Source organism: Mesorhizobium sp. AR07 (assembly GCF_024746815.1).
Lineage (GTDB): Bacteria > Pseudomonadota > Alphaproteobacteria > Rhizobiales > Rhizobiaceae > Mesorhizobium.
Window position 1 is genome coordinate 110184 of the sequence record NZ_CP080525.1, and the last position, 53714, is coordinate 163897.

Annotated in this window: 61 protein-coding genes, 2 tRNA genes and 1 pseudogene (2 of these 64 cut by a window edge); 43 read left to right on the top strand and 21 right to left on the bottom strand. The window is 62.9% G+C overall.

Annotated features, from left to right (window positions below):
* A protein-coding gene (locus tag BPNPMPFG_RS00580; protein WP_258592750.1) for a GNAT family N-acetyltransferase crosses the window boundary here: on the bottom strand, positions 1-516 show its 5' portion. It extends 81 nt beyond the left edge of the window; only the first 516 of its 597 coding nucleotides appear in the window; it begins with the start codon at positions 514-516; its stop codon lies off the left edge, out of view.
* 111 nt (positions 517-627) lie between these two features.
* Positions 628-1569: a LysR substrate-binding domain-containing protein gene (locus BPNPMPFG_RS00585; protein WP_258592751.1), complete on the bottom strand. Its 942-nt coding sequence runs from the start codon at positions 1567-1569 to the stop codon at positions 628-630.
* Between the two features lie 111 nt (positions 1570-1680).
* On the opposite strand from BPNPMPFG_RS00585, the gene BPNPMPFG_RS00590 reads away from it, so the two are divergent.
* The 6 genes from BPNPMPFG_RS00590 to BPNPMPFG_RS00615 all read left to right on the top strand — a co-directional run bounded on the left by BPNPMPFG_RS00590 (position 1681) and on the right by BPNPMPFG_RS00615 (position 8580).
* Entirely contained in the window at positions 1681-2514 is an 834-nt protein-coding gene (locus BPNPMPFG_RS00590; RefSeq protein WP_258592752.1) for a hypothetical protein, read from the top strand.
* A 45-nt stretch (positions 2515-2559) separates the two neighbouring features.
* A complete protein-coding gene (locus tag BPNPMPFG_RS00595; protein ID WP_258592753.1) occupies positions 2560-3486 on the top strand; it encodes a DMT family transporter in 927 nt (308 codons plus the stop codon).
* Positions 3479-3682 (top strand): hypothetical protein, encoded by a 204-nt coding sequence (locus tag BPNPMPFG_RS00600; protein ID WP_258592754.1) that lies wholly within the window; start codon positions 3479-3481, stop codon positions 3680-3682. Before BPNPMPFG_RS00595 ends, BPNPMPFG_RS00600 begins: the two co-directional genes overlap by 8 nt.
* Positions 3683-3835: 153 nt before the next feature.
* A complete protein-coding gene (locus tag BPNPMPFG_RS00605; protein ID WP_258592755.1) occupies positions 3836-4297 on the top strand; it encodes a Ros/MucR family transcriptional regulator in 462 nt (153 codons plus the stop codon).
* A gap of 136 nt (positions 4298-4433) precedes the next feature.
* A complete protein-coding gene (locus BPNPMPFG_RS00610; protein ID WP_258592756.1) occupies positions 4434-6311 on the top strand; it encodes an ABC-F family ATP-binding cassette domain-containing protein in 1878 nt (625 codons plus the stop codon).
* A 160-nt stretch (positions 6312-6471) separates the two neighbouring features.
* Positions 6472-8580 (top strand): molybdopterin-containing oxidoreductase family protein, encoded by a 2109-nt coding sequence (locus tag BPNPMPFG_RS00615; RefSeq protein ID WP_258592757.1) that lies wholly within the window; start codon positions 6472-6474, stop codon positions 8578-8580.
* 12 nt (positions 8581-8592) lie between these two features.
* Here the strand turns inward: BPNPMPFG_RS00615 and BPNPMPFG_RS00620 are convergent, their stop codons facing one another.
* On the bottom strand, positions 8593-9072 hold the full coding sequence (locus tag BPNPMPFG_RS00620) for an Lrp/AsnC family transcriptional regulator (RefSeq protein ID WP_258592758.1): 480 nt from the start codon (positions 9070-9072) through the stop codon (positions 8593-8595).
* 104 nt (positions 9073-9176) lie between these two features.
* Here BPNPMPFG_RS00620 and BPNPMPFG_RS00625 point away from each other — a divergent pair, with 104 nt between their 5' ends.
* The 11 genes and pseudogenes from BPNPMPFG_RS00625 to BPNPMPFG_RS00675 all read left to right on the top strand — a co-directional run bounded on the left by BPNPMPFG_RS00625 (position 9177) and on the right by BPNPMPFG_RS00675 (position 20483).
* Positions 9177-10385, top strand: coding sequence for a diaminopropionate ammonia-lyase (locus BPNPMPFG_RS00625; protein WP_258592759.1), 1209 nt, complete (start codon positions 9177-9179; stop codon positions 10383-10385).
* A pseudogene (locus BPNPMPFG_RS00630) lies at positions 10382-11606 on the top strand (Zn-dependent hydrolase). The gene BPNPMPFG_RS00625 and the pseudogene BPNPMPFG_RS00630 overlap by 4 nt, the downstream one beginning before the upstream one ends.
* A gap of 18 nt (positions 11607-11624) precedes the next feature.
* The gene (locus BPNPMPFG_RS00635; RefSeq protein ID WP_258592760.1) at positions 11625-12797 is read left to right on the top strand and encodes a M20 aminoacylase family protein; all 1173 of its coding nucleotides are present in this window, start codon (positions 11625-11627) and stop codon (positions 12795-12797) included.
* A gap of 126 nt (positions 12798-12923) precedes the next feature.
* The gene (locus tag BPNPMPFG_RS00640; RefSeq protein ID WP_258592761.1) at positions 12924-13721 is read left to right on the top strand and encodes an agmatinase family protein; all 798 of its coding nucleotides are present in this window, start codon (positions 12924-12926) and stop codon (positions 13719-13721) included.
* A gap of 281 nt (positions 13722-14002) precedes the next feature.
* Positions 14003-14215 carry a hypothetical protein gene (locus tag BPNPMPFG_RS00645; protein WP_258592762.1) on the top strand — a complete coding sequence of 71 codons (213 nt, stop codon included), beginning with the start codon at positions 14003-14005 and terminating at the stop codon, positions 14213-14215.
* Positions 14216-14308: 93 nt separating this feature from the next.
* Complete coding sequence (locus BPNPMPFG_RS00650) at positions 14309-14482, top strand: hypothetical protein (protein ID WP_258592763.1); 174 nt, start codon at positions 14309-14311, stop codon at positions 14480-14482.
* A 67-nt stretch (positions 14483-14549) separates the two neighbouring features.
* Complete coding sequence (locus BPNPMPFG_RS00655; protein WP_258592764.1) at positions 14550-16643, top strand: ATP-dependent helicase; 2094 nt, start codon at positions 14550-14552, stop codon at positions 16641-16643.
* 17 nt (positions 16644-16660) lie between these two features.
* Positions 16661-17443: a 4-hydroxy-tetrahydrodipicolinate reductase gene (dapB, locus tag BPNPMPFG_RS00660; protein WP_258592765.1), complete on the top strand. Its 783-nt coding sequence runs from the start codon at positions 16661-16663 to the stop codon at positions 17441-17443.
* A 277-nt stretch (positions 17444-17720) separates the two neighbouring features.
* Positions 17721-18677 carry an ABC transporter substrate-binding protein gene (locus BPNPMPFG_RS00665; RefSeq protein WP_413776893.1) on the top strand — a complete coding sequence of 319 codons (957 nt, stop codon included), beginning with the start codon at positions 17721-17723 and terminating at the stop codon, positions 18675-18677.
* 106 nt (positions 18678-18783) lie between these two features.
* Positions 18784-19593, top strand: a complete 810-nt coding sequence (locus tag BPNPMPFG_RS00670) for an ABC transporter ATP-binding protein (RefSeq protein ID WP_258592767.1) — start codon at positions 18784-18786, stop codon at positions 19591-19593.
* Positions 19594-19604: 11 nt separating this feature from the next.
* Positions 19605-20483: an ABC transporter permease gene (locus BPNPMPFG_RS00675; RefSeq protein WP_258592768.1), complete on the top strand. Its 879-nt coding sequence runs from the start codon at positions 19605-19607 to the stop codon at positions 20481-20483.
* A 114-nt stretch (positions 20484-20597) separates the two neighbouring features.
* Here the strand turns inward: BPNPMPFG_RS00675 and BPNPMPFG_RS00680 are convergent, their stop codons facing one another.
* Positions 20598-21947, bottom strand: coding sequence for a sensor histidine kinase (locus BPNPMPFG_RS00680; RefSeq protein ID WP_258592769.1), 1350 nt, complete (start codon positions 21945-21947; stop codon positions 20598-20600).
* Complete coding sequence (locus BPNPMPFG_RS00685; RefSeq protein ID WP_258592770.1) at positions 21937-22605, bottom strand: response regulator; 669 nt, start codon at positions 22603-22605, stop codon at positions 21937-21939. The genes BPNPMPFG_RS00680 and BPNPMPFG_RS00685 overlap by 11 nt, the downstream gene beginning before the upstream one ends.
* 549 nt (positions 22606-23154) lie before the next feature.
* Between BPNPMPFG_RS00685 and BPNPMPFG_RS00690 the strand changes: the two genes are divergently transcribed.
* From BPNPMPFG_RS00690 to BPNPMPFG_RS00700, 3 genes are all read left to right on the top strand, one after another.
* Positions 23155-23361, top strand: a complete 207-nt coding sequence (locus BPNPMPFG_RS00690; protein WP_258592771.1) for a DUF680 domain-containing protein — start codon at positions 23155-23157, stop codon at positions 23359-23361.
* 50 nt (positions 23362-23411) lie between these two features.
* Positions 23412-23639, top strand: a complete 228-nt coding sequence (locus tag BPNPMPFG_RS00695; protein ID WP_258592772.1) for a DUF680 domain-containing protein — start codon at positions 23412-23414, stop codon at positions 23637-23639.
* 225 nt (positions 23640-23864) lie between these two features.
* The gene (locus BPNPMPFG_RS00700; protein WP_258592773.1) at positions 23865-24104 is read left to right on the top strand and encodes a DUF680 domain-containing protein; all 240 of its coding nucleotides are present in this window, start codon (positions 23865-23867) and stop codon (positions 24102-24104) included.
* Between the two features lie 39 nt (positions 24105-24143).
* Here BPNPMPFG_RS00700 and BPNPMPFG_RS00705 read toward each other — a convergent pair whose 3' ends face one another.
* From BPNPMPFG_RS00705 to purM, 6 genes are read right to left on the bottom strand one after another with little or no spacing between them, the layout of a single operon-like run.
* On the bottom strand, positions 24144-24653 hold the full coding sequence (locus tag BPNPMPFG_RS00705; protein WP_258592774.1) for a SixA phosphatase family protein: 510 nt from the start codon (positions 24651-24653) through the stop codon (positions 24144-24146).
* Positions 24653-24994 (bottom strand): hypothetical protein, encoded by a 342-nt coding sequence (locus tag BPNPMPFG_RS00710; protein ID WP_258592775.1) that lies wholly within the window; start codon positions 24992-24994, stop codon positions 24653-24655. The genes BPNPMPFG_RS00705 and BPNPMPFG_RS00710 overlap by 1 nt, the downstream gene beginning before the upstream one ends.
* A 12-nt stretch (positions 24995-25006) precedes the next feature.
* Positions 25007-25300 (bottom strand): type II toxin-antitoxin system RelE/ParE family toxin, encoded by a 294-nt coding sequence (locus tag BPNPMPFG_RS00715; protein ID WP_258592776.1) that lies wholly within the window; start codon positions 25298-25300, stop codon positions 25007-25009.
* Positions 25301-25304: 4 nt separating this feature from the next.
* The gene (locus BPNPMPFG_RS00720) at positions 25305-25580 is read right to left on the bottom strand and encodes a type II toxin-antitoxin system ParD family antitoxin (RefSeq protein WP_258592777.1); all 276 of its coding nucleotides are present in this window, start codon (positions 25578-25580) and stop codon (positions 25305-25307) included.
* A 53-nt stretch (positions 25581-25633) separates the two neighbouring features.
* Positions 25634-26347, bottom strand: coding sequence for a phosphoribosylglycinamide formyltransferase (purN, locus tag BPNPMPFG_RS00725; RefSeq protein ID WP_258592778.1), 714 nt, complete (start codon positions 26345-26347; stop codon positions 25634-25636).
* On the bottom strand, positions 26344-27423 hold the full coding sequence (purM, locus tag BPNPMPFG_RS00730) for a phosphoribosylformylglycinamidine cyclo-ligase (RefSeq protein WP_258592779.1): 1080 nt from the start codon (positions 27421-27423) through the stop codon (positions 26344-26346). Before purM ends, purN begins: the two co-directional genes overlap by 4 nt.
* A gap of 289 nt (positions 27424-27712) precedes the next feature.
* Here purM and BPNPMPFG_RS00735 point away from each other — a divergent pair, with 289 nt between their 5' ends.
* From BPNPMPFG_RS00735 to BPNPMPFG_RS00755, 5 genes are all read left to right on the top strand, one after another.
* The gene (locus tag BPNPMPFG_RS00735) at positions 27713-28270 is read left to right on the top strand and encodes a CDP-alcohol phosphatidyltransferase family protein (RefSeq protein WP_258592780.1); all 558 of its coding nucleotides are present in this window, start codon (positions 27713-27715) and stop codon (positions 28268-28270) included.
* Positions 28242-29444, top strand: a complete 1203-nt coding sequence (locus BPNPMPFG_RS00740) for an AI-2E family transporter (RefSeq protein WP_258592781.1) — start codon at positions 28242-28244, stop codon at positions 29442-29444. The genes BPNPMPFG_RS00735 and BPNPMPFG_RS00740 overlap by 29 nt, the downstream gene beginning before the upstream one ends.
* 1 nt (position 29445) lies before the next feature.
* Positions 29446-30150: a DnaA regulatory inactivator HdaA gene (gene hdaA, locus BPNPMPFG_RS00745; protein ID WP_258592782.1), complete on the top strand. Its 705-nt coding sequence runs from the start codon at positions 29446-29448 to the stop codon at positions 30148-30150.
* Positions 30151-30283: 133 nt separating this feature from the next.
* Positions 30284-30541 (top strand): type II toxin-antitoxin system Phd/YefM family antitoxin, encoded by a 258-nt coding sequence (locus BPNPMPFG_RS00750; RefSeq protein WP_258592783.1) that lies wholly within the window; start codon positions 30284-30286, stop codon positions 30539-30541.
* Entirely contained in the window at positions 30538-30921 is a 384-nt protein-coding gene (locus BPNPMPFG_RS00755; protein ID WP_258592784.1) for a type II toxin-antitoxin system VapC family toxin, read from the top strand. Before BPNPMPFG_RS00750 ends, BPNPMPFG_RS00755 begins: the two co-directional genes overlap by 4 nt.
* Positions 30922-30968: 47 nt before the next feature.
* Here BPNPMPFG_RS00755 and BPNPMPFG_RS00760 read toward each other — a convergent pair whose 3' ends face one another.
* Together BPNPMPFG_RS00760 and BPNPMPFG_RS00765 are read right to left on the bottom strand one after the other, a co-directional pair.
* Complete coding sequence (locus BPNPMPFG_RS00760) at positions 30969-31394, bottom strand: cupin domain-containing protein (RefSeq protein WP_258592785.1); 426 nt, start codon at positions 31392-31394, stop codon at positions 30969-30971.
* A 104-nt stretch (positions 31395-31498) separates the two neighbouring features.
* Positions 31499-31575 (bottom strand) — tRNA-Pro (locus tag BPNPMPFG_RS00765).
* A gap of 124 nt (positions 31576-31699) precedes the next feature.
* On the opposite strand from BPNPMPFG_RS00765, the gene BPNPMPFG_RS00770 reads away from it, so the two are divergent.
* The 6 genes from BPNPMPFG_RS00770 to BPNPMPFG_RS00795 all read left to right on the top strand — a co-directional run bounded on the left by BPNPMPFG_RS00770 (position 31700) and on the right by BPNPMPFG_RS00795 (position 36172).
* Positions 31700-32005 (top strand): ETC complex I subunit, encoded by a 306-nt coding sequence (locus BPNPMPFG_RS00770; protein WP_258592786.1) that lies wholly within the window; start codon positions 31700-31702, stop codon positions 32003-32005.
* A gap of 49 nt (positions 32006-32054) precedes the next feature.
* Positions 32055-32131: transfer RNA gene (locus BPNPMPFG_RS00775), tRNA-Arg, on the top strand.
* A gap of 283 nt (positions 32132-32414) precedes the next feature.
* Positions 32415-32639, top strand: a complete 225-nt coding sequence (locus BPNPMPFG_RS00780) for a hypothetical protein (RefSeq protein WP_258592787.1) — start codon at positions 32415-32417, stop codon at positions 32637-32639.
* A 190-nt stretch (positions 32640-32829) separates the two neighbouring features.
* Entirely contained in the window at positions 32830-33618 is a 789-nt protein-coding gene (locus tag BPNPMPFG_RS00785) for a GGDEF domain-containing protein (RefSeq protein ID WP_258592788.1), read from the top strand.
* Between the two features lie 169 nt (positions 33619-33787).
* Positions 33788-34789 carry a glycosyltransferase family 4 protein gene (locus tag BPNPMPFG_RS00790; protein ID WP_258592789.1) on the top strand — a complete coding sequence of 334 codons (1002 nt, stop codon included), beginning with the start codon at positions 33788-33790 and terminating at the stop codon, positions 34787-34789.
* A 156-nt stretch (positions 34790-34945) separates the two neighbouring features.
* The gene (locus tag BPNPMPFG_RS00795) at positions 34946-36172 is read left to right on the top strand and encodes an anion transporter (protein WP_258592790.1); all 1227 of its coding nucleotides are present in this window, start codon (positions 34946-34948) and stop codon (positions 36170-36172) included.
* Here the strand turns inward: BPNPMPFG_RS00795 and BPNPMPFG_RS00800 are convergent.
* Complete coding sequence (locus BPNPMPFG_RS00800) at positions 36169-36756, bottom strand: TetR/AcrR family transcriptional regulator (RefSeq protein ID WP_258592791.1); 588 nt, start codon at positions 36754-36756, stop codon at positions 36169-36171. The genes BPNPMPFG_RS00795 and BPNPMPFG_RS00800 overlap by 4 nt on opposite strands.
* 88 nt (positions 36757-36844) lie before the next feature.
* On the opposite strand from BPNPMPFG_RS00800, the gene BPNPMPFG_RS00805 reads away from it, so the two are divergent.
* Complete coding sequence (locus tag BPNPMPFG_RS00805) at positions 36845-37753, top strand: crotonase/enoyl-CoA hydratase family protein (RefSeq protein WP_258592792.1); 909 nt, start codon at positions 36845-36847, stop codon at positions 37751-37753.
* On the opposite strand, the gene BPNPMPFG_RS00810 is transcribed toward BPNPMPFG_RS00805, so the two are convergent.
* From BPNPMPFG_RS00810 to BPNPMPFG_RS00825, 4 genes are all read right to left on the bottom strand, one after another.
* The gene (locus BPNPMPFG_RS00810) at positions 37699-38007 is read right to left on the bottom strand and encodes a cupredoxin domain-containing protein (RefSeq protein ID WP_258592793.1); all 309 of its coding nucleotides are present in this window, start codon (positions 38005-38007) and stop codon (positions 37699-37701) included. The genes BPNPMPFG_RS00805 and BPNPMPFG_RS00810 overlap by 55 nt on opposite strands.
* 10 nt (positions 38008-38017) lie before the next feature.
* Positions 38018-38542 (bottom strand): DUF4142 domain-containing protein, encoded by a 525-nt coding sequence (locus tag BPNPMPFG_RS00815; RefSeq protein WP_258592794.1) that lies wholly within the window; start codon positions 38540-38542, stop codon positions 38018-38020.
* Positions 38543-38647: 105 nt separating this feature from the next.
* Positions 38648-39322, bottom strand: coding sequence for an RNA polymerase sigma factor (locus tag BPNPMPFG_RS00820; RefSeq protein ID WP_258592795.1), 675 nt, complete (start codon positions 39320-39322; stop codon positions 38648-38650).
* 102 nt (positions 39323-39424) lie between these two features.
* Entirely contained in the window at positions 39425-40513 is a 1089-nt protein-coding gene (locus tag BPNPMPFG_RS00825; RefSeq protein WP_258592796.1) for an HPP family protein, read from the bottom strand.
* Between BPNPMPFG_RS00825 and BPNPMPFG_RS00830 the strand changes: the two genes are divergently transcribed.
* Entirely contained in the window at positions 40512-40637 is a 126-nt protein-coding gene (locus BPNPMPFG_RS00830; protein ID WP_258592797.1) for a hypothetical protein, read from the top strand. The two genes, BPNPMPFG_RS00825 and BPNPMPFG_RS00830, sit on opposite strands and share 2 nt — an antisense overlap.
* Before the next feature lie 128 nt (positions 40638-40765).
* Here BPNPMPFG_RS00830 and BPNPMPFG_RS00835 read toward each other — a convergent pair whose 3' ends face one another.
* Complete coding sequence (locus BPNPMPFG_RS00835) at positions 40766-41950, bottom strand: cystathionine beta-lyase (protein WP_258592798.1); 1185 nt, start codon at positions 41948-41950, stop codon at positions 40766-40768.
* Between the two features lie 348 nt (positions 41951-42298).
* On the opposite strand from BPNPMPFG_RS00835, the gene BPNPMPFG_RS00840 reads away from it, so the two are divergent.
* From BPNPMPFG_RS00840 to BPNPMPFG_RS00875, 8 genes are all read left to right on the top strand, one after another.
* Positions 42299-42934, top strand: a complete 636-nt coding sequence (locus BPNPMPFG_RS00840; protein WP_258592799.1) for a DUF1326 domain-containing protein — start codon at positions 42299-42301, stop codon at positions 42932-42934.
* A gap of 9 nt (positions 42935-42943) precedes the next feature.
* Positions 42944-43804: a DUF2182 domain-containing protein gene (locus tag BPNPMPFG_RS00845; RefSeq protein WP_258592800.1), complete on the top strand. Its 861-nt coding sequence runs from the start codon at positions 42944-42946 to the stop codon at positions 43802-43804.
* Between the two features lie 157 nt (positions 43805-43961).
* Positions 43962-44228: a hypothetical protein gene (locus tag BPNPMPFG_RS00850; protein WP_258592801.1), complete on the top strand. Its 267-nt coding sequence runs from the start codon at positions 43962-43964 to the stop codon at positions 44226-44228.
* Between the two features lie 26 nt (positions 44229-44254).
* On the top strand, positions 44255-45283 hold the full coding sequence (locus BPNPMPFG_RS00855) for an amino acid ABC transporter substrate-binding protein (RefSeq protein ID WP_258592802.1): 1029 nt from the start codon (positions 44255-44257) through the stop codon (positions 45281-45283).
* Positions 45284-45346: 63 nt separating this feature from the next.
* A complete protein-coding gene (locus BPNPMPFG_RS00860) occupies positions 45347-46534 on the top strand; it encodes an amino acid ABC transporter permease (RefSeq protein WP_258592803.1) in 1188 nt (395 codons plus the stop codon).
* 4 nt (positions 46535-46538) lie between these two features.
* On the top strand, positions 46539-47696 hold the full coding sequence (locus BPNPMPFG_RS00865; RefSeq protein WP_258592804.1) for an amino acid ABC transporter permease: 1158 nt from the start codon (positions 46539-46541) through the stop codon (positions 47694-47696).
* Between the two features lie 78 nt (positions 47697-47774).
* Positions 47775-48524 (top strand): amino acid ABC transporter ATP-binding protein, encoded by a 750-nt coding sequence (locus BPNPMPFG_RS00870; protein WP_258597028.1) that lies wholly within the window; start codon positions 47775-47777, stop codon positions 48522-48524.
* A 114-nt stretch (positions 48525-48638) separates the two neighbouring features.
* Positions 48639-49304: a TIGR02117 family protein gene (locus BPNPMPFG_RS00875; RefSeq protein WP_258592805.1), complete on the top strand. Its 666-nt coding sequence runs from the start codon at positions 48639-48641 to the stop codon at positions 49302-49304.
* Between the two features lie 238 nt (positions 49305-49542).
* Here the strand turns inward: BPNPMPFG_RS00875 and BPNPMPFG_RS00880 are convergent, their stop codons facing one another.
* Together BPNPMPFG_RS00880 and BPNPMPFG_RS00885 are read right to left on the bottom strand one after the other, a co-directional pair.
* The gene (locus tag BPNPMPFG_RS00880; protein WP_258592806.1) at positions 49543-50781 is read right to left on the bottom strand and encodes an FAD-dependent monooxygenase; all 1239 of its coding nucleotides are present in this window, start codon (positions 50779-50781) and stop codon (positions 49543-49545) included.
* Positions 50782-50800: 19 nt separating this feature from the next.
* Positions 50801-51046 (bottom strand): zinc-finger domain-containing protein, encoded by a 246-nt coding sequence (locus tag BPNPMPFG_RS00885; protein ID WP_258592807.1) that lies wholly within the window; start codon positions 51044-51046, stop codon positions 50801-50803.
* Between the two features lie 144 nt (positions 51047-51190).
* On the opposite strand from BPNPMPFG_RS00885, the gene BPNPMPFG_RS00890 reads away from it, so the two are divergent.
* Both BPNPMPFG_RS00890 and ppx read left to right on the top strand, forming a co-directional pair.
* On the top strand, positions 51191-53392 hold the full coding sequence (locus BPNPMPFG_RS00890) for an RNA degradosome polyphosphate kinase (protein ID WP_258592808.1): 2202 nt from the start codon (positions 51191-51193) through the stop codon (positions 53390-53392).
* Positions 53392-53714, top strand: partial view of an exopolyphosphatase gene (gene ppx / locus BPNPMPFG_RS00895; protein ID WP_258592809.1) — the beginning only. The gene runs 1213 nt beyond the window's last position; the window shows 323 of its 1536 coding nt (coding positions 1-323); the start codon lies at positions 53392-53394; the stop codon falls past the right edge of the window. The genes BPNPMPFG_RS00890 and ppx overlap by 1 nt, the downstream gene beginning before the upstream one ends.

Sequence of the window (53714 nt, forward strand, 5' to 3'; positions counted from 1 at the left end):
CTTCCTGCCGTCCGGCATGATGCGCTCATTGCGAATGGTTCCCTCCTCCTTCGCTCCTATTCGCAGAATGGCTGCCCTTGACGCGTCGTTCAGTTCGTCCGTGGTGAATTGCACGCGGACGCACTGCATGACCTCGAACGCGTGGGTCAGGAGAAGATACTTCGCCTCGGTATTGATCCCCGACCGCTGAACCGAGTTGCTGAGCCAGGTATGCCCAATCTCCAACTTTCTGTTGGTGCGATCGATCTTCCAAAACCGTGTGCTTCCGCAGATCTGTCCCGTGCTGCGCAGGACGATTGCGTATGGCATGACAGTGCCGGCCTGTCGCCCAGCCAAGGCGTTGGCAATATATCCGTCGATCGTGCCCGGTCCCGGAACCACCGTGGCCTTCAAGTTCCACAGCTCACCATCCGCTGCTGCGCTCAGAAGCGCCGACGAATGTTCCTGCTGAAGCGGCGTGAGCTCGACGGTCTTGCCGACCAGGGTGGGTTGTACGGATTGTAGGTAGGCATCCATATCAGATGGCTCTCAACTCCGGACATTGCTTCTGATCGGTTGATTCTTTCGGTGGACAGCCAATCCGACCATCCGACGCTCGCGCGAATGGATTTCCGGACGCCTCGACGCTCAGCCGCGGATCTCGCTGTCCAACTGGCTCTGCGTCAAAGCCGCCTCCGTCATGACCCACTGTTTGAACAGCGACACCTTGCGCGCGGCAGGGACCTTGCGAGGGGAAACAAAATACCAGCCAGCCATGTTCGGGTGGTGGACGGCGAAGGGCGCCACCAGTTTTTCGGCGCGGATATCGCTGGCCATATAGGCACGATTGGCCACCGCAAAACCCATTCCGGCGTTGGCCGCCTCGTAGGACATCATGCATGAGTCGAAGTAAATGCTTCTGGTCTCGCTGAGCACGAAGCTGGCGCCGGCGAAGCCAAGCCAGGATTGCCAGTTCTGCGTGCAAGTGTCGGAATGCAGCAGCGTGAAGTGCTTGAGGTCGTCCGGTGTCACCTTCGACAGCGGCTTGTCGCCGAGGACCTCATGGAACAGCTTGCGGCTGCACACCGGCGTCAGGTCTTCCCGAAACAGCAGATCGGATTGCAACCCGTGAAACTGGCCGTCGCCATAGCGGATTTCGAGATCGAACTCGGAAGTCGTGAACTCATGCGTCGCGTAGGATGTCGAGACCCGCATCACAATATCGGGATATTGCCGCTGGAACATCGGCAGGCGCGGAAATAGCCAGCGTGCCGCGAAGGTCGGCAGCACCGATATCTTCAACACATGCTCCTGCGATTGCCCGGTCGCTTCCATGCTGGCGGCGACGATTCGCTCCAGCGCCTCGCGAACGCGCGAGACATAGGTCTCACCCTCCGGCGTCAACGACACCGCGTTGCCGCCGCGCTGGAAGATCTTGAAACGCAGTTGATCCTCCAGGCTTTTCACGCGCTGGCTGACCGCTGAAGCGGTGATGAACTGTTCCTCGCCGGCGCGCGTGAAATTCCCGTGCCTCGCAGCACTCTCCACGATTTTCAGCGAATTGAGGTTGACCTGACTGAGCAGACGCACGGGCTTCGACCTTAAGCTGGGCTTACTCTAGCACCAGCATTCCTAATTTTACAGGGGTAGGTGAACTAATCGACTGTTTACCAAGTGTTGCCCCCATCCTGGAGAAGTACAATGAACGCACATACAATTCCCGAACTGCGCTATGCGATGAGCCGAGAAGCCATCATCGGCCATGAAACAGCCTGGAAAGTGTCCAGCTTCGGCGTCGCGCAGTATCTGCACGGCTATGACCCGGCACTGCTTGCCGCGATCGAGGAGGCTGCTCTGAAGCTCAAGGCCAGCCATGCCGTGCACAAGCACCTCGACCTGACTTTCATCACAGGCGCCGACCGTTTCATCCCCGAAATCAAGGAGTTGCTGCACGACAAGCTGCGCCTGGAGCGGCTGTCCGACATGATGGGCACCAAGCTGGAGCCCTATCCGCTGTCGATCGTCGGCTCGACCGTCACCTTCATGAACCCGAAGGACGGCGCCGTGGAATGGCATTGCGATGGCGTTCCGGTCACCGAACTCATTCCGCTGTCGATCAGCAATCCGCTGGTCGGCGGCCATCTCGAAATCTACTGCGACGACTCCGAAACCGGTCGCGCCATCCTCGAATCCGGCCGCGAGATCCCGCGCAACCGTGTCATGCGCATCGATCACAAGATGAACTACGCGACGCTCGGGCAGTTCCTTGGCATCCTGCATCGCACCGCGCCGATCCAGTTCGGCGAGCGCGTCACGCTGGTGCTCAACCAGCGCTCTGTCGCCAAACCCTATGTCGACGACAACCGCATGTTCTATCTTGCCGCCGACAACGACCATGACCGCGAATGGGTCAATGAACTGGCCGAGGACGTCTGGACCAACCAGTTGCCGGCCTATCGACGGTTCGAGGACGAGCGTCCCGTCCCGGTGTCGCCCGAGGCGCCGATTCCGGGCGGGGCCAGGGACACATGGTAATGAGCCATGATCCCGAAAAGTGGGAGCCGGTTTTCGGACAAGATCATGGTCGAACACAGAGATAGAGCTCCATACCGATTCCTTCGGCATGGATCAGGCTCGGTATCCGCGCTGGTCTTCGCTGCCGGCGCGGTCGCGTTGTGGTCGACCAATGCGCTGGTCGGCAAATCCCTGCTGGCCAGCCACCCCGTGTCGCAAGTGCAGTTCCTGCAATTTACAGGAGCCGCGCTCGTCTTCGCCGCCATCCGGTTGATGAGCCGGGAAAGAGCCGCGCCGCTCACGGCGACGGCCGCGCTCGTGCCTCTCGCGGTCGGCTTCATCGGTCTGGTCGGCACCATGGTGCTACAGTACATCGCCTTCGCTTCGATGCCGGTCATCGAGGCCAATCTGGTGGCCTACACCTGGCCGTTGATGGTCGCGGCGGCGGTCATCGCCTTGGAAAACCCGCGGCGCCCGGCACTGCTGGGCCTTGCCGCGGCCGTGGGGTTCATCGGCGTCGCGCTGGTGATTTCGGGAGGGCGCGACCAATCCTGGCTCCAGGGCGATCTCGTCGGCTATCTCGCCGCATTCGGCTCTGCGCTGTGCATGGCCTTCTATTCGGTCATGGTGGGGCGGCTTGCCACCTCTTCGGATCGCCTGTTGTTGCCGTCGTCGCTGATCGGCGTCGCGTTGACGTTTCTGTGGTGCGTTCGCGCCGGCGGCGCCTGGCCCACCGGCGCGGACCTGGCTCTCGGCCTCTATCTCGGCGCCGGTCCCATGGGGTTGGGCTATTACTTCTGGTCACGTGCCTTGAAGCTCGAAGGCAGCGGCAGGGTCGCGGTCGTCGCCTATCTCACGCCGATCGCTTCGACGCTGCTGCTGACCTTGTCTGGCGAGCGGCTGACGATGACGGCCATTGCCGGAGCCGTGCTCGTCATCGGCAGTTGCGTCGCGGTCGGCGTGGAACGTTCGGAGGCCGAAAACCATGTTTGACGAAAATGAACGTCTCGCCAGGCAGGAAGCGCATTGGCTGATCAAGGAATTTGGCGCCGAGGCGCCGCTTTACGCCGCGATGAAGGCCGAAAAGGCGATAGAACAGAAGGATTTTGGCCGTTGCGCCCGCTGGAAGCGTATTCTAGAGATATTGGCCGACAGCCATACTGCGAACTCTGTTAGTTCCAAGTATTAGATTTTCTAATTTGCGCAATGTCGGTTTTCCATGAAAAGTATCTTTAGCGAGTCTTGATTCCTTGTCGAGACTTGGCGGTCCGTTGGGGGACTCGGTCAAAGAGATACATCGGCATAAGTCTTCGCTGGGGTGGACGACTTTGTCGCAAATAGGATGAAAGAATTGTCAAACATCGATGATAAGACCGTTATCGAGCTAACGGCCGATATTGTCTCGGCCTATGTCGGCAACAATCCGCTTCCGGCTTCCGGCTTGCCTGAGCTGATTGCCAGCGTCAGCGCTGCGGTTCGCAAGCTCGCCGGCGCGGCTGTCGCCGAAATCCCAAGCCTGGTTCCGGCCGTGAACCCGAAGAAGTCGGTGTTTCCCGACTACATCATCTGCCTTGAGGACGGAAAGAAGTTCAAGTCGCTCAAGCGGCACCTCAGGACGGATTACGGCCTGAGCCCGGACGACTATCGTGCCAAATGGGGTCTGCCGCCAGATTATCCGATGGTCGCGCCGAATTACTCGGCGACACGTTCGGCGCTGGCAAAGTCGACGGGACTTGGCCGCAAGCCGGCAGCAGCGCCGGCCGCGGTGGTCAAGGCCACCAAGCGCGGCAAGGCGACTGCCTGAGCGCAGCTTGACTGCAGCGGCAAGCCGCTGACCGGCTGCTTTGACGGCGCCCTGCGGGCGTCGTTTTCAGGCCTTGTGCGACCAACTGGCCCGCAAGGTCTTGCGAAGCGTCGATGTCCGGTGCAAAAGCCCCGCCATGCTGATCATCAACGACCTTTCGCTCCGCATGGCCGGACGCCTGCTTCTCGACCATGCCTCGCTGACCTTGCCGGCCGGTACCAAGGCCGGCCTTGTCGGCCGCAACGGCACCGGCAAGACGACGCTGTTCAAGGCCATCACCGGCGACCTTGCTTCCGAGACGGGCTCGATCAGCCTGCCGAAGAACACGCGCATCGGCCAGGTGGCGCAGGAAGCGCCAGGCACCGAGGACCCGCTGATCGAGATCGTCCTCAAAGCCGATCTCGAACGGACGGCACTGCTCGACGAGGAAAAGACGGCGACCGATCCGCACCGCATAGCCGACATCCACATGCGGCTGGCCGACATTGACGCGCACTCAGCCGAGTCCCGCGCCGCCACCATTCTCGCCGGCCTTGGCTTCGACGACGCCGCGCAAAGGCGCCCCGCCTCGTCCTTTTCCGGCGGCTGGCGCATGCGCGTGGCGCTCGCCGCGGTGCTGTTTTCCGAGCCCGACCTCCTGCTGCTCGACGAGCCGACCAACTATCTCGATCTCGAAGGCACGCTGTGGCTGGAAAACTATGTGTCGAAATACCCGCACACGGTGCTTCTGATCTCGCACGATCGCGACCTGCTCAACCGCGCCGTCAACTCGATCGTCCATCTCGACCAGAAGAAGTTGACCTTCTGGCGTGGCGGCTACGACCAGTTCGAGCGCCAGTATACCGAGCAGAAGGAACTGCAGGAGAAGGGCCGCGTCAAGCAGGAAGCTGCCCGCAAGCATATGGAATCCTTCGTCGAGCGCTTCCGCGCCAAGGCCTCCAAGGCGAGACAGGCGCAGTCGCGGATCAAGGCGCTGGAGAAGATGAAGCCGATCGCGGCGATCGTGAACGATACGGTGCGGCCATTCTCGTTCCCGGAGCCGGTCAAGACGGTGGCTTCGCCGATCGTGGCGCTGAATAATGTCAATGTCGGCTACACCGAAGGGCAGCCGATCCTGAAGAAGATGACGCTGCGCATCGACGCCGACGACCGCATCGCACTGCTCGGCGCCAACGGCAACGGCAAGTCGACCTTCGCCAAATTGCTGTCCGGCCGGCTCAAGCAGGAGAGCGGCACCATGACGGTGGCGCCTGGGCTGAAGGTGGCGATCTTCGCCCAGCACCAGCTTGATGATTTGCGGCCGGACGAAAACGCCTATGAGCATGTCCGCCGGCTGATGCCGGAGGCGCCGGAATCCAAGGTGCGCGGCCGCGTCGCCCAGTTCGGCCTCACCACCGAAAAGATGAACACCCCCGCCAAGGATCTGTCGGGCGGCGAGAAGGCGCGGCTGTTGATGGGCCTGTCGGCCTTCGAGGGCCCGAACCTGTTCATCCTCGACGAACCGACCAACCATCTCGACATCGACAGCCGTGAATCGCTGATCCATGCGCTGAACGAATTTCCGGGTGCGGTGATCCTGATCTCGCACGACCGCCATCTGCTGGAGGCGACGGCCGATCGGCTGTGGCTGGTCAAGGACGGTGCGGTCAATCCCTATGACGGCGATCTCGAGGATTATAAAACACTGGTCACCGGTGTCTCCGGTGACCGCCGTGGCAAGCGCGAGGCGGACAAGGCGTCAAAGGCTGACCGTCGCCGCGATGCGGCTGCGCGTCGTGCCGCCTTCGAGCCGCTGGCCAAGGAAATCCGCGCCACCGAAGCGCTGATGGACCGCATCCGCAAGCGCATCGACGGCATCGAGGACGAACTGTCCAATCCGGCCGTCTACGAAAAGGATCCCTCGACAGCGACCCGGCTGGCCAAGGAGCGTTCGCAGCTTGCCCAGACGCTGGCCGGCCACGAGGAAAAATGGCTGACCATGTCGGCGGAATATGAAGAAGGCACGGCGGAGTGATTACCCTCCCCCTTGTGGGGAGGGTCGATCCGCGAAGCGGAGCGGGGTGGGGCAGCGCGGCGGTTCACCCCACCCCGGCGCTGCGCGCCGACCCTCCCCATCAAGGGGAGGGTAAGAGCTGGCCCTACACGCCGCGCCCGGAACCGGCTAACTTGACCCCATGAACCAGCACGCGAACCTCAGAATCGGCCATTCAGCCTGTCCGCATGATTGTCCCTCGACCTGCGCGCTTGAGGTCGAGCTGCTCGATGGCAACCGCATCGGCCGTGTCCATGGCGCCAAGGCCAACAGCTACACGGCAGGCGTCATCTGCGCCAAGGTCGCCCGCTATGCCGACCGCGTCCATCATCCCGATCGTCTGCTGAAACCGCTGGTGCGGGCCGGCGCCAAGGGCGACGGCGCCTGGAAGGACGCGAGCTGGGAGGCAGCGCTCGACCTCGTCGCCGAAAAATTCATCGCGGCAGAGGAGAAATACGGTTCGGAGACGGTCTGGCCCTATTACTATGCCGGCACGATGGGGCTGGTGCAGCGCGACGGCATCGACCGGCTGCGCCATGCCAAGAAGTATTCCGGTTTCTTTGGGTCGATCTGCACCAATCTCGCCTGGACCGGCTGGATGATGGGGGCCGGCGCCTTGCGCGGGCCCGATCCGCGCGAGATGGCGAAATCCGACTGCGTGGTGATCTGGGGCACCAACGCCGTGGTCACCCAGGTCAATGTCATGACCCACGCCATCAAGGCGCGCAAGGAGCGCGGCGCCAGGATCGTCGTCATCGACGTCTACGAGAACGCGACGATGAAGCAGGCCGATCTCGGCCTTGTGCTGAAGCCTGGCACCGATGGCGCGTTGGCCTGCGCGGTCATGCATGTGCTGTTCAGGGAAGGCATGGCCGACCGCGCCTATCTCTCGAAATACACCGACGACCCGAAAGGGCTCGAAACGCACCTTCGCACCCGAACGCCCGAATGGGCGGCTGGTATCACGGGTTTGACGGTCGCCGAAATCGAGGCCTTTGCTCGCCTCGTCGGCACGACCAAGAAAACATATTTCCGCCTCGGCTATGGCTTTGCGCGCCAGCGCAACGGCTCGGTCAACATGCACGCGGCCGCCTCCATCGCCGCCGTCACCGGCTGCTGGCAATATGAGGGCGGTGGCGCCTTCCATTCCAACTCCGGCATCTTCAAGCTCAACCAGGATGTGCTGGAAGGCACGAAGATGCGCGATCCCTCGATCCGCTATCTCGACCATTCGCGCATCGGCCCGGTGCTGACCGGCGCCAGCGATGCGCTCTATGGCGGCCCGCCGGTGACGGCGATGCTGATCCAGAACACCAACCCGGCCAATGTCGCGCCCGAACAGCGTCTCGTGAAGCAGGGTTTTTTGCGCGACGACTTGTTCACCTGCGTGCACGAGCAGTTCATGACCGACACGGCCAGGCTCGCCGATGTCGTGCTGCCGGCGACGATGTTCGTCGAGCACGACGACATCTACAAGGGCGGCGGCAACCAGCACATCACGCTCGGCCCCAAGCTGATAGAGCCGCCGGAAGGGCCGCGCACCAACCATTTCGTCATCGAGGAATTGGCGCAGCGCCTCGGTGTCGCCGACCGCCCGGGTTTCGGCCTGACCGAGCAGCAGCATATCGACATCATCCTGGGCAAGCGCGGGCTGGGCAGCTTCGACAGCTTGAAGGAAGACAAGTGGATCGACCTGCAACCGGATTTCGAGGCCGCACACTTCATCAACGGATTTGGTCATGCGGACGGAAAATTCCGCTTCCGCGCCAACTGGACCGGGCAGGCGGCGCCCAACCGGCCGCCAAAAAGCATGGGCCTGTTCGGGCCGGTGGAGCGGTTGCCGGAATTTCCTGATCATGTCGACCTGATCGAGGTCGCCGACGAGGCGCATCCGTTCCGGCTGGCGACATCGCCGGCGCGCAACTTCCTCAACTCGACTTTTTCCGAAACACCGGTGTCGAAGGCAAAGGAAGTGCGGCCGGAACTGCTTCTGCATCCCGACGATGCGGCGGCTCATGGGCTGGCCGACGGAGACCGTGTCGAAATCGGTAACCAGCGCGGCGAGGTGGTGCTGCACGCAAAACTGTTCGACGGCATCAAGCGCGGCGTCGTGATTGCCGAAGGCATCTGGCCGAACAGCGCGCATGAGCGCGGCGAGGGCATCAACGTGCTGACCGGCGCCGATGCACCCGCACCCTATGGCGGCGCTGCCTTTCACGACAACAAGGTGTGGCTGCGCGCGGCCGGGTAAGGTCGGCAATTCTCATCCGGGCAAGGGCACCGTCAGCCCGACCTTGACGCGGTCCATGGCGACGAAGGTCCGGAACTTCCGCACATTGTTGCTGTCGAAGAACAGTTTTCGCGTCAGCGCCTCATAGGCGCCCATATCGGCCACGGTGATGACCAGAATGAAGTCGGCCTCGCCTGTGACGTAGTAGCACTGCTGTACCTCAGGGGCGGCCGAGAATTGCCGCTTGGCCGCGTCGATCAGTTCGGTGCGCTCGCTCTCGAGTTCCACCTCGACGAAGATGGTGATGGGCTGGCCGACCGCCGATGGCTCGACTAGGGCAACATTGCCGGCAATGACGCCGGCCTGTTCCATGCGCTTGATGCGGCGCTGCACCGCCGGCGCCGACAGGTTCACGGCTTCGCCGATCAACCGCTGCGGCGTCGTGTTGTCCCGCTGCAGGATGGCCAGAATGGCGAGATCGAAACTGTCGAGCGAGGGCGGGGACAAAGGCAATGGAGGCATCCTGACGAAACAAACTTGCATTTCGAGGGTCGTATTACAGCGCTCTTTGCGCCTCTCCTGCAATATATTATCACTGAACGCCAAGGAGGCCGCCAGTGTTCCTGCTCAACCAGAATGCCTTGCACCGCCGGCCGCTCGATCCGGCCGATGCCGAAACGCTTGGAGTTGCCGGGGCCGACACGGTCGAGCGTTTTCTTGCCCATCGCGACAATCACCTGATGACACCGCTGCATGCGCTGCCGGCGCTGGCTACTGAACTTGGCCTCGGTGCGTTGCATATCAAGGATGAGGGCCTGCGCCTCGGCCTCGGCAGCTTCAAGGCGTTGGGCGGCGCCTATGCCGTCTTCCGCCTGGTGCTGGAAGAGGCCAGCCGGTCGCTTGGTCGGCCCGTCGATGTGGCCGATCTCAACCATCCGGATGTGCGGGCGGTCGCCGCAACGATGACGGTTGCCTGTGCGACCGATGGCAATCACGGCCGCTCCGTCGCGCAAGGTGCGCAACTCGTCGGCGCGCGTGCGGCTATCTTCGTCCACGCCGGCGTCAGCGAGGCGCGTATTGCCGCCATCGCTCGCTATAGCGCCGAGATGATCCGCGTCGACGGCAATTATGACGACTCGGTCAGGCAAGCCGCTCAGGTTTCGGCAGAGAAGGGCTGGACCGTGGTGTCCGACACTTCCTGGCCGGGTTATCAGCGCATTCCCGGCCTGGTCATGCAGGGCTATACGGCGATCGTGCGCGAGGCGCTGCGCCAACTCCGGGAGCCGCCAACGCACGTCTTCGTCCAGGCCGGTGTCGGCGGCATTGCCGCCGCGGTGGCTGGCCATCTCGCCATCGTGCTCGGCGACGCCAGACCGATTTTCATCGTGGTCGAGCCTGCGCGTGCCGCCTGCGTTGTCGCGGCCGCGCAGGCCGGGCATCCGGTCAAGATCGCGCATGGTCAGCCGACGGTGATGGTGATGCTTGAATGCTACGAGGCCTCGCTGGTCGCCTGGCGGGTGCTGGCGCGCGCCGCCGACGCCTTCATGACGGTGGATGAGGACGAGGCCATCGCGGCGATGCGGCGGCTGGCACGGCCGGCCGCCGGCGATCCGGCGATCGTCGCCGGCGAAAGCGGCGGTGTCGGCCTTGCCGGGCTGATCCGGGCGGTGGCCGACAACAAGGCTGCTCTCGGACTCGACGGAAAATCCCGAGTGCTGGTGATCAACACCGAAGGCGCCACCGACCCGCATCGCTATGCCGAACTGGTTGGCATGTGCCCGGCCGATGTGCTGGCCGGCCAGGCGCTTTTGGGAGCAACGTCGTGATCGCGATCGAAGCGCGGCGCCTGCTTGGACGCATCCGTGAACTCGGCGACGTCGGCCGGGATAGCGAGGGCAGGCTGGTTCGCCTTGCCGCCTCCGATGCCGACAGGCTGGGCCGCGACCTCTTCGTCGGCTGGCTCAGGCAGGCCGGGCTCGATGTCGCCGTCGACCGGGTTGGCAACATTTTCGGCATCTGGCAAAGCGCGGTCAATGCCGGGCAGGCGCTGCTGCTCATCGGCTCGCACATCGACACCGTCATCGATGCCGGCATCTATGATGGCTGTTATGGCGTGCTTGCCGGGCTGGAGGTGATCGAGACGCTGAAAACATCAGGCTTTTCGCCGTCGCGCCCGGTCGCTGTCGCCGCTTTCACCAACGAGGAGGGCGTGCGCTATACACCCGACATGATGGGCTCGCTGGTGCATGCCGGCGGCATCGGCGTCGACACGGTGCTGGCGGCCGTCGGCACCGATGGCAGCGTGCTCGGCCAGGAGCTTGCCCGCATTGGCTATGCCGGCGACCGGGAACCCGGCTTCCTTAAACCGCACACCTATCTGGAACTGCATATCGAGCAGGGACCGGTGCTGGAGCGCGAGGGCCTGCCGATAGGCGCGGTCGAGAATCTGCAAGGCATCTGCTGGCAACGCATTACCATCGACGGCATCGCCAACCATGCCGGCACCACGCCGATGTCGATGCGTAGCGATGCCGGCCACGCCGCCGCTCGGATCATCACTTACATGCACGACCGGGCCAAAGGCTCGAACACGCCGACGGTCGCCACCGTCGGCACGATGCGCTTCGAGCCCAACGCCATCAATGTCATTCCCTCGCGCGCCATCTTCACCGTCGATCTGCGCGATCCCGATGAACAGCGCCTGCAGGCGGAGGAGGCCGCGCTTGCTGCCTATCTCGAGCAGCTTTCCGCAGCCGAAGGCGTGACGATCTCGGTGGAGCGGCTGGCGCGCTTCGAGCCCGTGATCTTTGATATCGGCATTGTCGAACGGATCGAGGCCGCCGCGAGAAACCGTGGTCTCGGCGTCAAACGCATGACGTCCGGCGCTGGCCACGATGCGCAGATGATGGCGCATCGCGCCGGCGGCTATGATCTTCGTGCCGAGCGCCGGTGGCATCAGCCACAATCGGCGCGAGCACACCGAAGATGCCGAGCTTGTTGCCGGCGCCAACATCCTGCTTGATGTGGTCACTGAGCTTGCCAAGTAGGTCAGGAGGGGCAGAAAAATGTCCGAATTCGATCTCGGCGCACTGAAGCGGGAGATGACCGGCTGGCGCCGCGACCTGCACGCGCACCCCGAATTCGGCTTTGAGGAAAGGCGCACCGCGGCCTTCGTTGCCGCCAAGCTGCGCGAATTCGGCCTCGACGATGTCACTGAAGGCGTCGGCGGCACCGGCGTCGTCGGCACGCTGAAGCGCGGCAGCGGCAACCGGGCAATCGCGCTCAGGGCCGACATGGATGCGCTGCGCATCACCGAGCAATCTGCCGTGCCCTACCGTTCCGGCAATCCGGGCATCATGCATGCCTGCGGCCATGACGGTCACACCACCATGCTGCTCGGTGCTGCAAAACGCCTGGCCGGCGAGGGCGGTTTCGACGGCACGGTGCGCTTCATCTTCCAGCCGGCCGAGGAATGGGGCAGGGGCGCGCTCGCCATGCTCGACGATGGGCTGATGCAGCGCTTCCCGTTCGACGAGATTTTTGGCCTGCACAATATGCCCGGCCTGCCTGTCGGGCATTTCGAGACCCGCGCCGGCCCGATCATGTCGGCCGAGGATATCTTCGAGATCGTGCTGAAAGGGCTCGGCGGCCACGCGGCCCGCCCGCATTCGGGGAACGAAACGCTGGTCGCCGCCTGCGCGCTGATCATCAATCTGCAGACCATCGTCTCGCGCCGGCTGAGCCCCGCCGACATATCGGTGGTCTCGGTGACCGAGCTGATCACCGACGGCACCCGCAACGCACTGCCCGGTCGTGCTCGCATCCTCGGCGATGCGCGCAGCTTCCGCCCCGAGGTCAGCGCCGAGATCGAGCGGCACATGCGCATCATCGCCGAGGGCACGGCAGCCGCATACAATGTCACCGCCGAGATCAACTACAGCCGCGAATTCGTGCCGCTGCACAATGATGTCGAACTGGTGGATGCGGCGTTTGCCGCCGCAAGAAGCGTTTTCGAGCCCGGCAACATCGCCGTCGCCCGCGAGCCGATGACCGCTTCGGAGGATTTTGCTCGCTTCCTCGAGCATGTGCCGGGCTGTTTCGTCTTCCTCGGCAATGGCGAGGCGTCCGCGCCGCTGCACAATTCGAGCTACGACTTCAACGATGACGGGCTGTTGTTCGGCACGAATTTCCATGTCGCCGTCGTCAGGCAAAGACTGGGCGGCGAAGCCGGGAGATGATCGCGGTTTGATTGCCAGGCCACGCTCGCCGCTGGCCCAAACATCATCGCTATCGACAGCCAGCTCCCGGGTCTATTGAGCGCCCCCAGTCTCTGTTGAACTCCTGTTGATGGAGATCGGATGCCGATGACCAGGATTTCGCTTCTGGGAATTCCCCACGACGACAATTCGTCCTTCTTAAAGGGGTCGGCGCAAGCACCCGCCCATATCCGTCCCGAATTGTTCTCCGATGCCTACAGCATGTGGAGCGAAACCGGTTTCAATCTGACCGACAGGCTTGTCGATCATGGCGACATCCGCTTCGACGCCGCCACCGATCCATGGGACCTGATCGAAAGCGAGGTTGGGCGTGCGTTGGAGCCGGGCGATCCGCTGATCTGCCTCGGCGGCGACCACGCCATCTCGTGGCCGATACTGCGCGCTGTGCGCCGCCTGCACCCCAGCCTGACCATTCTGCACATCGACGCGCACCCCGACATCTACGATGCCTATCAGGGCAATCCGCGCTCCCACACCTCGCCCTTTGCCCGCATCATGGAAGAGCGGCTTGCCGACCGCCTCATCCAGGTCGGCTTGCGCACCGTCAACGACCATCATCGCGACCAGTTCAAGCGGTTCGGCGTCGAGGTGATCGAGGCGGCGCGGTTCAGCGACAATCTGCGGCTCGATCTCAGGACGCCAGTCTATATCTCGATGGACCTCGACGGCCTCGACCCGGCTTTTGCGCCAGGGGTCTCGCACCGCGAACCCGGCGGGTTGACCACTCGTCAGGTCATCAACCTGATTCAATCCGTCAACCAGCCGATCGTGGCGACTGATATCGTTGAATTAAACCCGCTTCGCGACATCGCCAATCTGACCGCCGTCGTGGCGGCAAAACTCCTGAAGGAGATTGCCGGGATGATGATCAAGACGCGCGTCTGACGAGCCGGCGACCTGCGGCTTGTGCCGGTCGTACGCTTTTAACAAAGACAATCGCCCGATGACGCGAGGGAAAGACTCAGCTAGCTTCTGCTGTGCGGCGGACCTTTTATCCGCTTGGCCGGCGCTTCCTCCTCCTCCCAAGCGGCGCCGGCCTTCTTCCCCAACAGCCACCTTTGTCGATGCTAAATTAGCGAAAGTTAAATTTAGAGCGTTTGCGCTTGCCGGAAATTAGTGTCTTTCGGTCATGAGTCCGGCATGCCTTTTGGGGTGCGGGAAGACCGATGCGCGGGCGTGGATGGATCAAGGCGTTGCGTCAGGACGAGGCCCGGCAGGTGCGTGCGCGCATCGCCGAACTGGAGCGCGACCTGATGGCGACTTCCCCCCAGGGGCGCCACAGGCGGTACGATGCAGGACACGAACTGCGCAATGCCAAGTTCCACTTGGAGCGTCTTGAGGAATGCATAGCCGAAATACCCGAAAAAGGTGAGCGTTAGCGGGAGCCATCGCCGCCGCGCAATCTGGCCAGCAGGCAACGGAACCAAATGCCGTCTCCTCGGGTTGGTCCTGCTCCAATGGAGGATTGCACCATGATCCGTCTGCTTGTCGCTGGCGCTTTGGCCTATGTCACCTATCGCATCACCAGGAAGCTGGTCGAGGACGTGCCCGATACAATCGACCCGCTGCTGGTGCCGCCGTCGCAATATGATCGTGAGGCCTTGCGTCGGCAGTCAGTGGCGATGGGGATCGACCCGCAGCGTTAGGGTGGTCGTTCACAATACATCCTCGCATCGACGTTGCGAACAAAGCGGAAACGATGCTTGATGGGCGATGAACCTCGCCACCTCTGATTCGACCTTTCGGGAACCGACCGTCCTGCCTGCCTATCTCGCTCGGCTGAACGACGCGCAACGTCAGGCCGTCGAGCATGGCGACGGCAAGATCGCGGGGCCACTGTTGGTCATTGCCGGCGCCGGCTCCGGCAAGACCAATACGCTGGCGCACCGCGTTGCCCATCTGATCGTCAGGGGTGCCGACCCGCGCCGCATCCTGCTGATGACCTTTTCACGCCGCGCCGCGTCCGAAATGGCCAGGCGCGTCGAGCGCATCGCCGGCGAGGTGCTAGGCCGTGACGCCGCGGTGATTACCGATGCGCTGACCTGGGCCGGCACCTTTCACGGCGTCGGCGCCCGGCTTTTGCGCGACTATGCGCTGGAGATCGGCCTCGACCCGGCTTTCACCATCCACGACCGCGAGGATTCCGCCGACCTGATGAATCTGGTCCGGCACGAGCTGGGGTTCTCGAAGACGGAAGCGCGCTTTCCCACCAAGGGCACTTGCCTCGCTATCTATTCGCGTGCCGTCAATGCGCAGGCGCCACTCGGCGAAGTGCTGGGGTCCGCCTTTCCCTGGTGCGCCGGCTGGGCGGAGCAACTCAAGCAATTGTTCGCTGGATATGTCGAGGCCAAGCAGGCGCAGAACGTGCTCGATTACGATGACCTGCTGCTCTACTGGGCGCAAATGGCAGCCGAGCCTGAGATAGCGGCGCATCTCGGTGGTCGTTTCGACCATGTGCTGGTCGATGAATACCAGGACACCAACCGTTTGCAGGCCTCGATTCTGATGGCGCTGAAACCCGACGGCGCAGGGCTGACGGTGGTCGGCGACGATGCGCAGTCGATCTATTCGTTCCGTGCCGCCGAGGTGCGCAACATCCTCGACTTCCCCAAACAGTTCGCGCAGGCCGCCGACGTGGTGATGCTGGAGCGCAATTACCGCTCGACCGAGACAATCCTGGCCGCCGCCAATGCGGTGATCGGCGAGGCCTCGGAGCGCTTTACGAAAACCCTGTGGTCGGAGCGCAAATCCGCCGACAAGCCGAAACTGGTAACCGTGCGCGACGAGGTCGAGCAGGCCAACTTCGTCTGCAACACCATTCTGGCCGAGCGCGAGGCCGGCACGGCGTTGAAATCGCAGGCGGTGCTGTTTCGCGCCTCGCACCACAGCGGGCCGCTGGAAATTGAACTGACGCGGCGCAATATTCCCTTCGTCAAGTTCGGCGGCCTGAAGTTCCTCGATGCCGCTCACGTCAAGGATGTGCTGGCGGTGCTGCGCTTCGCCGAAAACCCGCGTGACCGCGTTGCCGGCTTCCGCGTGCTGCAACTGATGCCCGGCATCGGCCCTTCGGCCGCCGCGCAGATCGTCGACACCATGACCACGGCGCTGGACGAGGCGATGGGGCTTGCCGGCTGGCGCCCGCCGCAGCGCGCCGCCGATGACTGGCCGGGCTTCGTCACGCTCTATTCCGGCCTGCGTTCGGGCGCCAGATGGCCGGCAGACCTCGAACAGATCAGGCTGTGGTACGAGCCGCATCTGGAGCGCATCCATGAGGACACGATCTCACGCCGGGCCGACCTTTTGCAACTCGAACAGATCGGCTCGGGCTATGCCTCGCGCGAACGCTTCCTCACCGAACTGACGCTCGATCCGCCGGACGCGACGAGCGACCAGGCCGGACCGCCGCATCGCGACGAGGATTATCTGATCCTGTCGACCATCCACTCGGCCAAGGGCCAGGAGTGGAAGAATGTCTTCGTGCTCAACACGGTTGACGGCTGTATCCCGGCCGATCTCGGCGTCGGCACCAAGGAGGACATCGAGGAGGAGCGCCGGCTGCTCTACGTGGCGATGACACGGGCCAAGGACAATCTCAACCTGGTCATGCCCCAACGCTTCTTCCCGCATGGCCAGGCGGCGCGCGGCGACCGCCATCTCTACGCCTCGCGCACCCGCTTCATCCCGGCCTCGATCCTCGCTGCGTTCCAGCAGGTTTCGTGGCCGAGCGCGCAAGCGGCACAGGGCAGGGCGGCCCGGCCCGAGGTGCGCGTCGACATCGGCGCGCGCATGCGCGGCATGTGGAAATAATCACGGGGGATAGCACCTTGTCCCAACCGCCGATCAGGATCGCCATCGCCGGTGCGCTGGGCCGCATGGGCCGCCAGATGGCTGATACCGTGCAGGCCGACGCGCGGCTGGCGCTCGCCGCCCGCTTCCATCGGCCGGGCATTTTTGGCGAAGGGCTGGTGAGCCGCGACGAGGCACTTGCCGTGGCTGACGTGGTGATCGACTTCACCACACCGGCGGCCTCGGCTGATCTGGCAAGGTTTTGCGCCGACCGTAGCGGGCCGGCTCTGGTCGTCGGCTCGACAGGGTTCGATGCCGCCGAGTTGGCGACCATCGCCGATGCCGCGAAGAGCATCGCAATCGTGCGCTCCGGCAGCTTTTCACTTGGGCTCAACATGCTGGTCGGATTGGTCGAGCAGGCGGCGCGAGCGCTCGATCCCGACGACTGGGATGTCGAGATTGTCGAGGCGCATCATCGCCACAAGATCGATGCGCCGTCGGGGACGGCGCTGATGTTGGGGCAAGCCGCTGCCAGCGGGCGCGGCATCGAACTGGATACGGTCGCAAGGCGCGCCCGCGATGGTGTCACCGGCGCGCGGCCGGCAGGCGAGATCGGCTTTGCGGTGATGCGCGGCGGCAGCATCGTCGGCGAGCACAGCGTCAGCTTCTGCGCCGAGGGCGAGACCGTGACCTTGTCGCATTCGGCCGGCGACCGCATCATGTTCGCCCGTGGCGCCATCGCCGCGGCCCTCTGGGTGGCGGCGCGCCCGCCCGGCGAATATGACATGCGCGACGTGCTGGGACTGAGCGCCCAGGGATAGCGACGAACTGTTGCCGGCTCTCGTTTTCGGCGGCTTGCTCTGTCATTCTCATGATCGGCCAGCATCGGGTTACCGATCCGTAAGGTTTGCTATGACTTTCAGGACGGCCTTGAAAGGTGGATGAAAGGTTGGTGTCATAAATGTGGGAGGCGCCCCATATTTGTCGCGAAAAAGCGATGGGAGAGAGAGGGGCGCGGAAAACGAACAAAGGGAAGAGGCCATGTCGCTCGCGCGAATACTGCTTGATTCAGCCGCCACAACCGCACTCGTCGCCACCATGGCATTGTCCGCGCCGTCCGCGCGCGCCGCCGACAAGGTTTCCATCATGGTCGGCGGCTATGAGAAACAGATCTATCTTCCCGCCAAGCTTACGGAAGCGCTCGGTTACTTCAAGGACGAGGGTCTCGATGTCGAACTGCTGAATGAACCGGCCGGCGTCGATGCCGAAAACGAAATGCTCGCCGGTGCCGTGCAAGGAGTTGTCGGCTTCTACGATCACTGCATCGATCTGCAGGCAAAAGGCAAGTTCGTCGAATCCATCGTCCAGTTCAGCCAGGCGCCGGGCGAGGTCGAGCTTGTTTCGACGAAACACCCCGAGATCAAATCACCCGCCGACTTCAAGGGCATGAGCCTGGGCGTGACCGGTCTAGGCTCATCGACGAATTTTCTTACGGAATATCTCGCCGTCAAGAACGGTTTGAAGCTCGGTGACTTCACCTCGGTTCCGGTCGGCGCCGGCACCACCTTCATTGCCGCCATGCAGCAGGACAAGATCCAGGCAGGCATGACGACCGAGCCGACGATCACCCGACTGCTGAAGACCGGCGAAGCTTCCGTTCTCATCGACATGCGCACAATGGAAGGCACCAAGGCTGCTCTCGGCGGCACCTACCCGGCCGCCTCCCTCTATATGCAGACCGATTGGGTCGAAGCGCACAAGGACATCGTGCAGAAGTTGGCCAATGCCTTCGTCAAGACACAGAAGTTCATCAACACGCATAGCGGCGCCGAGATCGCCGACAAGATGCCGAAGGACTATTATGTCGGCGACAAGGAAGGCTACGTGAAAGCCCTTGATGCCGGCAAGGCTATGTTCACCCCCGACGGGATCATGCCTCAAGGCGGGCCGGAGACGGTGCTGACGGTTCTTTCAGCCTTCAAGAAGGAACTGCAGGGCAAGCAGATCGACCTCTCCAAGACTTACACCTCGGAATTCGTCAAGAACGCCAAGTAGCGGACCACGCCGGCGCGATGCGCGATATCGCGCCGGCAGCCATCGGTTTTCCACGTCCGTCGGCTCTGGCCGACGGCGGGCGTCCGCTCGAACCCGGAGTTCCATCATGACCCATGAAAAGACCACACCAGCCATTGAACTGATCAATGTCAGCCGGCGGTTCCTCTCGCCCACCGGCAAATCGCTGACGGCACTGCGCGATTTCACCATGACCGTCGAGCGCGGCGAATTCGTCGCCGTTGTCGGTCCGACCGGTTGCGGAAAATCCACGACCCTCAACCTTGTCACGGGGCTGGCAAGCCCAAGCGCCGGCGAGGTTCGTGTCATGGGCGCGCCTGTCAAGGGAATAGACCCGCGCATCGGTTTTGTTTTCCAAAGTGATGCCCTGTTTCCCTGGCGAACCGTGATCGAGAACGTTATGGCCGGCCCGCTCTTTCGCGGCAGGGCGAAGTCGGACGCCACCGCCGCGGCACGCGACTGGCTTGCCCGGGTCGGCTTGTCGCGTTTCGAGCAACACTATCCACATCAGCTCTCCGGCGGCATGCGCAAACGTGTGGCGCTGGCCCAGACCTTCATAAACGGCCCGGAGATCCTTCTCATGGACGAGCCGTTTTCGGCGCTTGACGTACAGACACGCGTCCTGATGCACGAGGAACTGCTGCGCCTGTGGTCCGAGGCAAAGGCTTCGGTGGTCTTCGTTACGCATGATCTTGAGGAGGCGATTGCGCTTGCCGACAAGGTCTATGTCCTGACCGCCGGGCCGGCCACCGTAAAGTCGGTCTACACCATCGATCTGCCGCGCCCGCGCGTGGTCGCCGATATCCGCTACGAGCAGAGCTTCATCAATTACTCGCGCACGATCTGGGCCGACCTCAAGGAAGAGGTCGAAACCAGCTACGCGCGCGCCGCGGCCTGAGGAGGAATGCCATGACCGATGCTGCCATCGACATCAGCGCAGGAGCTTTCAGGCCGGGCACCTCCGATGCGGAAATCGAGGCGGCCGCCGCGAAGGCGGCACGGGATCGCCGCCGCACCGTGATATTCTGGCGGGTCGGCATTCTGGTCGCCTTTCTCGGCCTGTGGGAAATTGCCGCGCGTAAAGCCTGGATCGATCCGTTCTTCTACGCAATGCCGAGCGCGATCGCGCAGCGGCTGTACGAATGGACGACAGAAGGAACGTCCGAGGGACCTCTGTGGTACCACCTCTATGTCACCATGGAGGAAGCGGTCATCGGCTTTGTGACCGGCTCGGTTGCCGGTATCATCATCGGCGTCGCGCTCGGCCGCAACCGGATGGCCGCCGATATCTTCTCCATCTACATCAAGGTGATCAATTCCATTCCGCGCGTGGTCCTGGCGCCGATCTTCATCATGATCCTCGGTCTTGGCCTCGCTTCGAAAGTGGCTTTGGCCTTCGTGATGGTTTTCTTCGTCGTGTTCCACAATGCATTCCAGGGCGTCCGGGAAGCCGACCGGGCGATGATCGCCAACGCGCGCATCCTGGGTGCATCCAACTGGCAGTTGACCCGCTCGGTGATCGTCCCTTCGGCGATGAGCTGGATCTTCGCCAGCCTGCATGTCAGCTTCGGCTTTGCCATCATTGGCGCGATCGTCGGCGAGTTCGTCGGCTCGCGCTACGGCATTGGTCTGCTGATCAACATCGCCAAGGGATCCTTCGACGCCGCGGGCATGTATGCCGCGATCGTCATCGTCATGGTGGTGGCGCTCGGTGCCGAGTATCTGATGACCCTGGTCGAGGATCGCCTGGCGAAATGGCGTCCGCAGCCACTGCATGAGACGCAATGAGCGTTGACTGACGCCAAAGCGCGTCGCGTTGAACGGATTCAGGCGACGCGCTTAGTCTTTATTTTTATGCATGTCGTTGCCCCAAAGCCAGGGCCACTTTTTGGGCGACATGCATTAGCTGCTCGCCAGCGGCAGCCGCACTTCAACCACCAGACCGCCGGCCGCGCCATCCCCGAGGGTGACGCGGCCGCCGGCATTTTCGACGACCTCGCGCACGATGGCGAGGCCAAGCCCGCTGCCTTCCTCGGTCGATCCGGCAATGCGGTAGAAGCGCTCGAACACGTGGTCGCGCTCGTCCACTGGAATGCCAGGCCCGTCGTCGGCGACCGTCAGCACGGCCTCGCCGTCGACGGCCGCCAGCTTCACCGTGACGCTGCCGCCGGCTGCCGAATAGCGCAGCGCGTTGTCGACAAGGTTGACGATCATTTCGCGCAGCATGGTGCCGTCGCCAATGACCGGCACGGGTCCGGCCTCCTCGAGGCCGAGATCGATGTTGCGACCGATTGCTGTCGGCGCATGCGTTTCCAGCACATGGCGGGCGGCTTCGGTCAGGTCGGCGCGCGGCCGCCGGCTGCCCGGCTCGGCGCGCGACAGCGTCAGAAGCTGCTCGGCCAGCCGCGCCAGTCTGCCGGCACTTGCCTGCAGCGCCACCAGGGCTTCCTGGCGCGCCTCGGCGGCACTTTCGCGAAGCGCGTAGCTCGCCTGTGTCGACAACAGCGCCAGTGGTGTGCGCAACTGGTGCGCCGCATTGGCGATGAACCGGCGTTGGGCCGCCATCTGCGCCCGCACGCGCTCCATATAGGCGTTCAGTGCATCGATCAGCGGCCGGATTTCGCTTTGCGCGCCTGGCACTTCGACCGGGTCGAGGTCGCTGCGGCTTGGCGAGCGCACGACATCGCGCAACCGGATCAACGGCGCAAGGCCTCGATGCAGACCCAGCAGAACGAACAAGCCGGCAATCGCCACCAGCGCCAGCTGCTGGGCAAAGGCGCCGAACCAGAGGCGCCGCACCATGGTATCGTGTCCGGCAAGTGTCACGCCAACGGTAACGGTGATCGGCGAATCGTCGCCGGCGCCGACCACCGTGTGGCTGAACGTAAGCAACCGCAGCCGGTGGTCGCGATAGGTCGCCTCTGTGTTGGCGGACTTCGGTGCCTCCGGCAAATCAGGATAGCCGGTCAGCAGCCGCCCCGCAGCAGTCTTGACATGGTAGTAGACACTGTCGCGGTCGCCGGTGTCGAACAGCTCGAGCGCCGCCGGCGGTATCGTGGCGTCGAGCACGCCGTCGGACATGGCAACACGTTCCGCGATAGCGCGCGCCGAGCCCATCAGCATGCGATCGGTGACCAGATCCGCGGTTACCAGCGCGTTGCGGTGGCTGGTCCACAGATTGATGGTGGCGAGCCCGACGAGCGGCAGCACCACCCAGGCCAGAAGCTGCAGGCGGAGACTGTTAATCCTCATGGCGCAGCAGATAGCCGAGGCCGCGCAAGGTGACGATACGGACGCGTGTCCCTTCGAGCTTCTTGCGCACACGATGCACATAGATCTCGATGGCGCTGGGGTCGGCATCGGTCTCGAAATCGTAGATCGCCGCCGACAGTGCCGCCTTGCTCACCGTGCGGCCGGCCTTGACCATCAATTGTTCAAGCACCGCGTGTTCGCGCGGTGTCAGCGCCAGCGTTTCACCGGCCAGCGAGAACAGCCGCGTGTTGGTGTCGAACATGAGATCGCCGCACGTGACGACAGGCGCGGTGCGGTCATTGGCGCGGCGCAGCTGCACACGGATGCGTGCTTCGAGTTCCTCGATCTGGAACGGCTTGGCCAGATAGTCGTCGGCGCCTTCATTGAGGCCCTTGACCCGGCCGTCGAGGCTGGCATTGGCGGTCAGCACGATCACCGGCACCCGGTTGCCGCGCGCGCGCAGCATGCGCAGCACTTCCAAGCCCCCCATGCGTGGCAATGCCAGGTCGAGGATGACAAGCGCGTGGTCGCCAGCGGCCAGCGCATGCTCGACATCCTCGCCGTCATGGACGATATCGACGACATAGTTCGCCTGACGCAGGGTCTTGCCCAGCCAGTCGGCCAGTTCGCGATTGTCTTCGACGAGCAGCAGCCGCATTTCTATCGCCGTCCTGGAAAGCAGGTCACGCGGAATTCCGTCTGTTCTTCGACCGGCACAGCGAGGTCGCGTCCGATTGATGATCGTGCACAAGCGATAATATCGATCCATCGGCAAGGCAAATGCGCGGCCGACCTGTCCCAGGCAAAAACAGAGCCGGCTTGTCATCCGGCTGACGTTAGGCCCTCACAATTCGACCCCGTTCGACACTCGGAAAAGAGTTGTGGCTCCTGTAAATCCAGGCAAATCGAACCGACCGGTTCGTTTTCTGTTGACGGACCGTGCAGCACGTGGTGAACGCCGGCTCAGCGAATAGCCGGGTCGTTCGGCGAGGGACATCTGCTAACCATCTGATATCGAGTAAGAAAATTGTGACCGCCGAAGCCGTTAGCCGGATTTCAAGGCCTGGATTCGGGTCGCGACGGAACATCTTCGTGATTGGAATCCGCAGCAAGGCAAACCCATTTCGGGGTGGTCCGAGCGACGCGAAATTCCTCCCAAGGGCACGCCACTAGACGGACAGGACAAAGACATACTGGAGTAAATAAAATGACCAAGATCGCTCTTACCGCCGCCGCCATCCTCATCGCCACGGGCACTGCTTTTGCCGGCAGCGACAATTATGGCTCGGCCAACGCCAATCAGCCCGCCGCTACTGTCGACAACTCGTTCACGGCCTCGATCCAGAAGTCGAACTCGACCGTCGAGAAGCCGATCACGCAGGGCAGCGACCGCAACCTGTTCGGCAACCGCTAACCGGCTCCCGAACCAGTCGCAACCAACCAATCAAATCAGGAGTAAATAGAATGACCAAGATCGCTCTCACCGCCGCCGCCGTTCTCGTCGCCACGGGCACCGCCTTTGCCGGCAGCGACAATTACGGCTCCAACAATGTCAACCATCCGGTTGCCAGCCAGTCGGTTTCCAACATCGACACCACGCCCACCGGCTCGATCCTGAAGTCCGAAAAGGCACAGGCTGACGCCAATGCCAACGTGCCGGCTCAGTCTGGCCAGGGCATCTGGGGCCGTTAATCTACGACGCAGACCTTGAATACAAAGAGCGGTGGGCTTGGCCCGCCGCTCTTGTTTTTTGCGCACAAGGATAGCCATCAGCCACGGCGTGCGCTGGCCAGCCGATCTCCGCAGTCGGCGAAAAAGCTCCATGTTCAGGAATAAAACCGGACTGCATCGGGTCTTGTCCCTAGCGGAACCGTCCTCCCAAGACGCCGCTCAACGGAAGAACCAGGAGACTTGAAAATGAACAGGATTGCTCTCATCGCCGCTGCCATCCTCGTTGCCACGGGCAGCGCTTTTGCCGGCAGCGACCACTATGGCTCCAACAATGCCGACCAGACGGTTGCCCCAGTTGCCAACGTCGATCATGCCGTCACTGGCGCGGTCAAGACCATGGGTGTGGCTGGGTCCAAGGCTGCCGAGATCAAGACGAAGACCACCACCGACTGGCCCGAATCCGGTCAGGGCATCTGGGGCAACTGATCTCTGGGGCTGGCCAGCCGCACTGTCCGGCATTGGAGTCTAGCCTGGATCCTTCGGCCGCAGACAATGTGTCAGCCGGGCCGAGGACAGGCCGGACCAGTCGCCCTCGAAGACGAAGCGCGCAAGGGCCGCGGTCGGGAATTTTTCCTCGAGCCCCTTGCGCGCCTTGGCCTCCGACCCCGGAGCGGCCAGCTGTTTGGCCAGATCTTCCAGACCTGGATTGTGGCCGACCACCAGCAGGTTGTCGCTCGAAGCGTCGGCCTGACGTATCTGGCTCAGAATATTCGCCGCTGAAGCAGCGTACAGCGTCTCGGCGAACGTGACCCGGGGGTGCACAGGCAGCTCCGCCGCCACCAGCCGCCAGGTATCACGGGTTCGCAGCGCCGACGACACCAGCACTAGGTCCGGCAGCCAGTCGCGCGCCGCAAGCTCGCGACCCATCAATTGCGCTGCCTTCAATCCGCGCCCGGCAAGCGGCCGGTCGAAATCATCGAGGTCAGGGTCGTCCCAGCTCGATTTTGCGTGGCGCAGGAGAAACAGCTGTCTCATCAATTTGATTCCGCCCAAGGGATATCGGCATGAAAATCTTTGCCATATCCACCGCCATGCTTTGTGCCCGCTTCGGTATCGAAAGCTGCGGAAAGGGCACCCAAGATAAACAGCCCGACACGCCGCTCACCCTTGTCCCATCGGACGGCAACATCCGGCCCGCTGATGGCCCAGGCACCAGATCGTATATGAATTGCATCGACAACGGAGCCTGGCTCGTTGCCTTGGGCTCGATACAGATAAAAATACGCCGTGGCGTTTTGCGGGTCTCCCGCCTCATCATACTCGAAAACGCCGGCCAGGTCGCCTTTGGTCCGGACCGCACTGTCGAATACATCCATGGCTCTCGGATCCTAGAACAACGTCGAAACATCGCGCGCGCCATGCACGATGCGTACGATCTCGATCCGCCGCTGGGCGAGACGATAAAGAATTAGATAGTTGCCGATGGTCAGCGCTCGCGTATCGGCGCCGATGTCGGGTCTTCGCGGTCCGGATTCGGGAAAGGTGGCAAGCTGCAGGATGCGCTCGGCGATGGCATTCAGAAAATGATCGGCCGCATGCGGACTATGCTCGGCAATGGCGAGCCAGATATCGATAAGATCATTTTCCGCCGCCGGGCTGCGAATGATCTGTACGGCTGCCATCGGCCTATTTCTTGACGGAGTCGACGAGACGGCTGCGGGCTTTCCCCTTGATGTCCTCGATGTCGAAAGCAGCGAATGGGCCGCTCTCCAGTCCCTCAGTCCAAGCTTTGCGCAATCGCTCCAATTCGGCCTCGCGGAGCGGCTGGCGCAACCGCCACTCGCGTAGCGCCTCCCGGATTACTTCGCTTGCAGATCCATAGCGCCCGCTGTCGACGGCGTCCTTGACCATCTCCAACAGTTCCGGGGAAAGCGCCACACTGACTTTTTCGACTGTCGCCATCGAACTGTCTCCTTGGCAAGAAGGTAGCAATATTTGCTACCGCCCTCAAGGATTCAAGGCGTGATGCGCGCCAAATGCTCGAGGTCGGCTTCCTCGCGCAGCGGGTCGGGCGCCATCACCACCGAGATGCCGTTGTCGGCATCGTCGGCAAAGTGGGCAAGCACGGTGCGGCCAGCCTCCATGCGCGCCTTGCCTTCGGCGACCAGCCCGAGCGCCAGCGGATAGAGCCGGTGCTCGGCCTTCAGCACGCGGGCGGCCAGCGCATCCACATTGTCGCCGACCATTACCGGTACGGCCGCCTGGGCGATGATCGGGCCATCATCCATCTCGGGCGTGACGAAATGCACCGTGCAGCCATGGATGCGCATGCCGGCGGCCAGTGCGCGCGCATGGGTGTCGAGCCCCTTGAACGCCGGCAGCAGGGCAGGGTGGATGTTGATCATGCGGCCCCGCCATTTCTGGACGAAGCCGGGGGTGAGGATGCGCATATAGCCGGCCAGCGCGATGATCTCGGCATTGAATGCCGCAAGCGCTTTGTCGATCGCCGCGTCGTGCGCCTGCTTGCTGCCGTGGTCGGCGCGGGGGATAATCTGTGTGGCGATGCCGCGCGCCTTGGCGATGCCGAGACCGGCGGCGTCGGCCTTGTCGGAAATGACGCCGACGATCTCGGCCGGGAAGGCCGGGTCGCTGGCAGCCGCGATCAGCGCGGTCATGTTGGAGCCGCGCCCCGAAATCAGGACAACGGTACGTTTCCTCTGCGCGCTCATAGGCCGATCGAGCCCCGATAGATGACGCCGGCGTCGCGGCGCGGCACGATGCGGCCGATCGGCGTCACCGTCTCGCCGGCTTCCTGCAGTACGGCGGCGACCTGCGCCGCCTGGCCGGAAGCAACCGCCAAAATCATGCCGATGCCGCAATTGAAGGTGCGCATCATTTCTTCCGGCGCGACACCGCCGGTCTTGGCCAGCCACGAGAACACCGCCGGCACGTCGATCGCCGCGAGGTCGAGTTCGGCCGAAAAGTCCTTAGGCAGCACGCGCGGAATGTTTTCCGGGAAGCCGCCGCCGGTGATGTGCGCCAGTGCCTTGATGCCATGCGTGCCGCGGATCGCCTTCAGGATCGACTTGACGTAGATGCGGGTCGGCTCGAGCAGCGCCTCGGCCAGCGTCGCCTCATCGTTGAACGGCGCCGGATCGCTCCATGCCAGCCCGCTGACGGCGACGATGCGGCGCACCAGCGAAAATCCGTTCGAATGCAGACCCGAGGAGGCGAGCCCAAGCAGCACGTCGCCCTCGACGATGTCGTCGGTTGGCAGCAACTGTCCGCGTTCGGCCGCACCCACCGCAAAGCCGGCGAGGTCGTAGTCGTTGCCGTGATACATGCCGGGCATTTCCGCCGTCTCGCCGCCGATCAGCGCGCAGCCGGCCTGGCGGCAGCCTTCGGCGATGCCGCCGACGATCGCGGCGCCCTGGTCGGGATCGAGCTTGCCGGTGGCGAAATAGTCGAGGAAGAACAGCGGTTCGGCACCTTGCACGACGATGTCGTTGACGCACATGGCGACGAGATCGATGCCGATCGTGTCATGCTTGCCGGCATCGATGGCGATCTTCAGCTTGGTGCCGACGCCGTCATTGGCGGCGACCAGCACCGGATCGGTAAAGCCCGCAGCCTTGAGGTCGAACAGACCGCCGAAACCGCCGATCTCGCCATCGGCGCCCGGCCGGCGTGTCGCGCGCACCAGCGGTTTGATCTTCTCGACCATGAGGTTGCCGGCATCGATGTCGACGCCGGCCTCGGCATAGGTGAGCCCGTTCTTGCGCTTGCCAGTATCGCGCTTGCTCATCTTTGGTGCCCGTTCAACAATTTTCCTTGTTGCGGGCTCTTCGCATGAACGGTTTCGGTCCGCAAGGATGACAACCATCTCGGCCAACAAAACCGTGGACAGTGAGGCAGTGCATACAGCGTTGGTGATTGGCGAAGGCGAAGCGCCAGCCGATCTCCCCCGCAAGGGGGGAGATCGGCCCGCACCGCAGCTTTCGCAAATCGTCAACGTCGGAGAATGAGCCCCGTGGTCCTTGCACCCACCCTCCATCTCCATCATCTATCTCCGACCAAGAGGACGGGCCGCGCCTTTGACCATCCCCAACCTGATCACCATCCTGCGCCTCGTCCTGGTACCAGCAGTGGTCCTGGCGATGCTGCAGGCACGCTGGGACTGGGCTTTTGCCGGGTTTTTGGTTGCCGGCATTTCCGACGGCGTCGACGGTTTCATCGCCCGCCGTTTCAACCAGCAGTCCAGGCTCGGCGCCTATCTCGACCCGATCGCCGACAAGCTGCTGCTGGTTTCGGTGTTCGTGGTCATGGGCTTCATCGGGCAATTGCCGCTATGGCTGGTCGTCACCATGGTGTCGCGCGACGCGCTGATCGTCTGCGCGGTCCTGTTGTCCACCGTCATGGCCCATCCGGTCGAGATGAAGCCGCTTTTCGTGTCGAAGGCCAATACCGCCATCCAGATCGTGCTGGCGGCGGTTGTGCTGGGCGAACTTGCGCTGACGGTTCATCTCGACCCGCTGAGGCCAGCCCTCATATTGCTGTCCGGGGTCTTGACCGTGGCTTCGGCCGCGGCCTATCTCGTGGCTTGGCTGAGGCATATGAGCGGCTATGACGAAGGCTCCACTCCCGACATCTGAGAGAGAAGCAGCGGTGATGGAGGCTGCGGCTGCCGATCTTGCCGCGTCCTCCGCTTTCCGCCGGCAGATATTCTTCTGGCTCGCCGGCGCTGCCTTGCTGGCGCTTTTCCTCTATGTTTTCAGCAACATCCTGCTGCCCTTCGTCGCCGGCATGGTGCTTGCCTATTTCCTCGATCCGGTCGCCGACCGGCTGGAGCGGCTTGGCCTGTCGCGCATCATGGCGACGGTGGTCATTCTCATCACCTTTCTCGTCGTGCTGGTGCTGGCCTTCGTCATCCTCATTCCGGTGCTGGCCACGCAGATGGCTGATTTCGCAGCCAAGCTGCCGGAATATCTGACCAAGCTGCAAGGTCTGCTCACCTCCTTCGATCCGAAATGGCTGGAACAGAAATTCGGTGTCAACGCCAACGGCCTGCGCGACGGGTTGAGCTCGCTTTTGTCGTCCGGTGTCGGTCTCGTCACCACCGTGTTCACCTCGCTGTGGAGTTCCGGCGTGGCGCTGGTTTCGGTGGTCAGTCTGTTCGTGGTGACGCCGGTCGTCGCCTTCTATATGCTGCTCGACTGGGACCGCATGGTGGCGGTCATCGACAGCTGGGTGCCGCGCGACAATGTCGCGACGGTGCGCGCCATCGCCAAGGACATCAACACCGCCACCGCCGGCTTCGTGCGCGGCCAGGGCACGCTCTGCCTGGTGCTGGGCGCCATGTACGCCACCGGGCTGACGCTGACCGGGCTGTATTTCGGCATCCTCATCGGCCTGTTCGCCGGGCTGATCTCGTTCATCCCCTATGTCGGCTCATTGACCGGGCTGGTGCTGGCCGTCGGCGTCGCCTTCGTCCAGTTCTGGCCGGACTGGACGATGATCGTCGCCGTCGCCGTCGTGTTTTTCATCGGCCAGTTCATCGAGGGCAACATCCTGCAGCCGCGGCTGGTCGGCAAGAGCGTCGGCCTGCACCCGGTATGGCTGATGTTTTCGCTGTTTGCCTTCGGCGCGCTGTTCGGCTTCGTCGGCCTGCTGATTGCCGTGCCGGCTTCGGCGGCAGTGGCGGTGCTGGTGCGCTTTGCCATCGCCCGCTATCTCGAATCGCCGCTTTACAAGGGCCATGCGACAGAGCCCTTGCCGCCGCTGCCGACCGATCGCGGCGGCGGCCACCGCACGCAACCGCGTCGCTGAAGTGACTGTCCAGAAAACCGATCCGCCGCGCCAGCTGCCGCTCGATCTCGGCCACGGCACCGGCTATTCGCGCGACGATCTCGTCGTCTCCGGCACCAATGCCCAGGCGGCGGCGCTGGTCGACCGCTGGCCGGACTGGCCCTCGCCGGTGGTGGTGCTGGCAGGTCCCGCCGGCTCCGGCAAGACGCATCTGGCCTCGATCTGGCGCGTGCGCGCCAATGCGGTGGCGATCGACGCTGGGCGCATTGGTGACGCCATCGCCAATCTCGGCGCCCGGCCGGCGCTGATCGACGATGTCGATGCCGGCGCGGTCGATGAACAAGGCCTGTTCCACCTGATCAATGCCGTGCGTGGCGCCGGCTCGACGCTGTTGTTGACCGCGCGCCGCTTTCCATCGGCCTGGGGTGTCGCGCTGCCCGATCTCGCCTCGCGGCTGAAGGCGGCGGCGACGGTCGAGATCCATGAACCCGACGACCTCCTGCTCGCCGGCGTCATCACCAAGCTGTTCGCCGACCGCCAGGTCGAGGTCGAAGCGCATGTCGTGCAGTATCTGGTGCGCCGCATCGAGCGCTCGCTGGCGACCGCGATGCGCATCGTGGAACGGCTCGATCGCACGGCGCTCGAGCGCAAGACGCCAATCACCCGGGCGCTCGCCGCCGAAACCGTCAGCGCCATGGACGAGGGGCAGGGCGAGTTCGAGATCTAGGCCGTGCGGTAGTTTGGCCTGATGCGATGAGTTGGCCAACGATGATCGCTCATTCATTGCGGCATCTTGAAATGGACCATTCAATGGTCTATTTTCAAGATATGGACCAGAGAATGGTCCATGGGGAGCGATCATGCAGATATCTGTTACGGATGCGAAGGGACAGCTGACCGAACTGGTGCGTCGTGCGGAGGCAGGTGAAGAGGTCATTTTGACCCGACACGGCCATGCGGCGGTGCGGCTGGTTCCCATCAAAGCGGCACCCGACAAGAAAGGCCGTCGGGCGCTCCTGGAAACAGCGCGGGCAAAAGGCGCCGCCAAAGCGAAGGAGGGACCGTCAGCCGCCCGTAGTCAGGATTTCCTCTATGGCAATGACGGCTTGCCCGAATGATAGCGGTCGACACGTCGGCGCTGATGGCGATCGTGCTTGACGAGCCGGAGGCGGGCGCATGCATCGCTGCGCTGGAAGCGGAAGACGACGTTCTGATTTCCGCCGGCACCGTGGCCGAAGCACTGATCGTCGCGGCACGACGCCAGGTCGGTGAAGAGTTGTCCAGCCTGATCGATGGACTTGGTTTCGAGATAGTGGCGGTAACACCGGCCTCGGCGCGTCGCATCGCCGACGCCTATGCTCGATGGGGAAAGGGCATTCACCAGGCTGGGCTCAATTTCGGCGACTGTTTCGCCTATGAGATAGCCAAGGAGCAGGCTTGCCGTCTGCTTTATGTCGGAGCCGATTTTTCGAAGACCGATGTAGAAGGCGTGCTTTAGACGGCGGCCAAAGTTCGCGCGCGCTTCCAATCCGTGTTCCGCAGCGCTCAAGCGCGGCGATAGCCCGCGAGTTGGGCGTCGTCGACGTCAGGCAGATTGATCACGATGTTCTCCGGGGTGCGGCAGGCCAGCCACCACAATTCTTCCGTCGTGCTCATATTCGCTTCGAGATGCGGCAGGAACGGCGGCACGAACATGAAGTCGCCCGCCGACAATTCGACGAATTCCCGGTAGTTCTCGCCGAAATAGATGCGGGCGTTGCCCGACAGCAGATAAGCGCCGGTCTCAGCCTCGCCATGGTGGTGCGGCAGCGAACGGAAGCCGGGCGCGTTGCTGGCCTTGCCGAACCAAAGCCTGGTCGCCGAGGTGTGTTGCGGCCCAACGCCGGTTACCAGCGCCATGCCGCCGGACTGGCTGGTCTTGGTGCTCTCCTGGCCTTTCCGGGTGATTACCGGCCTGTCGTTTGCTGCCATTTTTGAAGCGCTCCCGTCGCGGTCGTCAGACTTGCACCGGAAAACCGTCGCGGCAAGACCCACGGTCGTGCCCATGGCTCTCGATATTACATTTCGGGAGAAAATGGTCGGAGTGGAGAGATTCGAACTCCCGACCCTCTGGTCCCAAACCAGATGCGCTACCAGCCTGCGCTACACTCCGAACGGTCTGTTGCCTATTCATTTCGGTGTAACATGGCAAGTGCAAAAACCTTGCCGCCGTCCGCATTGCGCAGTAATGACGGGCGAAGGGTGGCGATGCTGCCTTGCACAATAACGAGGTGGCCATGTCCGCGCGCATTTTCAGCCCAGCCAAAACCGCGATGCAGTCCGGCAAGGCCAAGACCGGCCACTGGGTGCTCGAATTCGATCCCGAGGTGCGCAAGAAGATCGACCCCCTGATGGGTTACACCACGTCGGGGGACATGAGAAGCCAGATCAGGCTTACCTTCGACACCAGGGAAGAGGCGGTGGCCTACGCCGAAAAGGAAGCACTCGCCTACCGCGTCGAGGAGCCGAAAGAGACCAAGCGCCGCCAGATTTCCTATGCGGAGAATTTCCGCTATGACCGCAGGACGCCCTGGACGCATTGAACGGCGGCCAACGCGCACAAGTATCCAGCCGGCCGGGCGGCCGGCCAGCGGTCCCGTAGCTCAGCTGGATAGAGCACCGGCCTTCTAAGCCGATGGTCACAGGTTCGAATCCTGTCGGGATCGCCAAACATTTTCAAAGGCTTGCGCCAATTGGCCTCATCAAGGCCGTTGGGTCTGTCATCCCGCGACTGCCAGCGCCACGACCCTGTGCAACAGGCATTGAGCCTGGGCTTGCCGCCCTTTCGGCACGGCGATCCGGATTTATTTCGTGATCCGGCGGGGTTGGAACCTTAGCTCCCATCACGCGTTCGGGGCCTTGTATTCGCGGCGCCTCATAAAAAGGCAATGTGCGGGCCGGCGAATCGGGTGGGATAAAACAGGTGCGGGTTGGGGGAGGAGAAGCCAGGCTATGTCGAACCGTGAAATTGGAACGTCCCCCGCGTTGGGGCGGCGTATCGCCGAACTCAAGGCCAGGATGCAGGATGCCGAAATTTCCGATCATGAAATGAAGACGTTTCACAAGGTCGCCGCCATCATGGGGGCAGGCGACGGCTCCCTACGGCTGGATGCCGACGACCTGATCGCGGCATCCTTCGTCGTCGAGACGCTGGGTGGGCCGGCGCCCAGCCGCTGATAGTCAGGATTCCCCTGCATCAGCCCGAAGTCCAGCAAGGGACTGTTCTCACCGCAGGAGCGAGCACGGCTGCCGTCCGCGTCGTTGGCCTCCGGTTGCCGTGCCTGCCGATATCGAATTGGAAGGAAAGTCTTATCAATTTGTTTGCGTTGGTGCGTCATAGTAGTGGCGACTAACGGAATGGACCGCGATGAAGCTCGATCTGTCGCCGACGAGCTGGGGCAGGGTGTTCGCTGTTACAATAGTCGGTACGGCATTCTTCATTGCCGTGGCGTTCTTCGTCGATTCCTTCAATTTCCCCTATCTTTCACCCGAGGCGGTGTGGCGGGCGCAACTGACCGATCTGATGCTGCCTTTGGTGCTGGGCGGCTCATTTCTGTCTTTTCTCATGTGGAAGATTCGCCAACTGGCCATCGCCCAGCGCGACCTCACCGTCATTGCCGCCACAGACAGCCTGACGGCGGTATTGAACCGCGGCGCCTTCTCTATGCTGGTCGAAGCCTATCTCGAGCAGACCCGCAAGCAGGAGCGGGCCAATTCGGGGGCACTGCTGATCATCGATGCCGACCATTTCAAGGCAATCAACGACCGCCTGGGCCATGATTGCGGCGATCAGGCGCTCAAGCTGATCGCACAGGCGATCAAGGGGCAGCTGCGCGGCGGCGATATCGTCGGCCGCATCGGCGGCGAGGAGTTCGGCGTGTTTCTTCCCGGCGTCGATCCCTCGCAATCCTGGGTGGTTGCAGAAAGCATTCGCCGGCGCATCCGTGAGATGGACTTTTCGCCCGATGGCAAGCCTTGCCCGCTTTCCGTCAGCATCGGCGGCACAAGCTTTTCGGGGCCGACCACGTACGAACAGATTTTCTTGGCGGCCGACAGACGGCTTTACGCGGCCAAGTCGAACGGGCGCGATCAAGTCAGCTTCGATCCGGCAGGGGACCCTCTGGTGCCGCTGCCCGGCGTCGCCACGGTGCACTGACACCGGAGAAGGAAGCTGGCGCGGACAACTTCCTTGATGCCCCCCCCTATTGCTGTGCTCCTCCGCGTCGGTGATGTATGGGTCACCGCTGAAAACGTTCCTGCTTTCCTGAGTCCCAAAGCGTCCGGGCCGACGGTCCAGTCCCGGCCTTTCTCTATGCCGGCGAAGAATGGCGGAACGGTTTTCAGGCAAGATCAGCGCGGCAACCATGATTCATCTGTTCAATGGCTTTCAGAACCCCTTTGGCGGCAGTGACCTCGAAACCTTGGAGCTGTACCGGCTGTTGAGCGCTGACTCGGAGGTGCGTCTGTGGGCAACCTCCTCCAGGGCGTCCAGTGAACTGCTGCGGCAATTTCCGATCCACCGTATCTCGCCGCTAACGCGGGATGTGCCGGACGGCGGCACTTACGTCTTCCTCGGCGCGCATTGGCGCAACAAGATGTGGCCTTACCTGATCCCGCGGCCGCGCCGGCTGATCTATGTCTTCAATACCTTTCACCCGAAAGTCATGGCGCTGACGACGCGCATGCCACGCATGCTGAACTGGCCCGACGCCGAACTGGTGCTGATTTCCGATTTTCAGAAGCGCATGCTGCGGGTCGACGGCGTCGTGCATCCGTCGCCGATCGATATCCGCCGTTTTTCACCGCGGCTGGCCAGACCGGATGGCCCATTCACGGTCGGGCGGCTGAGTCGCGATACGCCAGGCAAATATCATGCTGACGATGTGCCACTCTATGCGGCATTGCTGGCGGATGGCGTCACGCTGCGGATTCAGGGCTCGATGCTGCTAGAGGAGAGGCTCAAGCCGCACCCACAACTCGAGCTCTTCCCGCAAGGCCGGTTTGCGGCCGAACAGTTTCTGCAGACACTCGACGTGTTCTATTATCGCACCGGCTCGGATGTGGAGACGTTCGGCCGCGTGGTATTCGAGGCGATGGCCTGCGGTTTGCCCGTGGTCTGCCATTCGCATGGCGGCTATGCCGACCATATCAGGCATGGCGAAAACGGCTTTCTGTTCGAGACGACGCAACAAGCGGGGCAGATCCTGGCCGAACTCAAAGCCGATCCGGGGCTGCGGGCGACAGTGGGTCGCGAGGCGCGGCGGAGCGTCGAGCAGCTGTTTTCACCTCAGGCGCTTCGACAGCGGCTGGATTTCTATCTGCGTTAGCGGCACGTCATCGCCTGGGCCTTGCGGACACCCTCGGCGCAACAACCATGCCCGGCCGGTTTGTCATCGATCTCGACATCGCGCTAAAGCTGGCATGCAAGCGAACCACCAGGGCGGACGGCATTTGCGCCACAGACTGAGCAGGACTTCCTACCGATGACATTGATGGGCGCGGCGGCACTGCTGATCCTGATCCTGACTTACGCCGGTGTCGCTATTGGCCGCATCCCGGGCCTGCGTCTCGACCGGGCCGGGATCGCGCTGCTCGGCGGGGCAGCGATGATCGCCATCGGTGCGCTCAGCATGGAGGATGCCTATCGCGCGATCAATTTCGACACCATCACGCTTCTGCTCGGCATGATGATCGTGGTGGCGCATCTGAAGGTCTCCGGCGCCTTTCGCGGCCTTGGCGCCATCGCCATAGAGCATGCGCATGCGCCCTTCATGCTTTTGGTGATGGTGACGCTGCTCACCGGCGTGCTGTCGGCCTTTCTGGTCAACGACGCCATCTGCCTGGTCATGGCGCCGATCGTCGTCCACGTCACCCGCGTCATCAACCGCAACCCTGTCCCCTATCTGATCGCCACCGCCACCGCGTCGAATTGCGGCAGCGTCGCCACCATCACCGGCAATCCGCAAAACATGGTCATCGGTGCGCTGTCGGGCATTTCCTATCCTGCCTTTTCGGCAGCACTCGCGCCGGTCGCCTTGTTTGGGCTCGTCGCGGTCATTGTCATCATCCGCATCGTCTACCGGACTGAATTCGCCCGCACGGCCCAATTGACCCCAGAGGTCTCGCGTGGCCGCATGCATAAGGGACAGGTGCTGAAAGCGGTGGTGGTCTGCATCGGATTGGCCGTCGCCTTTTTTGCCGGCGTGCCTGTCGCCAAGGCGGCACTCATCGGCGGCGCCATCCTCTTGCTCACCCGTGCCATCAAGCCGGAACGCATCTACCGCGAGATCGACGGGCCGCTGCTGTTCATGTTCGCCGGCCTGTTCGTGGTCGTCGCCGGCGCGGAAAAGACGCTGCTGACGCCCGACATCATTGCCTCGGCCAAGAACCTCGGGCTGGACGATGTCTGGCGGCTGTCCGGCTTCACAGCGGTGCTCTCTAATGTCATGAGCAATGTCCCGGCCGTGCTGGCGCTGCGGCCCTTCATACCCGGCCTCGAAAATCCTGAACGTGCCTGGCTGGTGGTGGCGATGAGCTCGACGCTGGCCGGCAATTTCACGCTGCTCGGTTCGGTCGCCAATCTGATCGTCGCCGAACAGGCCAAGGCCGCCGGCACGCCGCTATCCTTCGGCGCCTTCTTCAAGGTCGGTTTGCCGCTGACGCTGATAACGCTCGTCGCCGGAACGGAATGGCTGGCGCTTGGATTCTAGGCCTGGCTGCTTGAAGTTCGCGCTCGGACAAGCGTGGCGGCGGCATGTCCGGCTGCCTCGATATAATCGGGGTTGCGATGGATCAGCATGATCGAAAAGCAGCCGTCTATCAGCAGCACGATCTCGCGCGCCAAGGCTTGCGGCTCCTCGACGTCGTAGTCTGAAAATTCGCCAGCCAGCCATGTTTCAAAATTTGACTTGTGTCGCGACCCGACCTTGATCGCCGGATGCCCAGGCATCGAAGCGAGTTCCGCGGCCGTGCGCAGGAAGCCGCACCCCTTCCATTTGGGATGGCGCGCGGCTCTCGCCAGATTGCTGAAGATCGCCTCGACCTTGTGATCCGCGCCGCCTTCCGCCGCATCGAACCAGCCGGCCATCAGCTTCAGATTGGGCTGGTCGCGGCCATCGAGATAAGCGGCGATCAGGTCGTCCTTGCTTTTGAAGTGATAGTACAGCGTTCGCTTGGTGAGCCCCGCCTTTTCGGCGATGGCATCGACGCTGACGCGGCCGATTCCCTCGGCATAGAAGAGTTTCGTCGCGGCTTCGACGATGCGCTTGCGGGTAGGTCTTTGTGATTCAGGCATAAGCTGAAGTATACCGACTAGTGAATATACACAAGTGGCGAAGGGCGTAAGCTTCCGGCCCATGAACATCAATGGAGAAGGAAGCCAGATGACCGATCTTGTCCTGAGCGAGACCCGTGACGGGGTAACCGTCCTCACCCTCAATCGTCCGGAAAAACTGAACGCGCTGAACTATGCCCTGATCGATCGCCTGCTTGCGGCTCTCGATGACATCGAAGTCGATGACGGTGTCCGCGCGGTCATTCTGACCGGCGCGGGCGAGCGGGCGTTCTCGGCGGGCGGCGACATCCACGAATTCTCGGCCAGCGTGGCGCTTGGCGCCGATGTCGCGATGCGCGACTTCGTCATGCGCGGGCAACGCCTGACGGCAAGGCTGGAAGCATTCCGCAAACCCGTCATCGCCGCCGTCAACGGCATTGCTTTCGGCGGTGGCTGCGAGATCACCGAGGCGGTGCCGCTCGCCATCGCCAGTGAGCCGGCCTTGTTCGCCAAGCCGGAAATCAACCTCGCAATGCCGCCAACCTTTGGCGGAACGCAGCGCCTGCCTAGGCTCGCAGGGCGCAAGCGGGCGCTCGAACTGCTTTTGACCGGCGACTGGTTTCTGCCGCAGCGGGCGCTTGAATTGGGTCTCGTCAACCAGGTGGTGCCGCATGGCGACCTGATGCCGGCCGCAATCGACCTGGCCAGGCGTATCCTGCGGCACTCCGGGCTGGCGGTCGCGAGCATTCTCACGGCGGTAACGCGCGGCCTCAACCAGAGCATCGCCGAAGGCTTGCTGGTCGAGGCCGAGCAGTTCGCACACATGGCTCCGACCGCCGACCTGCGTGAAGGGCTCGACGCCTGGATCGAGCGGCGCCAGCCCGGCTATGACGGCTCGTGGACCCATATTGCGCGGCCTGACGAGGCCAGGCGCGCCTCGTTGGCTTTGGATCAGGCCGCGGATCAGGGCGCTACGTCCACATGGCCTTTCATGTTGGGGTGGAAGCGGCAGAAATAGTCGACCGGTCCCGCAGCCTTCAACGTCAGGCTCGCTGACTTTTTCGGCGGGATCATCACCTCCCAGCCGCCCTTGACGGTCGCCGTGTGGGCGAACATGTCCTTGTTCACCCACTCGATCGTGTCGCCCACCTTCGCCTCGACGATGGCTGGCGAGAACACCAGTTTGTCAATGGAGACCTGGATGGTTTCAGCCTGGGCCGGAACCATGCCGAAGGCCAGCGTCAACGCGATCCATGGATGGCGTTTCGACATGCCCCTGTCCTTACTTCAGCATGCCGGCAACATGTTCGGCATGCTGCTCATGGCCCTGGAATATCTTCAGGCCGGTTTCCAGCAGGCTCTTCAGTTCGGCATTGCTGGCCGAGGGGATGAGCAGGGTTTCGAGAGCGCCGTTGACCTGCTTGTGATAGGCGACCTCGTTGTCGACATAGGCCTTGTCGAAGGCAGCACCGTCGAGCTTGGCGAGCTTGGCCCTTTCTTCGGTGGCCGCCTTGCTCAGCGCCTGGCTGGTGGCGTTGTCTTCCGGCGTGACCTTCAGCTTCTTGACCAGGTCGAGCGCCTGCACGTTCACGGCTTCGTGGTCGCGCACCATGTCGTTGGCGAAATCCAAGACCTCCTTGTTCTTCGATTTCGCGATCGCCAGCTTGGCGGCCTCAACGTCGATGACACCGGCCGTGTAGGCGATGTGGGCGATCTGCGGGTCGGTCGGCTTGTCGGCCGCTTGTGCGAACGGGGCAGTTCCAAGCAGCAGCATGGCGGCCAGGGCGGCAGTGTGTCGGATAAGCATGGCATCTCCTTCGCCTGACGCGGAAATCGCGCCGGACAGCGTTTTTCGGTTGACGGTCATTGGATGCTGGGCAGCGGCAAACGTTCCCAGGAATCGGCGAAAAGGTCAGCTTTCCAGGCCGAGCCGCCGCATCACGGCGCTGGTCAGCCTTTCGCAGCGTCGGCCGGCAAAGGGGAACGCATCGAGCAGCACCGGACCGATCTGGTCCTCCAGCGCCTTGCGCACCAGGGCGCGAGCCCGGTGCAGTCGTGTCTTGACGGTTTGCGGCCGCACGCCGAGAAGGTCGGCGGTCTCTTCGATGCTCATCCCCTCGAGCACCCGCGCGATGAACACCGTCCGATAGACATCGGGAAGGCTGTCGGTGGCCTGTTCGACCAGCTGGAGGATCTGCCGTTGCGCCATCGTCCGTTCCGGATCGTCGCTGGGGTTGAGGGGGAACCGGATGATCTCGGCTTGCGGGTTTTCCGGCATTGCCACCGCTCTGCGCCTGTTGCGCAGGCGGCCGAGCGCCTCGTTGATGACGATGCGCGACAGCCATGTGGCGAGCGAGGAGTAGCCGCGAAAGGCATCGAGATGGGCGAAGGCCCTGACATAGGCCTCCTGCACAATGTCCTCGGCCTCGCTGTCGTTGCGCACCACGCCGCGAGCGATGCGGTAGAGCCTCTGGTTGTGCGTCTTGATGATGGTGCGGAAAGCGTCGCCTTCACGCGCCAAGGCGCGGCGCACGAGCTGCATGTCGCCTGAAGCGACAGAAGGTATGGCCGTCGAGACAGCAGGCATGGCCAGTTTCCTCAATCCAATCCCGGACCGGAACCCGATTGAGAGATTGGATGGCATTGCCGGCAAAAGGTTCCCGGTCATTTGCGCCAGGTCCGGCGGCGGCTACCGTACCGCTTTCGGCCAGGGCTTGTCAGCAACCTGCAGTCGCGCCGTGGCCGCCAGCAGATCGGTCTGGGTGATCAGCCCGAGAATCCGCCTGTCGTCGTCGACGATGATGACGGCATGGCTGCGGCCGTCGGTGAGCACAGGCAGCAGACTCATGGCGGCGAAACCGGCGGCTGCTGTCGTCGCGGGCGACTTGACCGATCCAACCGTGCCGGAGGCCAGCGCCAGTTCCCGCAATCCCACGGTGCCAGCCAGCCTTGCCTCTGCGTCGACGACCGGCAAGGTACGGATGTTGTGATCAAGCAGCAATTGGCGCGCCGCGTCAGTGGGGGTGTGCGCGTCGACCGAGATCACATCGCGCGACATGATGTCCTCGCACAGAAGGGTCTCGTGCACGCGCACCATCGCCTGCAATTCGACCTGCCGAAGCAGCCGGTCGAGATCTTCGCGATCGATATCGAACGTCTCGTCGAGCGCGCCAAGCGCGGCATCGATGTCCTGCGGCTGGAAGCCGACGCGCAACTGTGCCGGCGGATCGACGGTCCCGTGACTGTTCGTCGGCGCCGCGGCCGGCACGTGCGGATAATTGCGCCGGGCAAGCTTGTGGAAGCCGTAGCCGAGCGCCACCAGCACAATCGAATTCAACGCCACTGGCACGAATGGAAACAGGAAGCCGGCGCTGATGACGGCGGGCCCTCCCAACACCGCCGTCAGGGCGGCGGCCCCGCCCGGCGGATGCAGGCAGCGCGTGAACGACATGGCGGCGATGGCCAGCGCCACCGCGATGCCGGCGGCAAGGGCAGTTTCGTGGATGAAATGCGCCACGATCACGCCGATCAGTGCCGATATCGTATTGCCGCCGATGATCGACCAGGGCTGCGCCAGCGGGCTGGCCGGTACCGCGAACAGGAGCACGGCCGACGCGCCCATCGGCGCCACCAGCAGCGGCACCTGCGGGCCGTTGCCGAGCACGAGACCGCCGATCGCGCCGGTCAGTGCAATGCCGATCGTCGCGCCGATGCAGGCGACGATGCGCTCGCGCAGCGTCGCGCCGGCAAGAATGGGAACAAAAAGGCGAAAGGCCATGACGTCGGGAACTCTGCCGGTATTCCAGGGGAAAGTCGAAACCGTGATGATCGCACCGCAATGGGGCGGCATGGTCGAAGTTGAAAGCCAAATTGATCCGCGAAAGCGCGGCTTTGAGAAATAGAATTCCCTGACGTTGTCGCCGCATCCACCCGCAGTACCGACCTGGCTGTGCAAGGCGAAGTGGCGGTTCACCCCTCTTTCGAGCTGCTTGTACTGATCCGCTGATTCAGTTTGGCAGGTGCCCCGCGTTCAGGCGGCCGCCGCCGCGGTCAGGCCGCGCAGAATGTCGGCCTTCAGGTCGTCGACATCCTCGAGGCCGATCTGCAGACGGATCAGCGGGCCGTCATAGGCGGTTTTTGCAACAACGCGGTCGCCGAGCCAGACCGGCACCGCAAGGCTCTCATAACCGCCCCAGGAATAGCCAAGGCCGAAGATCCGCAGCGCGTCGAGGAAGGCGTGCTGCTGCTTCTGGCCGCCGCCGGCAAGCACGATGGAAAAGATGCCGCTCGAGCCGGAGAAGTCGCGCTTCCACAGGCCGTGGTCGGGATGGCTGGGAAGGGCAGGGTGGAGCACGCGCGCCACGCCTTTCTGGCCCTCGAGCCAGGAGGCGATGGCGAGCGTGCTGCGCTGATGGTGCTCGAGGCGTACGCCCATGGTGCGCAGGCCGCGCAGCACCTGGTAGACATCGTCGGGCCCGGCGCAGCAGCCAAGCGTGCAGAAACTCTCGTAGAGCTGCTCCCAGCAGCCTTCATTGGCCGACACCGTGCCAAGCAGCACGTCGGAATGGCCGGCCGGGTATTTCGTCGCTGCATGGATCGAGATGTCGACGCCGTGGTCGAGCGGACGGAAATACAATGGCGTCGCCCAGGTGTTGTCCATCATGACGATGGCGCCGACGGCGTGCGCGGCCTTGGCGATGGCCGGGATGTCCTGCACCTCGAACGTGTTGGAGGCTGGCGATTCCGTGAACACCACCTTGGTGTTGGGCTTGATCAGTGCGGCGATGCTGGCGCCAATATCGGGCGCGTAATACTCGACCTCGACGCCCAGCCGCTTCAGCATCGTGTCGGCGAAGTTGCGCGTCGGGTGATAGACGGAATCGACGATCAGCAGATGGTCGCCCGCCGACACGAAGGCGAGCAGCGGCACCGTCACCGCCGCAAGGCCCGACGGCACCAGGATCGTGCCGGCCGAGCCTTCCAGCGCGTCTATCGCCTGGGCGAGGGCATCGGTCGTCGGCGTGCCGCGCGTGCCGTAGGTGTATTTCTGGCTGCGTGCCGCCATCGACGCCGCGTCGCGAAACAGCACGGTCGAGGCATGCACCACCGGCGGATTGACGAAACCGAAATAGTCATGCGGATTGTTGCCCGAATGGGCCAGCCGCGTGTTGATGCCCATGCTGCCGGTAACCTGGCCGTCGCCGTCTTTCGCCATTCTGCTTCGCCTTGTTTGACAAGGCGCTAGCCATAGTGCGGTGGCAACGGCCGTGCAACCGGCCTGCACCCGCCAGGAACCGACTTCGGATGTACCAATTCGTCTGGTGAAAGGCGCGCGGTCTTGCCCTGTCTGAACGCATTGCGCCCTTGGGGCGATCGGCTCTTGAAGACGGTCGGGAAAGATATATGATTGAATGCTAATATTTTCGCCGGACTGCCTCGATCAGACGCTGCCGGATGATCGTTCCCGGTTGACCTCCTGATCTCCTGCGATCCGGGCATCTCGCACGCAGAGACCGGCCATCTCGCTTGCAGAGAAATGAATGCAGCCAAGGGGAGGAATGCCATGACCGACGTCAAGTGGATGATCAAGGCGCGCGAGTTCGTCAACTGCAACTGCGCCTATGGCTGCCCGTGCCAGTTCAACGCTTTGCCGACGGATGGATCCTGCCGGGCGGTGGTCGGCGTGGAAATCGAAAGCGGCTATCATGGCGACACCAAGCTGGATGGCTTGCGCTTTGCCGGTGTCTTCCGCTGGCCTGGTGCAATCCACCAGGGTAGGGGCGAGGCGGCAGTGGTGATTGACGAGCGGGCGACCGAGGCGCAGCGCGGAGCGCTGCTCCGCATTCTCAGCGGTGAGGACACCGAACCCGGCGCGACCATATTCCAAGTCTTTTCGACCACGCTGGAGACAGTCCACGATCCGATCTTCGCGGCAATAGACTTCGAAGTCGACGTCGATGCCCGAGCGGCTCGCCTGGACGTGCCGGGCGTAACCTCGGGCCATGGCGAGCCGATCAAGAATCCCGTCACCGGTGCGCAGCATCGGGCGCGCATCGACCTGCCGCACGGCTTCGAATACGCACTCGCCGAAGTCGGGCGCGGCTGGACCAAGGCAATCGGCCCGATCAAGTTCGAACTGGCGGACTCGCATAGCCATTTTGCCAATTTGCACCTCTCGCAAAGCGGCATCGTGCATTGACCTGATCCGATGAGCGACACGGCCCTCGAGGCGGTGCTGCGGCGCGACCGCACGGTCGTGACGGCTGCGCTCGTCATCATTGCCGTGCTCGCATGGGCCTATGTGCTGTGGCTCGCCGCCGACATGGCCATGCAAGATGCTGCCACGCCGAGCGCCGCAGGTGGTGACATGGGTGGCATGGACATGTCGGGTACGGACATGGGTGGCATGGACATGGGCGCTGTGGTGGCGCCTGGTTTCCGGGCCTGGGCGCCAGCCGATTTCGCTTTCATCTTCGCCATGTGGGCGGTCATGATGGTTGGCATGATGACGCCGTCGGTCGCCCCGATGGTGCTGCTCTATGCCGGGGTCGGTCGCAAGGCGCGGGCGGGTGGCCGGCCGATCGCATCGACTGCATGGTTTTTTACCGGCTATCTGCTTGTCTGGGTTGCCTTCAGCGTGGCGGCGACCGGCGCGCAATGGCTGCTGGCCAGTCTCACCTTGCTGAGCCCGATGATGGCAACCAACAGTACGGTTCTCGGTGGCCTCGTTCTGATCGCCGCCGGCCTCTACCAATGGACGCCGATGAAGGGCGTCTGCCTGCGGCAATGCCAGGCACCGATCGCATTTCTGGCCAGTCATGGCGGGTTCCGCTCCGATCCGCTCGGTGCGCTCCGGTTCGGGATCGTTCATGGCGCCTATTGCCTCGGCTGTTGCTGGGCGTTGATGGTGCTCCTGTTCGTCGGCGGCGTCATGAACGTGTTGTGGATCGCCGGCATCGCCATCCTCATTCTCCTGGAGAAGACCGTCCCGACCGGGCAGCTGATCCCGCGCATCTCCGGCGCGCTGATGGCGGCGATCGGCGCCTGGCTAGTCGTTCAGGCGCTCTGAGCATGTGCTCCTCCCGTTTCCGGGCGGCACCGCCATGCGACCCTGTCTCTCGCCATGTGACAGTCTTTGAACATGCCAACTTATCCTGGGAAAAATCAATTCATCCCGGGATGAATTCAGCAATGCGCAGTAAATCCGCGGGAAGGATTTTGCTGGCATGGTCCGGATCTGCGCCGACCGGACTTTGCCGATTTTGTTTGCCCGGCTTGCTAATTTCCTGGTGCCCTTGGCTGCAATTCAGGCATTTGCCGGCGCTGGTTTTCAAACTCTTTCAAATTCGGTCATTTTCCTTGACCTCACGGGAATTATCGCCTTCGATGCCATTTGTGAATGGGAGGCGGCGCGTCGGTTGCGATGCGGGGTTCCGGGAATGGGCCGGGATGGGAGCTGCGTTCACACGGGAAAAAGATCAGGGTTTGCCTGAAAAACAGAGAAAAGGGTCTGTGGGTCATGAAACATATTGCTATCGGCATTCTTGGCGCCGCCACGCTCGGGTTGATGGCGTCGGCCGCCTCGGCAACGACGCTCGACACCGTCAAGGCGAAAGGCTTCATCCAGTGCGGCGTCTCGACCGGCCTGGCCGGTTTCTCGGCGCCGGACGACAAGGGTGAATGGCAAGGCATCGATGCGGATTTCTGCCGCGCTGTCGCGGCCGCCGTCTTTGGTGACGGCACCAAGGTCAAGTTCACCCCGCTCAGCGCCAAGGAGCGGTTCACCGCGCTGCAGTCCGGCGAGGTCGACATCCTGTCGCGCAACACCACCTGGACCATCAACCGCGACACCGCGCTCGGCCTGAATTTCGTCGGCGTCACCTACTATGACGGCCAGGGCTTCATGATCAACGCCAAGAAGCTGCCGGGCGTCAATTCCGCGCTGCAGCTTTCCGGCGCCGCCGTCTGCGTGCAGAGCGGTACGACCACCGAGCTCAATCTCGCCGACTATTTCAAGGCCAACAAGATGGAGTACAACCCGGTCGTCTTCGAGAAGCTGGAAGAGGTCAACGCCGCTTATGACGCCGGCCGTTGCGACGTCTACACCACCGATCAGTCGGGCCTTTATGGCATTCGTCTGACGCTGGGCTCGCCGGCCGACCACGTCGTGCTGCCCGAGATCATCTCGAAGGAGCCGCTCGGACCGGCCGTTCGCCAGGGCGACGACCAGTGGTACCACATCGTCAAGTGGACCTATTTCGCGCTGCTGCAGGCAGAAGAACTCGGCATCACCAAGGCCAATGTCGATGAAATGAAGAACTCGGCCAGCCCGGAGATCAAGCGCGTGCTCGGCCAGGAAGCCGACACCAAGATCGGCACCGATCTCGGTGTCTCCAATGACTGGGTCGTCAACATCGTCAAGGCCACCGGCAACTACGGCGAAATGTTCGAACGCAATGTCGGTTCGGGCAGCCCGCTGAAGATCGCCCGCGGCATCAACGCGCTGTGGACCAAGGGCGGCCTGCAATACGCTCCGCCGATCCGCTGATCGAAATGTGATCCGGAAGGCAGATCCTCTGCCTTCCGGTTTCTCTTTCCAGGGGACGGTCGCATGGCATCGCAGGAAGTTCTTCGCGAGGAGCCAAGTCGTGCTTCTCTCATCAACGATCCGAAAGTCCGCAGCATTTTCTATCAATGCCTGGTCGTTGCCTTGCTGGTGGCCGGCGTCTGGTGGATCGTCCACAACACCATCGTCAACCTGACGAACCTGCACATTGCTTCCGGCTTCGCCTTTCTAAAGGGCCGCGCCGGCTTCGACATTTCCGATTCGGCGATCGCCTATACGTCGGACTCCACCTATGGCCGGGCCATCGTCGTCGGCCTGATCAACACGTTGATCGTCGCGTTTGTCGGCATCATCACCGCTACAATCATCGGTTTCATCGTCGGCATCGGCCGGCTGTCGAAAAACTGGCTGATCCAGAAGATCTGCACCGTTTATGTCGAGGTGTTCCGCAACATTCCGCCGCTGCTGGTCATCTTCTTCTGGTACTCCGGCGTGCTGGCCGTGCTGCCCGCGCCGCGCGACAGCATCCACCTGCCCTTCGGATCCTTTCTCAACCAGCGCGGCTTCTATTTTCCGCGCGCCATCTGGGGCGACGGCTCCTGGCTCATCCTGGTGGGTCTGCTTGTCGGCATTGCCATGTCCTGGTTCGTTGCCCGCAAGGCCAAGCAGCGGCAGATGGCGACGGGCCAGCAATTCCCGGTGTTCTGGACATCGCTGGCGCTGGTTATCGGGCTGCCGCTGCTCGCCTATGTGCTGAGCGGCTTTCCGGTAACCTTCGATTTTCCCAAGCAGTCGACCTTCAACCTGAGCGGCGGTTTCGTCGTCAAGCCGGAGTTTCTGTCGCTCTATCTGGCACTGTCCTTCTATACCGCCGCCTTCATCGCCGAGATCGTACGCGCCGGCATTCGCGGCGTCGCCAAGGGCCAGAGCGAGGCCTCGGCAGCGCTGGGCCTGCGCTCCGGCCAGGCGTTGCGGCTGGTGGTCGTGCCGCAGGCGATGCGCATCGTCATTCCGCCGCTGGCCAGCCAGTATCTCAACCTGACCAAGAATTCCTCGCTCGCCATCGCCATAGGCTATCCCGACCTGACGGCGACGACCGGCACGGTGCTCAACCAGACCGGCCAGGCGGTGGAATGCGTGGTCATCATGATGGTGATCTATCTGGCCATCAGCCTTCTGACCTCGCTGTTCATGAACTGGTTCAACGCCAAAATGGCGCTGGTGGAGAGGTAGGGACATGCAAGAACATGATATGTCCTGGGTACGCACCGAAATGGCGCTGGCGCAGCCGGCGCCAGCCGGCGTCGTGGGCTTCAGTGCCTGGGTGCGCAAGAACCTGATCGCCTCGGCGGGCGACACCATTCTGACCATAGTCGGTATAGCGCTGGTGGTGATGATCCTGCCGCAGATCATCAACTGGGCCTTCATCAACGCTGTGTGGACGGGACCGAACCGGACCGTATGCGCCACGGTGGCGCAAGGCGGTATCCAGCCGGACGGCTGGTCCGGTGCCTGCTGGGCCTTTGTCAACGCCAAATTCGGCCAGCTCATGTTCGGCACCTATCCGATCGAGGAGCGCTGGCGGCCGATCCTGGTTGGGATATTGCTGGTCGTCCTTATGGTGCCGATGCTGATGCCGAGCGTGCCGCGCAAGGGCCTCAACGCCCTGCTGCTGATCGTCGTTTTCCCCATCGTGTCGTTCTTCCTGCTGGTCGGGGGCGTGTTCGGTCTCGAACATGTCGAGACCGCGCGCTGGGGCGGTTTGCTGGTGACATTGTCGCTGTCTTTCGTGGCCATCGTCGTGTCGTTGCCGCTTGGCATCATGCTGGCGCTTGGCCGGCGCTCCAGGATGCCGATCGTCAAGATGCTGTGCGTCATCTTCATCGAAGCCGTACGCGGCATTCCGCTGATCACCGTTCTGTTCATGGCCAGCGTCATGCTGCCGCTGTTCCTGCCGCCGGGGGTCACCTTCGACAAGTACCTGCGCGCGCTGATCGGCGTGTCGCTGTTTGCCGCCGCCTATATGGCTGAAGTGGTGCGCGGCGGCCTGCAGGCGATTCCCAAAGGCCAGTATGAAGGCGCCGATTCACTCGGCCTCGGCTATTGGCAGAAGATGTATTTCGTCGTCATGCCACAGGCGCTGAAGCTGGTCATCCCGGGCATCGTCAACACCTTCATCGGCATGTTCAAGGACACCAGCCTGGTCACGATCATTTCGATGTTCGACCTGCTCGGCATCGTCAAGCAGAACTTCTCCGACGCCAACTGGGCGACGGCGCAGACGGCCAAGTCCGGCCTGATCTTCGCGGCCTTCGTCTTCTGGCTGTTCTGCTTCGGCATGTCGCGCTATTCAATGTACACCGAACGTCGACTCGACACCGGCCACAAACGCTAAACAAAAGAACAAGGGGATCCTGTCATGGCCACCGAAAATGCCGTCAGCGCGGAAGAGATCAAGGTCAACGCCGCCAAGATGCAGATTTCCACCACCGATGTCGCCATCGACATCATCGCCATGCACAAATGGTATGGCGAGTTCCATGTGCTGAAGGACATCAACCTGAAAGTGATGCGCGGCGAGCGCATCGTCATATGCGGCCCGTCGGGCTCCGGCAAATCGACGATGATCCGCTGCATCAACCGTCTGGAAGAGCACCAGAAGGGCAAGATCATCGTCGACGGCAAGGAACTGACCAACGATCTGAAGAAGATCGACGAGGTGCGCCGCGAGGTCGGCATGGTGTTCCAGCACTTCAACCTGTTCCCGCATCTGACCATTCTGGAGAACTGCACGCTGGCGCCGATCTGGGTGCGCAAGACGCCGAAGAAGCAGGCCGAGGAAATCGCCATGCATTTCCTCAGGCGCGTCAAGATCCCGGAACAGGCCAACAAATATCCCGGCCAGCTCTCCGGCGGCCAGCAGCAGCGCGTGGCGATCGCCCGCTCGCTGTGCATGAACCCGCGCATCATGCTGTTCGATGAGCCGACCTCGGCGCTCGATCCGGAGATGATCAAGGAAGTGCTGGAGACGATGGTTGGCCTTGCCGAAGAAGGCATGACCATGCTGTGCGTTACCCACGAGATGGGCTTTGCCCGCAAGGTCGCCAACCGCGTGATCTTCATGGACCAGGGCCAGATCGTCGAGCAGAACACGCCGGCCGAGTTCTTCGACCATCCCCGCCATGAGCGGACAAAACTGTTCCTGTCGCAGATCCTGCATTAGGCCTTTGACAACCAGAGAGAGCCCGGCTGAAACAGTGCCGGGCTCTTTTGCGTATGGATGGGCAGAGGCGGGCGGTTCGTGTCGCGCCGGGGTGCGTTTGCAAGGCCGCCATTCATGAAAAAGCTGGGACGTTTTCTAGGCCTTCTGTTGATCGTCGTTGCGCTCACCGTGACGCTGGGCACTCTGGTGCCGCGGCCGCTGTGGCGGGCGGCTGCCGCCAACCCCGCCACGCGCCATATCCTGGTGCTGAAGAACCCGATCCACACCGACATCGCCATCCCTGTCGATGACAGGGTGCGCCAGCGTTTCCATTTCCTGGTCGAGGCTGGCATCCCGGCCGATAGTCCGGAGGTCCGCTACATCGTCTTCGGCTGGGGCGGCCGCGCGTTCTACCTTGAGACGCCAACGTGGTCCGAACTCAGGGCTGTTCCGGTGATGAAGGCATTGACCCTCGACGCGTCGGTCATGCATGTCGATGTCGCCGGCGCCATCGTCGAACCGCATCCGGATGTTGCCGGGTTTGACATCGGCGAGGAGCGTTTTGCGGCGCTGCTCGATTTCATCGATGCGAGTTTCCAGCGGGATGTAGAAGGCCCGATTCGTGTGCCGGACGCGGCCTATTCCAGGTTCGACGGTTTCTATGAAGCCAACGGCCATTTCAACGCGCTGGTCGGCTGCAACACCTGGACCGCGGCGGCCTTGCGCACCGCCGGTCTGCGCACCGGCTGGTGGAATCCGCTGCCGGTCTCGCTTGGGCTGTCAATGCGGCTGTATAACTAAGCTGCATCGGCACTGCTGCCAGCAAGAGAACTCTTGCAATCGCCTCATTCCTTCGCGCCCCCCTCTGTCCTGCCGGACATCTCCCCCACGAGGGGGGAGATCGGACGTCGCCGTCGGTTTCGCCAATCTCCAGCGGAGAAGGACGAAGCGCAGCGACCGAAGCTGCCAATCTCCCCCCAAGTGGGGGAGATGTCCGGCAGGACAGAGGGGGGCGCTGTCCCTCCAGTCTATCTAATTTTCAAACCTGTTTGTCCTGATCCGGCGCCTGCCAGCCATAAAGCCAGTCGAGATCGGCGGCGAGTTTGTCCGGCGAGCGCATTTTCAGGAACAGATTGCGGGCGATAGCCACGGGACCTGAGGCATGCCAGGCGAGGCGGTTGAGGGCGCCGCGACGAGCGACCCTGGCGACGCGTGGCCGTCGCCAGTTCTCCCAGATTTGAAGACCTTGTGCGGGATCTGCGGGGAAGTCGGCAATCGCACTCGCAAGCGTCGCGGCATCCTCGATCGCCATGGCGGCACCTTGCGCCGCGAACGGCGTCATCGCATGCGCCGCATCGCCGATCAGCGCCATGCTCGGCGCCGTCCAGGGCTGTTTCCTGTCGACCGTATGGATCGGCCATGCCGTCCACGGACCGGCTTCCTCGACCAATCGGGAAAGCGCTGCCGCAGTACCGCGCAGGGCGCTGGTCAGAATCCTTGCGTCTGCGTTGCCGGACCAGGCCTCGGCAATACGTTCACCCTTGGTGAAGGCGGCGAGATTGAAGGCGGCACCCTTGCTGACGGGATAAGCGACCATGTGGAAGCCGGGATGCAGGAAGGTGGTGACGCAATTGGTTGCACCGATCGCGGCAAAGGCCTGTCCGGCGGCGCTGTCGGCGGGAACTGTGGCACGCCAGGCCAGCTCGCCCGAAAAGTGACTTGTTGATGGCGCCCCTTTGGGCGTGTCGACAAGCCCGCGCACCGATGACCAGACGCCATCGGCGCCGACCAGCAGGAAGCCCGCAGCCTCGACTGTCTCGCCGGCCATCTCGGCAGCCACGGTGACGCCATGGCTGCTTTTGGCAACGCTGCTGACGCGCGCCCCGGTGGTCAGAACAATATTCGACATCTCGGCAACGCGCGCAGTCAGCGCGCTCTGCAGATCGGCCCTGTGAGCGACGAGATAGGGTGCCTGCCAGCGGGTCTCGGCGGTTTGTCCTAGCGGCACGCGTGCCAACTCGCGCAGCGTCGCGGCGTCCTTCAGCACCACCGCTTCCGGCCGCACCGCTGCTGGCAGCAGCCGGTCGAGCGCGCCAAGCTGGCGAAGAATGCGTGTCGCGTTGGAAGAAAGCTGGATGCCGGCGCCTGCCGCTTCCAGGCGCTGCGCCTGTTCGAACACCCGCACGGCATAGCCGCGGTCGGCGAAGGCAAGTGCCGCGGTCAACCCGGCGACGCCGGCCCCGGCGATGACGACTTGCCGGGAACGCGTGTCGTCCATCGGGCTTGTCGCGAAAGAATCAGGCAGCCTGGTCGACGTAGATACAGCCGGCCGGCAGCGTTTCCGTCGCCTTCAGCTTTGGCGAATAGCGGTAGAGCGTCGAGCAGTAGGGGCAGACTTTCTCATTGTCGCCGCCCATGTCGAGAAACACGTGCGGGTGGTCGAAAGGCGGGTTGGCGCCCGTGCACATGAATTCCTTGACGCCGATGTCGATTGCCGGGTGGCCCGCATCGTTCTGAAAATGGGGAATGGAACCGCCTGCCATCGTCGTCTCCTTAACGCAGTCTCTTCTGCATCTGGATCATATCAAGTCTGTTTGCAAGTTCGATGAAATCAAACTGTCGCAAAAGCCTGTCAGAGGATAAGTTAAGCCGGTTAACCGGCTGAGCGGGTGGGAAGAGTAGGAATCATGAACGAACTGAAGCCGGTGCAGAGCGAATTCGTGAATGTCGAGGTGGCCCGCCCCGAGGGTGGCAACCCGGATCGTTTCGTCAACCGGGAGTTTTCCTGGCTGCAATTCAACCGGCGCGTTCTCGAGGAATCGTTGAATCTCAATCATCCGCTGCTGGAGCGTGTCCGCTTCCTGTCGATCTCGGCGGCCAATCTCGACGAATTCTTCATGGTTCGCGTCGCCGGTCTTGCCGGCCAGGTGCGCGAGGGCATCACGCTGAAGAGCCCTGACGGCCGCACCCCCGAACAGCAACTCGAGCAGCTGCTGCGGGAGGTCGAGCGGCTGCAGGAAGACCAGCAGAAGAGCCTTTCGGCGCTCACTGTGCTGCTCAACAAGGAAGGCATCGAGAGCATCACCCGCGATGCGCTGACCAAGGACGAAAAGGTCTGGCTGGAAGACCATTTCCAGGAGCAGGTGTTTCCGGTGCTGACGCCGCTGTCGATCGACCCGGCACATCCGTTCCCGTTCATTCCCAATCTCGGTTTCTCGATGGCGCTGCAATTGCGCCATCGCAAGAACGGCGAAGAGATGAGCGCGCTGTTGCGCCTGCCGGTGGCGCTGAGGCGTTTCATCCGTCTGCCGGACCGCAAGCAGCATGTCCGCTTCATCCCGCTGGAGGAGGCGGTCGGCCTCTACATAGGCAAGCTGTTCCCCGGCTATGAGGTCAAGGGCTCCGGCACATTCCGCATCATCCGTGACAGCGATATCGAGGTCGAGGAGGAATCCGAGGATCTGGTGCGCCTGTTCGAGACGGCGCTGAAGCGCCGCCGCCGCGGATCGGTGATCCGCATCGAGTTCGACAGGCTGATGCCGGCGGAACTGCGCGACTTCGTTGCCGGCGAGCTTGGCGTGTCGTCGAGCCGCATCAGCGTCCTGACCGGGCCGCTGGCGCTCAGCCAGATTTCCGAGATCGTCGCCGTCCCCCGCGACGACCTCAAGTTCACGCCCTACAATCCGCGCTTTCCCGAGCGCATCCGCGAGCATGGCGGCGACTGTTTCGCCGCCATCCGCGAGAAGGACATCGTGGTCCATCACCCCTACGAATCCTTCGATGTGGTGGTGCAGTTCCTGCGCCAGGCGATGGCCGATCCGGAAGTGGTGGCGATCAAGCAGACGCTTTACCGCACCTCCAACGACAGCCCGATCGTGCGCGCGCTGGTCGATGCGGCCGAGGCCGGCAAGTCGGTCACCGCGCTGGTCGAGCTCAAGGCGCGTTTCGACGAAGAAGCCAACATCCGCTGGGCGCGCGACCTCGAGCGTGCCGGCGTGCAGGTCGTGTTCGGCTTCCTTGAACTGAAAACCCATGCGAAAATGTCACTGGTGGTGCGACGCGAGGACGGCAGGCTGCGCAACTATGTGCATCTCGGCACCGGCAACTACCATCCGGTGACCGCGCGCATCTACACCGATCTGTCCTTCTTCACCACCGACCCGACGATTGCCCGCGATGTCGCCCAGCTGTTCAATTTCATCACCGGCTATGCCGAACCGACGGATGAAATGCGGCTGGCGATCTCGCCGTTCACGCTGAGAAGCCGCATCCTGAAGCATATTGCCGATGAAATTGCTCATGCGGTGGAGGGGAGGCCGGCGCGCATCTGGATGAAGATGAACGCGCTTGTCGACCCGATCATCATCGACGCGCTCTATGACGCCGGCCGCGCCGGCGTCGAGATCGACCTCGTCGTGCGCGGCATCTGCTGCCTGCGGCCACAGGTGCCGGGCCTGTCGGAAAACATCCGCGTGAAATCGATCGTCGGCCGTTTTCTGGAACACAGCCGCATCTATTGCTTCGGCAACGGCCATGGGCTGCCCTCGGATGAGGCCATTGTCTACATCTCTTCGGCCGACCTCATGCCGCGCAATCTCGACCGCCGCGTCGAGACCATGGTGCCGATCACCAATCCAACTGTGCATGAACAGATCCTGGGCCAGATCATGCTGGGCAACATCATGGACAATCAGCAAAGTTTCGACGTATTGGCTGATGGAACCTCCCGGCGCGTCGTGCTGGAGGAGGGCGAGGAACCGTTCAACGCGCAGGAATACTTCATGACCAATCCGAGCCTGTCGGGACGGGGTGACGCGCTGAAGTCGCATGCGCCCAAACGCATTGCGCAGTTCAAGCGTCGCAAGAAGAACGCCGCAGCGTCCAGCTGATGCTGTCTGATTCCCAGGGCCGGTTGCAGGACCGCCGACCGCTGTCCATCATCGACATCGGGTCGAATTCGATCCGCCTCGTCGTCTATGAGGGGCTGGCGCGCTCGCCGACCATGCTGTTCAACGAAAAGATGCTGGCCGGTCTCGGTCGCGGCATCGTTTCGACCGGCAAACTCGACCCCGAGGCGGTGACACGCTCCATGGAGGAGTTCCGCCGCTTTCGCGCGCTCTCCGACCAGGCCGGCGCCGAGCATATGTATGTGCTGGCCACCGCCGCCGCCCGCGAGGCGGTCAATGGTCCCGATTTCATCCGTCGCGCCGA

Bases quoted from the DNA above. Each gene is read 5' to 3' on its own strand.
- BPNPMPFG_RS00780 (WP_258592787.1), top strand. From the start codon at position 32,415: ATGTCGAACCGTGAAATTGGAACGTCCCCCGCGTTGGGGCGGCGTATC.
- BPNPMPFG_RS00890 (WP_258592808.1), top strand. From the start codon at position 51,191: ATGAACGAACTGAAGCCGGTGCAGAGCGAATTCGTGAATGTCGAGGTG.
- BPNPMPFG_RS00610 (WP_258592756.1), top strand. From the start codon at position 4,434: ATGCTGATCATCAACGACCTTTCGCTCCGCATGGCCGGACGCCTGCTT.
- BPNPMPFG_RS00805 (WP_258592792.1), top strand. From the start codon at position 36,845: ATGACCGATCTTGTCCTGAGCGAGACCCGTGACGGGGTAACCGTCCTC.
- BPNPMPFG_RS00675 (WP_258592768.1), top strand. From the start codon at position 19,605: ATGACCGATGCTGCCATCGACATCAGCGCAGGAGCTTTCAGGCCGGGC.
- BPNPMPFG_RS00700 (WP_258592773.1), top strand. From the start codon at position 23,865: ATGAACAGGATTGCTCTCATCGCCGCTGCCATCCTCGTTGCCACGGGC.
- BPNPMPFG_RS00650 (WP_258592763.1), top strand. From the start codon at position 14,309: ATGATCCGTCTGCTTGTCGCTGGCGCTTTGGCCTATGTCACCTATCGC.
- BPNPMPFG_RS00670 (WP_258592767.1), top strand. From the start codon at position 18,784: ATGACCCATGAAAAGACCACACCAGCCATTGAACTGATCAATGTCAGC.
- BPNPMPFG_RS00595 (WP_258592753.1), top strand. From the start codon at position 2,560: ATGGTCGAACACAGAGATAGAGCTCCATACCGATTCCTTCGGCATGGA.
- BPNPMPFG_RS00685 (WP_258592770.1), bottom strand. From the start codon at position 22,605: ATGCGGCTGCTGCTCGTCGAAGACAATCGCGAACTGGCCGACTGGCTG.
- BPNPMPFG_RS00635 (WP_258592760.1), top strand. From the start codon at position 11,625: ATGTCCGAATTCGATCTCGGCGCACTGAAGCGGGAGATGACCGGCTGG.
- BPNPMPFG_RS00615 (WP_258592757.1), top strand. From the start codon at position 6,472: ATGAACCAGCACGCGAACCTCAGAATCGGCCATTCAGCCTGTCCGCAT.
- BPNPMPFG_RS00830 (WP_258592797.1), top strand. From the start codon at position 40,512: ATGACGTCGGGAACTCTGCCGGTATTCCAGGGGAAAGTCGAAACCGTG.
- BPNPMPFG_RS00770 (WP_258592786.1), top strand. From the start codon at position 31,700: ATGTCCGCGCGCATTTTCAGCCCAGCCAAAACCGCGATGCAGTCCGGC.
- BPNPMPFG_RS00600 (WP_258592754.1), top strand. From the start codon at position 3,479: ATGTTTGACGAAAATGAACGTCTCGCCAGGCAGGAAGCGCATTGGCTG.
- BPNPMPFG_RS00825 (WP_258592796.1), bottom strand. From the start codon at position 40,513: ATGGCCTTTCGCCTTTTTGTTCCCATTCTTGCCGGCGCGACGCTGCGC.
- BPNPMPFG_RS00810 (WP_258592793.1), bottom strand. From the start codon at position 38,007: ATGTCGAAACGCCATCCATGGATCGCGTTGACGCTGGCCTTCGGCATG.
- BPNPMPFG_RS00640 (WP_258592761.1), top strand. From the start codon at position 12,924: ATGACCAGGATTTCGCTTCTGGGAATTCCCCACGACGACAATTCGTCC.
- BPNPMPFG_RS00870 (WP_258597028.1), top strand. From the start codon at position 47,775: ATGCAGATTTCCACCACCGATGTCGCCATCGACATCATCGCCATGCAC.
- BPNPMPFG_RS00655 (WP_258592764.1), top strand. From the start codon at position 14,550: ATGAACCTCGCCACCTCTGATTCGACCTTTCGGGAACCGACCGTCCTG.
- BPNPMPFG_RS00880 (WP_258592806.1), bottom strand. From the start codon at position 50,781: ATGGACGACACGCGTTCCCGGCAAGTCGTCATCGCCGGGGCCGGCGTC.
- BPNPMPFG_RS00605 (WP_258592755.1), top strand. From the start codon at position 3,836: ATGAAAGAATTGTCAAACATCGATGATAAGACCGTTATCGAGCTAACG.
- BPNPMPFG_RS00690 (WP_258592771.1), top strand. From the start codon at position 23,155: ATGACCAAGATCGCTCTTACCGCCGCCGCCATCCTCATCGCCACGGGC.
- BPNPMPFG_RS00590 (WP_258592752.1), top strand. From the start codon at position 1,681: ATGAACGCACATACAATTCCCGAACTGCGCTATGCGATGAGCCGAGAA.
- BPNPMPFG_RS00680 (WP_258592769.1), bottom strand. From the start codon at position 21,947: ATGAGGATTAACAGTCTCCGCCTGCAGCTTCTGGCCTGGGTGGTGCTG.
- BPNPMPFG_RS00850 (WP_258592801.1), top strand. From the start codon at position 43,962: ATGGTCCGGATCTGCGCCGACCGGACTTTGCCGATTTTGTTTGCCCGG.
- BPNPMPFG_RS00790 (WP_258592789.1), top strand. From the start codon at position 33,788: ATGGCGGAACGGTTTTCAGGCAAGATCAGCGCGGCAACCATGATTCAT.
- BPNPMPFG_RS00665 (WP_413776893.1), top strand. From the start codon at position 17,721: ATGGCATTGTCCGCGCCGTCCGCGCGCGCCGCCGACAAGGTTTCCATC.
- BPNPMPFG_RS00715 (WP_258592776.1), bottom strand. From the start codon at position 25,300: ATGGCAGCCGTACAGATCATTCGCAGCCCGGCGGCGGAAAATGATCTT.
- BPNPMPFG_RS00845 (WP_258592800.1), top strand. From the start codon at position 42,944: ATGAGCGACACGGCCCTCGAGGCGGTGCTGCGGCGCGACCGCACGGTC.
- BPNPMPFG_RS00645 (WP_258592762.1), top strand. From the start codon at position 14,003: ATGCGCGGGCGTGGATGGATCAAGGCGTTGCGTCAGGACGAGGCCCGG.
- BPNPMPFG_RS00840 (WP_258592799.1), top strand. From the start codon at position 42,299: ATGACCGACGTCAAGTGGATGATCAAGGCGCGCGAGTTCGTCAACTGC.
- BPNPMPFG_RS00875 (WP_258592805.1), top strand. From the start codon at position 48,639: ATGAAAAAGCTGGGACGTTTTCTAGGCCTTCTGTTGATCGTCGTTGCG.
- BPNPMPFG_RS00695 (WP_258592772.1), top strand. From the start codon at position 23,412: ATGACCAAGATCGCTCTCACCGCCGCCGCCGTTCTCGTCGCCACGGGC.
- purM (WP_258592779.1), bottom strand. From the start codon at position 27,423: ATGAGCAAGCGCGATACTGGCAAGCGCAAGAACGGGCTCACCTATGCC.
- BPNPMPFG_RS00710 (WP_258592775.1), bottom strand. From the start codon at position 24,994: ATGGATGTATTCGACAGTGCGGTCCGGACCAAAGGCGACCTGGCCGGC.
- BPNPMPFG_RS00820 (WP_258592795.1), bottom strand. From the start codon at position 39,322: ATGCCTGCTGTCTCGACGGCCATACCTTCTGTCGCTTCAGGCGACATG.
- BPNPMPFG_RS00860 (WP_258592803.1), top strand. From the start codon at position 45,347: ATGGCATCGCAGGAAGTTCTTCGCGAGGAGCCAAGTCGTGCTTCTCTC.
- BPNPMPFG_RS00815 (WP_258592794.1), bottom strand. From the start codon at position 38,542: ATGCTTATCCGACACACTGCCGCCCTGGCCGCCATGCTGCTGCTTGGA.
- BPNPMPFG_RS00795 (WP_258592790.1), top strand. From the start codon at position 34,946: ATGACATTGATGGGCGCGGCGGCACTGCTGATCCTGATCCTGACTTAC.
- BPNPMPFG_RS00865 (WP_258592804.1), top strand. From the start codon at position 46,539: ATGCAAGAACATGATATGTCCTGGGTACGCACCGAAATGGCGCTGGCG.
- BPNPMPFG_RS00760 (WP_258592785.1), bottom strand. From the start codon at position 31,394: ATGGCAGCAAACGACAGGCCGGTAATCACCCGGAAAGGCCAGGAGAGC.
- BPNPMPFG_RS00800 (WP_258592791.1), bottom strand. From the start codon at position 36,756: ATGCCTGAATCACAAAGACCTACCCGCAAGCGCATCGTCGAAGCCGCG.
- BPNPMPFG_RS00835 (WP_258592798.1), bottom strand. From the start codon at position 41,950: ATGGCGAAAGACGGCGACGGCCAGGTTACCGGCAGCATGGGCATCAAC.
- BPNPMPFG_RS00885 (WP_258592807.1), bottom strand. From the start codon at position 51,046: ATGGCAGGCGGTTCCATTCCCCATTTTCAGAACGATGCGGGCCACCCG.
- BPNPMPFG_RS00750 (WP_258592783.1), top strand. From the start codon at position 30,284: ATGCAGATATCTGTTACGGATGCGAAGGGACAGCTGACCGAACTGGTG.
- BPNPMPFG_RS00785 (WP_258592788.1), top strand. From the start codon at position 32,830: ATGAAGCTCGATCTGTCGCCGACGAGCTGGGGCAGGGTGTTCGCTGTT.
- BPNPMPFG_RS00855 (WP_258592802.1), top strand. From the start codon at position 44,255: ATGAAACATATTGCTATCGGCATTCTTGGCGCCGCCACGCTCGGGTTG.
- BPNPMPFG_RS00755 (WP_258592784.1), top strand. From the start codon at position 30,538: ATGATAGCGGTCGACACGTCGGCGCTGATGGCGATCGTGCTTGACGAG.
- BPNPMPFG_RS00720 (WP_258592777.1), bottom strand. From the start codon at position 25,580: ATGGCGACAGTCGAAAAAGTCAGTGTGGCGCTTTCCCCGGAACTGTTG.
- BPNPMPFG_RS00705 (WP_258592774.1), bottom strand. From the start codon at position 24,653: ATGAGACAGCTGTTTCTCCTGCGCCACGCAAAATCGAGCTGGGACGAC.
- purN (WP_258592778.1), bottom strand. From the start codon at position 26,347: ATGAGCGCGCAGAGGAAACGTACCGTTGTCCTGATTTCGGGGCGCGGC.
- BPNPMPFG_RS00740 (WP_258592781.1), top strand. From the start codon at position 28,242: ATGACGAAGGCTCCACTCCCGACATCTGAGAGAGAAGCAGCGGTGATG.